We start from the raw sequence: 57,671 nt of genomic DNA, 5'->3' as shown, positions 1-57,671 counted from the left end.
CTGGTTGTTCTGCCAGCGGCGATCGTTTGGCTGTCATCCCACGTTTTCCCTCCTCTTCCCGATAGCAATTGGGCCTGGTTTCCTACCGTGTGGGTAGCATGTACGTTTACGTTTCACCTGTTACTGGTGGGTTGGCTGCTCGTTGAACATTACCAATTGCCGCTGTATGTAACCGGGAAGATTTGGATACGCGGGCTGTTTGGCCAGCGTTAACACTCACCACCTTGCTGTAAACGCCGTTGATTCGTTGTCCAATGTTGATGGATTGCTTACCAACTATCCCGATCGCCGCTCAGTCGATTAGCCAGGATTGGGTTTGCCGAGCAAGCCAGTCCCTTGCCAAAGGCCAATCCTTAAGGCATCCTCCTGCTGACGATTCTTACCTGAGGTGCGCTCCTCAATGACACAATGGTTGCTGGACGGCTTGTAATCAACCATACCGGGAGCTTCAATGATGTGGCGAGTAATTATTCAATGTTCTGCCGACAGTTGGCGCCACCATGCCAAAGCCTTTAATGCGATCGCAACTCAGTATGCAGGTACCCCGTTGGCTTCTAAGAAAATGAAGGATGACGAACGCCGCATTATGGAATATCAGGTCGAAAACGTCAGCGATGCCGAAGACTTTATGGAAGCGTGCATGACCCTGGACGGATTCATGGCTACCTTTGAATCTCTGTAGCATTCCCACCCTGCATTCAGGGCGATGACTGACCCAACATGATTGGTGTTGGCTGACCCCTTGCACGTTGTTCATCCAAAACAGTAAAAACCCTCAAACTGTCGGGCTTGAGGGCTTAAGTTCCTGAAAATCGTCACTGAGCTTCATCATGGCAACCGATGTTACATAGCACAAGAGGGGTGTGACCCTCCATGCAAACTCTGTCTTAAGATAGAGGCGATCGCGCATCAAAAAAGCACCTGAATTCAGGTGCTTTTTTGATGGATTCAGCAAACTCAAACGAACTAGAAGCTCATTTCAGCTTCTTGAACGCGTTCTACTTGCTTCTTCTTCAAGACCAACATAATTTGAGACAGCATTACCGCTGCTACAAACGCGACAAGGCCCTTAACGCGGGTGGGGCTTTGGAGTACAATCTCAGCATCCTTCTGCCCAAATCCACCAACGTTGGGATTAGAGGTCAACGCGGCACCATTGGTTACTTCCTCGCCTTCAGAGACCAGCAGTTCAGGCCCCGCAGGAATAGTATCGACAACTGCGGCACCCTCTGCGGGTTGAATCGTCACCTCGTAACCGCCATCATCTGTCTTGGCAATTTGAGCGATCGTTCCAGCGACAGAAGCGTTGTAAACCGTGTTGTTGCTCTTCTCTCCAGTCGGATAAACCTGTCCGCGCCCACGGTTAGCGCCCAGGTTAATCTGATATTTGCCGAAGTGAGCCGACTTATCGCTGCCTGGATCGGGAGAGAGTACCGGGAAGACAATCTCTTGATACTGCTCACCGGGTAAAGGCCCAACCAACACAATATTTTCTTGCGTTTCACTATAGGGTTGGAATAAATAGCTGGGGCCAACCTCCTCTCTCATCTCTTCAGGAATTCTGTCTTCAGGGGCAATTTTGAACCCTTCTGGCAGAATTAGCACGGCACCTACATTCAGAGGGCCTTTCTCACCATTTCCCTGCACCTGCTGGATGCTGGTGTCGTACGGAATTTTGACCACTGCTTGAAATACAGTGTCGGGTAAAACCGACTGGGGAACTTCAATTTCTGCGGGTTTTGCCGCTAAGTGACAGTTGGCACAAACAATCCGCCCGGTGGCTTCGCGAGGTGTCTCATAATTTTGCTGTGCCCAAAATGGATAGGCAGCCGCCGCCTGAGGCATGACAAAATCGCTGGCTAAGAACAGTGTCATTGCCACCAAGGCAACCAGCGCGCTTTTGGCGATCGCCCTAACGCCACAGGGCAACAAACGTGTCGAAAAAAATGCTTTCATGTGTAGCCGATGTTCCACGACAAAGGATCATTTGAATCAGTTTTAAGAACCGAGCATTGAGCTGCAACGAATCGCCCAACCCTCAACCCAAGCAATACTTAAGACCACCACGGGTCTTCACCCGTGCGGAAGTCTGTCTCAGACCAGTTGGTAAACGCGATTTTGTCCTCTTCCGTCACAGTGGCATGAGCTAATGCCAACGAAAGTGGAGCGGGACCACGCACTACCTTACCTTCATTGTTGTACTGGGAACCGTGACAAGGGCAAATAAATTTGTTCTCGCTGGCATTCCACGGTACAACGCAACCGAGGTGAGTACAAACGGCATTAAGACCGTAGTTTGCGATCGACCCATCCCCTTCAACCACCACATAGGTTGGGTCACCTTTCAATCCTTGCGCTAAAACGCGATCGCCCGCAGCGTGGCTGGAGAGAAACGTACTCACCACAATGTCGTTGCCTAGCGCGTCTTTAGCGGTGACACCGCCACCGCCACCACCGCTAGACGGTGGAATGAAGTATTTAACAACGGGATAGAGCGCACCCAGAGCAGTACCTGTTACTGCTCCAAACGTGAGCAAGTTCATAAATTGACGACGACCCATATCGGGTACATCGGAAGTTCCAGAGATTTGAGCCATGATTTGAGCCGAGCTATGGTTTAAGAACAGGTTTTGGCAAACGGGTCTGCGCTTGATCCTATATCTTTTTTAAGCCTGCTTCTCAGTTAAACGTAGACAGACAAAAGCGCGAGGACAAGTGAGATTTGGCTATTACACAAGACAGCGTTCACTATCTCAGGTAATAGGTTTACAGTTTTTCTAGAAGTATTATTACATCTCCTCAGAACAGGATCATCTATTGAAGCAATTGGCATCACTTTCGTAACGAAATGTGAAGAATTACGTGAAAGGAAGCTATGACTGGAGAAGATCTGCACCAACTGTTATTAACGAAGTGGGGACGATCGTTTGATGTCCAAATTCGGCGTGTGCAAGGAAAAATTTTTGTCCAAGTAATGTGGAAATACCTGGAGCAGGCTTCTTTTCCCATGACTGAAACGGAATACTTTGCCCACTTAGATACAGTGGCCAGTTACTTAAATGCCTGGGGCAGTGTCGAACAGGTGCAGACCCATATTGAACAAACGCGCGATCGCCCCCGTTTAGGTAAAGCGGTGAGCATCCCAGTTGACCTGGGTGAACGGGCATCGGAATGGCTGTTGGAAGGGTTCTGAACCAGCTACGGTTTTAAGTTATGCAGAATTGCACCTGCATCTTCGGATTCAGGAAAGCATTAAAGCGCCGTCTGCACCGTTTCAAAGATGGGGCAGGTATTCGGCGTTAGCCGCAAATAGCGAATACATTCCTCTGCTGTCAGTTGTCGGAGGCTGCGATCGCGCGCCAGTTTCAGCAACATTTCCCAGGTCGCCGCCCAGAGATAAACTCGACCATCTTCTGCCAATGCGGCAATGTGTTGCCCATCTGGGCTAAAAAAGGCTTGCAGCATTGCTCCGGCTTCGCTATTGAGATAAGCAGGACGCAATTGAGCCTGTTCTACTCCCGTTTTGGCATCCCACAGACGGGCTGTACCGTCTTTGCTGGCTGTTACAATCGTTCCACCGTCTGGGCTAAATCGGGCATCCAGTACGGCTCCTCGGTGACCATTCAACAATACTCGCAGTAAGCCAGACTGTGTATCAATAACGCTGGCCGTGCCGTCTCCGCTGGCGGTCACAATTTGCTCACCATTAGGGCTAAAGCTAGCGCTATTGACCTGATTTTGTTGCGGCAGGGTTTTGAGTAATCGTCCAGACGTGGCGTTCCAGACTCGAACGGTTTGATCGGCACTGGCTGTCACAATCCACTGGCCGTCCTGGCTAAAGCTGGCTTGTTGAATCGCCGCCTGGTGCCCTTCTAAAATTTGGAGAATCTGACCGGAGTGGGTATCCCAGAGGCGCACCGTGGCATCATCTCCAACTCCCAGCAGCGTATCACCATCAGGGCTAAAGCTAATTTGCCGGACGATGACCGGATGAGGCCGAGCGGTTAGATCTTTAGAGGACTCAGCAGAGGAAGAGTGATCGGGGGAAACTTGAATTCGGTGCCGTAGTTGGCTGTCCTGGTTCGCCTGCACCTGGCGAATTTCAACGGTGCCCTCAACCGTAGCCGATGCTGTCAACTGTCCGTCAACGCTGAGCGCAATGCCAGTCAGTGCGGGAGTGGTCTCCGCTGTAGGAGGGTTTTCTGGTGATGATTGGGGCGATCGCACCGGTAAGGGCGGCAACGGCGTACTGTCTGTCAACTCTTGAGTGTTGGAGGATAGCGCCGGATGAAGCGCTCTAAATCGGCGTTTGATCGGCAACCACAGGGACTGCCAAACGTTTCGAGGCTCAAGATTCGCCACATGGTTTGGCAGGGGAGAGTTTAATGGCGAGCTAGAACGTGGCTCTGCCAGGGGAGTTGCATGATCAAAGATCCAATGCTGCCAGGTTCCTTCAGTCGTAACGGTTACTAAATCGGCGATCGCATTTGCCGATTGGTTTGTATCAGCCGCATCTTTAGCGGGTGCCCTGGAAGGATCTGGGGGAGGATAGGCAAAAGCAGCCCATTGCACCCAGGCATGTAGCGGTTTCACGCTGGGCAATTCACCGCCCAACTCAGCCGCCCATAGCCGCACAGCGCCACTGGCATCAGCCGTCGCAACGTAGGTTCCATCGGGGCTAAACTGAGCATCTTCTATTGCTCCAATATGTCCAGCTAAATCGCCCACGGACTGTCCGGTTTGGGTATCCCATAGATGAGCCGCAAACAAGCTGTCCTGGTTCATTTGATTATGGTTTGCCGTTACAATCAGTCGGCTATCTGGGCTGAAGGCGATCGGTTCTATGCCGGTATAGCTCAGTCCCTCCACATCTCGGCTGGTAGATAGTTCAGTTTGGAGCTGACCAGAATCAACATTCCACAGCCAGATGCGTTGGTTCAAACTAGAAACGGCTAACAATTCCTCATTCGGGCTAAACAAAATTTGGGTTACGGGTTGAATTCGAGCTTCAGCCACCGTCTGAGGTGGAACGACTCCACCCCCAAGCGAAACGATTTGTTGCAATCCGGTGGGTGAGGTTTGTGATAGAACCTGATGCAACTGGCCGGTTGCTGTTGTCCACAGCCGCGTTCTGCCATCATCGCAAGCCGTTGCTATCCACTGTCCGCTGGGGCTAAAACTGGCACTGTTGATCGCATTGGGATGAACAAGAGTGATGGCTCGTTGTACCTGCACCCTTTGATTGGCATCGGTGGTTAACCGCCACAGTTGGGCTTTACCATCGCTGCTGGCGGTTAACAGTAAACTGCCGTCTGGGCTGAACTGAAGGCTATGAACTCCGTCAATCGCAGGCAGTTTTGTTAGCAATTGTCCAGTTTCGGCCTGCCAAATGGAGACGCTGCGATCGGAACTGGCGACGGCAATCCAGTTTGCTTTGGGGCTGAAGGCCATCCGGGTAACGGCCTGGTCGCTGGTGAATCGTGAGATCAGGGTACCTGTTTCAACTGACCACACATTGACCTGGGAGGAGTTGTGGGCGATCGCAGCTACCAGACTTCCGGTTGAATTAAACGCTAAATCCGCAACGTCCGCAGGGGTGGTGTCCTCCGTTGAATCAGGGGCAGGAGCCTCAGAACTGACCCACGTTAGGGTGTGTTTGGCGGTTAATGTGCCAGTTTGAATCGTCTGAGCGTTCAACGACCACAGGCGAATTGTGCCGTCGGCGCTAGCGGTGGCCAGGTGTTGCTGATCTGGACTGAAGACTAGCCGATGAACCGTCTGCCGATGCCCCTGCAACTCAACCTGTAAGCGTAAATTTTGCAGCACCGCGCGTAAACTAGACTGAGCTTCGTAGGTGGAATGATCTTCTTCCACCGCCAGACGGCTAATAAGTAACGCGGCCATCGGGTCGCCATTTGGTTCTTGCAAAATTGACTGAGCGATCGCCGCTCGTGCCCGTGAGGTGGCGATCTGGAGCTGCTGTTCCTTCTCTGCTTGAGTGCGTAAGACGTTGTGATATTGATGAAAGGTCGCAATCAAAGCAATTAGCAGCACCGAAGGAATCGCAATCTTGAGCAGCCGCAATTCCTGGCGTGCCCGCTGGCTCTCGGTTTGGCTAACCGTCAAATATCGCTGTCCTAGCGCCGATAGCTCTTGAGGATAGGTCGTAGCAAAATCTTCCGCATCCATCAAACGGCTGCCCCGCAATAGGTAATCTGTACCCATTGGTTGCCCCATTTTGTGCCATTCTTGCGCCGCACGTTCAATTCGCCGTTGCCGCCGCAGCATTTCCCGATTTTCATCGAGCCATCCTCGCAACAACGGCCAGTTACGGATTAGAGCTTCGTGGGCTACATCGATCGCGTCTTGATAGGTTGCAGGTCTGGACGTTGGTGCCAAACTCAGCTCTGTGGTGTTCCAACCTTCTTTCGTGGGGTGGGCTTCCCCATTCTCTTGACTTGTAACCACCAGTTTGGCGGCTACTAGCTTTTCTAGCGCTCGTTCGATCAGCTCCACTGGAAAGGTTGGACTGATCAACTCTGCCTTGAGAATGCGGCGACGAGTATCTTCAGTGCCCTCTCCCAGTTGGGTTAACGCCAGAAAAATTCGTTTCGTTATTTGCTGTTCTTCTGGCAGCAGGCTGTAAAAAATTTCGGTGGCTCGTTTTTGCAGTGTCCCCCGAACGCCCCCCAGTTCTGTGTAAGTATCCAAGGTAAGTCGGGCGGTGCCATCGGGTTCGTGCTGCCGTCGCTGCCAGAGTTCTAACAGGGTGTATTGCAATAGCGGTAACTCGCCCGGTGCGCCGATGACATCCAGCAACATGGTGTAAACCAAATTAGGGTCGCAGACCAACCCCACTTTCTGTGCCGGACGAACGATCGTGGATTTAATTTGGTCATAGCTGAGCGGTGTAACCATCACCAAATTTTGCTCAATTTGGCGCGCCAATCCTTCATATAAGGAGCATTTGCTAAAGAAGTCGGCTCGCAGGACAATCACCAGGCTAAGGCACCCCTCAGCCGCTTGCAGTGCGCCAAACAAACAGTTGAAAAAATGATGCCGCTCGTATTCTTCCTGGGGGCCATGACAGAGCGTAAATACCTCTTCAAACTGGTCAATGACCAGCAATAGATGGGAACGAACTCTAGAATTGAAGCCTGAGGTGGAGGCTTCGGTGGGTAAGCTGGCTCGAACCAACTGCGCTAAACCAATCCCGCCATCTTGCAAGAATGTTTCGGCTCGGCGCAGTTGCTCGGCTCGCTCCAAACCTGTCGCGTCTGGGTCAATGAAGGCCGCCGTTAAGCTTTTGAGGGGGTGTTCGGTTGGGGTTAGCAGCTTAATCTGCCAGCGATCGCTGCCCGAGAATTTTTTACCCCGGCGCAGTTCTGCGACTAACCCTGCTCTGACGACCGACGACTTCCCGCTACCCGACGCGCCAACTACAGCCAAAAAACGGCCTGCCCGCAGTTTTTCAAGCAGTTGATCGGTTAAATCCTCTCGTCCAAAAAAATATTCAGCGTGGGCTTCATCAAAGTACTCCAACCCGCGATAGGGACAAATCATTGAGGTCGGCGCAACGTTGACCGTTGGAGTCGGACTGGCACTGCGCGTCAGAATAATTTCACTACCAGAACTTTCAAATAACGGTTGTTGCAGTTCGCCTTTGAGCGTATTGCTGACCCAGTCGGTGAGGGAATGATTGGTCACAATTCCCGTTGCCACTCGGTTGGGGTCAAGCCCGGTCAGCAGCGATTGGGTGAACACGCTGTAGGGACTGTCTAAGGATTCGTAAGCAGATTCGTACTCGCGAGATGCTGCCATAAATAGGCGATCGGTACCGGGACGAGCGCCTGGATCGGCTTCTAAGAAGTTGAGTAACTCACCGCTATGGCAGCAGTCCAGCCAAATCACCCGCTGCCGTACCGGACTCTCTTGCAGCAGTCGGCGCAGCCAGAACAGCGATAGGCCATAGAAGCCAACCTCCGGCTGAACATCACTAACAGCCAGATACCCTTCTTGAATGCCGGCCTCTTTCTGAATCCCATGCCCTGAAAAGTAAAACAGTGCCGTGTGCGGAACATTGTTTCCTTTGGGTTTGAAGAGACTCACCAGAGCTGCTTCCAGTTCTCGCAGGGTTAGTTTGGTTTTAAGCCCTACCTGCGGTTGCCCCGCCTGGATAATTTCAGGTAAGCGACGCACCCGAAATTCACCGTGGGCTTCAAGCTGTTGGGCGATCGCCTCTGCGTCCTGTGCTGGAGCCTGTAGCCCCGGTAGATGCTGATAGGTATTAATTCCAACAACCAGAGCATCTCGTGACATTGATGTACCCCTATAAAGCGCCGTGTCGTAAGTGGATGGGGTAACTGTTTCACCCAAATTGAAGTAACTTCTTGACCAGTCAAACAGAAAAGATGAACAAACGTTTTATACTTGCTTGAAACGTTGGACAGAGAGAAATTGCCGGGAAAAACAGTTTGAATACTAAACTCTCAACCGAAGATAGCCAAGATAAATTAAAGTGCCAAAGGGGTGAAACCCTTCAGGGGTGAGGTTTTGCCGAAACTGAAAACATAGTTTTGATTGCAGATTCTCCAAGGCAATCTTTCTTTAACTTTCAACAAAAGTACGGAATATTTTGCAAAGAAATGGGCAGGTTGCAAGTAATTCACCGCTGATTTACTGCAAAGCTAGATACTAAGCTTGCGAGGTATTGTAGGATCTCGGTTGGCCTCAGTGCGTTTGCCGAGAGTTGCCGATGTACCGTAAAGTTGCAGTTGCGAAATAACCAATAAAGGTTACTATTCAAACAGGCTGATGTTGTGATGCTTTAATTAAGCGATAATTAAGCAATCGGTTTTTGGATGGATAGCATCAGCTTTGTCAGGGGTAACATTCAAACAACTTGTTCTAAGAAGGGCTGCATCAACTCCAGTAGTACGCTAGTTTCCTGTCGTCTGGCTAGGTTTAGCAGTAATCAGCGTTGGGTCATGTGTGGGATGCGGGGTGTAAATGTCCTTTCATGTCAATCGTTATGAACAAACTCCTTGTCAAGCTTGATCAAGCTGTCGCAACTAACCCAAACAACAGCACCACGTGGCATGAGCGAGGTGAAGTGCTGGCTAATATGGGTCAATATGCCGAAGCGTTACAAAGTTTTGACAAAGCCCTGGAACTCCAACCTGAGCGGCACGAAACCTGGATTTTTCGTGGTGTGGTCTTAATTCATCTAGAGCGCTATGCAGAAGCGCTGATGAGTTGTGATATTGCCTTGGCGCTTCGCCCCTACGATTCGGAAGCCTGGACCTTTCGCGGTGTGGCGTTGCATCGTATGTGTCGTTATCCGGAAGCCTACGACAGCTATAACCAGGCATTGGGCATTGAACAGCCCTCCCTCTGGCACAGCATGATGCAATTGGTTCGGCAGGTGAAGCGATCGCTCACTCCCTGGCGTTACCTCAATTCCGACCAGGGTCAGTAAAATGGAAGGAGTTGATTTAAAAGACCAGCGCCTGGTCAGATGTGCCTATCGAAACTATTTACGGTCAACTCCAAGGATTAAAATCCAGCCAGCTCAAGCAGCTTCAGCGGCTCTATCACCAGCGACTGCCGGGCGATCGTCTCACAACGCCCGAGTTTGCCCAACGTCTGGCTGCAATCAGTACTGATATCAATCAACCCATCTGTGCTTACATCAATCGACGGGGTCAGGTCATTCGGGTAGGGGTCGGCAGCTTAAGCAAAACTCAAATTCCTCCCCTGGAACTGCCTCGCTATGGTGCAGAGCGTCTGTCTGGGATTCGCTGTGTTGCAACTCACCTGAAACCAGAATCGCCGAATGATGCTACGTTGACGGCAATGGCGCTCCAGCGGCTGGATGCGCTGGTCGTTTTAACTCTGTCGGGGGGCGGCTTTGAGCGTCGAGGTGGAGGCGCAACTGGCTATGTTAAAGAAGCGTACCTGGCTCATCTCGTGCCGCATCCAGAGGCACGGTGGACGGTGTCGCCGCCGCTCAGCCTGGATGTCATCACGAAGCAAGATTTCCTTGATTTAACCGAGGGGTTAGAAGAAGAATTTCGCCGCGATTATGTGGCTCAACAGGTTAGCCCTGAGCATGACCGGGTACTGCTGGTTGGTGTGATGACCAGCAATGACACGGCACAACGGTTTCAAGACGGGTTAGCAGAACTGGGACGCTTGGTCGAAACGGCGGGTGGAGAAGTGCTGCAAGTGTTGCGGCAGAAGCGATCGCGCCCTCATCCCCAAACGGTTGTGGGAGAAGGAAAGGTGCAAGAAATTGCGTTGATGGCTCAAACCATCGGTGCCAACCTGGTCGTGTTCGATCGAGATTTATCACCTGCTCAGGTGCGAAATTTGGAAGTTCAAATTGGCATCCGGGTGGTCGATCGCACGGAAGTGATTCTGGATATCTTTGCCCAGCGGGCACAGTCGCGAGCCGGAAAGCTGCAAGTCGAATTGGCTCAGCTAGAGTACATGATGCCGCGTCTGGCTGGGCGCGGTCGAACCATGTCCCGATTGGGAGGTGGAATTGGTACCCGAGGCCCCGGAGAAACCAAGCTGGAAACCGAGCGACGAGCAATTCAACGACGCATTTCTCGGTTACAGCAGGAGGTCAACCAGCTTCAGGCACATCGTTCTCGCCTGCGGCAGCAACGGCAGCATCAAGAAGTGCCCTCGATCGCGATCGCAGGCTACACCAATGCCGGAAAATCGACCTTGTTAAACGTGTTAACAAACGCCGAAATTTACACCGCCGATCAGCTCTTTGCCACGCTTGATCCAACCACGCGGCGCTTAGCCGTGCCTGACCCGGTGACGCAAGAACCCATTAATCTGGTCTTAACCGATACCGTGGGATTTATTCACGAACTGCCACCTTCGCTGATGGATGCCTTTCGGGCAACGCTGGAAGAAGTGACGGAGGCCGATGCCCTGCTGCATGTGGTTGACCTCTCCCATCCGGCATGGCAGAGCCAGCTCCGTGCTGTGATGGCAATCTTGTCAGAAATGCCTGTTACACCGGGGCCAGCATTACTGGCGTTTAACAAAATTGACGAGGTCGATAGCAATACTCTGGCGTATGCCCAGGAAGAATATCCCCAGGCGGTATTTATTTCGGCCAGCGATCGCCTTGGCCTGGAAACACTACGCCAGCGGCTCGCCCAACTGGTTTGTTATGTAGCCACTTCCTAGTCATGTCCTTTGGGGTGATTCAAGGGAACAGGGAACCGTTGGTCGCCAGTTCCACCGCAACTCGACTGCAATCTAAATGCGAACAAACCGTTGACCAAACTTGAAGATTACGCAAACTTGGTCTTAAAACGCGCTTTAAATGATGGAGAAGTTTGACTTAACTGTTATAAATCAATGTCAAGGCAGTGCGTTTAAGGATGGGTAGTGATGTCGAATGATCAGGCAACCATTTTAGTGACGGGAGGAGCAGGCTACATTGGTTCCCATGCCGTGTTGGCTCTACAGCAATCAGGTTACAACGTCGTTGTATTGGACAACCTGGTCTATGGGCATCGGGAACTAGTAGAAGACGTGTTGCAGGCCAAGTTAATTGTGGGAGACACTAACGATCGCGCGTTGCTCGATCAGCTTTTTTCCACACACGATATTGCGGCTGTGATGCATTTTGCTGCCTATGCCTATGTGGGAGAATCCGTTACCGATCCGGCTAAATACTACCGCAACAACGTCATTGGTACGCTCACATTGCTCGAAGCGATGATAGCAGCCAACATCAAGAAGTTTGTGTTTTCATCCACCTGTGCCACCTATGGGGTTCCCAAAACGGTTCCGATTCCAGAAGATCATCCTCAAGATCCGATCAATCCCTACGGTGCGACGAAATTAATGGTCGAGCGGATTTTGGCCGATTTTGATGTGGCGCATCAGTTCAAGTCGGTTTGCTTCCGCTACTTCAATGCTGCCGGAGCCGATCCAGATGGACGGTTAGGCGAAGACCATAACCCCGAAACGCATCTAATTCCCCTGGTGTTGATGGCGGCTCTGGGCAAGCGAGACTCTATTTCTGTCTTTGGCACCGATTATCCCACCCCCGACGGTACCTGTATTCGGGACTACATTCATGTGGCCGATCTGGCAACGGCGCATGTGTTGGGGCTAGAGTATCTGCTGAAAGGGGGGGATAGCCAGTTATTCAACCTGGGCAACGGCAATGGGTTTTCGGTAAAAGAAGTCATTGATGCCGCGCAGCAGGTAACAGGCCGCACAATCAAAATAGTGGAGGGCGATCGCCGCCCTGGCGATCCACCAGCGTTGGTGGGCAGCAGTGAAAAAGCGATCGCCATGTTGGGCTGGAAATCGCAATACGCCGATATCCATCAAATTCTTACCCATGCCTGGAACTGGCACCAAAAGCGCCACGGTTAGAGGATAGAGGGGACACAGAGGGAACTCAGGCGTGTTAGCTGGCGCTATTCAGAGGAGGTTTGAAAAGTAGGGAATGTCTCCGGCAAGGGCATTGCTTCGGCCTATTATTTAGAGGACACTTGTCCTAGTTTTTGCGTTGGATATCCTCTGAAATACGCTAACTTAGGCTTTAGGGCAGATTTTCTCGCGCTACACTGTTGAGCCACAAACAAGTAAGCCACAAACAAGTAAGCCACAAAAACTGCCGATTCTATTCTTTGTATGCCCGTCCATGTCTGAGTTTCCTGCATCGCCATCTTCAGATTCGTCTCCAGATCCGGTTAGCGACCTGCCAGAGCGATTGGTAAAGCACGCCGTTCGCTATGCCGATCATCGTGCTGTCGAGCGAGACAAGCTCACGCCGATGATGCGCCACTACGTGGAGATTAAAGATCACTATCCCCATGCGTTGTTGCTGTATCGAATTGGAGACTTCTTTGAAACGTTCTTTCAAGATGCCATTACCGTTGCCCGTGAATTAGAACTGGTTCTAACCAGTAAACATAGCGGTGAAGAAATTGGGCGAGTGCCGCTAGCTGGAATTCCCCATCATGCGCTCGATCGCTACTGTGCCTTGCTGGTCGAGAAAGGCTATGCCGTTGCTGTTTGCGACCAGGTGGAAGATGCTGCCGAGGTTCAGGGTCGCCTGGTGCAGCGAGAAATCACACGGGTCATCACACCGGGAACGGTGTTGGAAGAGGGGATGCTCAATGCCCGTCGTAATAATTTTTTGGCGGCAGTCGTCGTTGCTGGTGCCCATTGGGGATTGGCCTATGCCGACATTTCCACCGGAGAATTTTTAACCACGCAGTCCAGTGGTCTGGAACAACTGACGCAAGAACTGATGCGGTTACAGCCGTCTGAAGTGCTGGTTCCCACGAACGCTCCCGATCTGGGTGGGCTGTTGCGTCCGGGAGAAAAGTCAACTCACCTGCCCGACTACTTGCCGCCGCAGTTTTGTTACACGATGCGATCGCAAACCCCATTTAGCAGCAGTGAAGCCCGCCAACGCCTGCTGGAACAATTTCGCGTGCGATCGCTGGAGGGCATGGGGTGTGAACAGTTGCCGTTGGCTGTGCGAGCAGCCGGGGGGCTGTTGGAGTATCTAGAAGATACGCAAAAAGCAACACAGGTGCTGTTGCAGCCGCTCTGCACCTACACACTGACCGAGTATTTAACGCTCGACCACCAGACGCGACGTAATTTAGAGATTACTCAGACGGTGCGGGACGGTACGTTTCACGGCTCTCTCCTATGGGCTTTAGACAAAACCGTGACAGCGATGGGAGGGCGAGCTTTACGCCGCTGGCTCCTGCAACCGCTGCTGGATATTCAAACAATTGAAGCACGGCAAACCACGATTCAAGAACTGGTCGATCATGGCGCTTTGCGTCAAACCTTGCAGCAGCTTTTGAAGCAAATTTATGACCTGGAACGACTGACGGGGCGATCGGGCGCAGGAACCGCGAATGCCCGGGATTTGGTCGCACTGGCCGATTCCCTGGCGAAGTTGCCCGATCTGGCTGAAGTGGTGGCAACCGCTAAGTCCCATTATCTCACCGTGCTACAAACGGTGCCCCCTGTCCTGGAGCAGTTGGGAAAACTGTTGCGATCGCACCTGGTAGACAATCCGCCGCTGCATCTAACCGAGGGACATCTGATCCGAGTGGGGGTCAATCCACAGCTAGACCAGATGCGTCAGCAGATTGAAGCCGACCAGCAGTGGATCGCGCAGTTGGAAACCTCTGAGCGCCAGCGAACGGGTATTTCATCGTTAAAGGTGGGCTTCAATAAAACCTTTGGTTATTACATCAGCATCTCGCGGTCTAAAGCCAACGCCAAATCTCACGACACCCCGCCCGAGGGTTACATCCGCAAACAAACGCTGACCAATGAAGAGCGCTACATCACGGTTGAGCTAAAAGATAAGGAAAGCGCCATCTTAAATGCCCGTGCAGACAGCAATCAGTTAGAGTACGGCATTTTTAATCAATTGAGGGAAGAGGTTAGTCAACATGCCGAACTGATTCGCGCGATCGCCCGCTCGATTGCCGCTGTTGACGTGCTGTGCGGCTTAGCAGAAATTGCGGTGTATCAGGGGTATTGCTGTCCTCAAATCATCACAGGTCGCGACATCAGTATTGAAGCCGGACGGCATCCGGTGGTTGAGCAGTCGTTACCTGCCGGATTTTTTGTCCCCAACTCCACTGATTTGGGATGCCGCGATGACTCTGTGGTTCCAGACTTAATTGTGCTAACTGGCCCCAACGCCAGCGGTAAAAGCTGCTATCTGCGACAAGTCGGGCTGATTCAGTTGATGGCACAGGTTGGTAGCTTTGTCCCGGCTCGCTCGGCACTGTTGGGCATTTGCGATCGCATTTTTACCCGTGTGGGAGCCGTAGACGATTTAGCAACCGGGCAGTCTACTTTTATGGTCGAGATGAACGAAACAGCGAATATCTTGAACCATGCCACGCCAAAGTCGCTGGTGTTGCTGGATGAAATTGGTCGAGGCACAGCCACCTTTGATGGACTGGCGATCGCCTGGTCTGTCGCAGAACATTTGGCTACCGAGATTACGGCCCGTACGATTTTTGCAACCCACTATCACGAACTGAATGAGTTAGCTTCGATTTTGCCGAACGTCGCCAACTACCAGGTGACCGTAAAAGAACTGCCCGATCAAATCATCTTTTTGCATCAGGTGCGACCTGGAGGAGCCGATCGTTCCTATGGCATCGAAGCGGGACGGCTAGCAGGCTTGCCAGCCTCGGTGATTCAACGCGCGCGACAAGTGATGGCACAAATCGAGAAGCACTCTCGCATTGCGGTTGGGTTGCGCGGTGGTCATTCACCGCAGGCGAAAAACGGCAACGCAAAGTACAGCCCTGAAGCGGTGCCAACCGAACAGCTCGATATATTTAGCTAGTCAGCGGCTAGCACAAGGGCAACGGCGCTGGAGGGCAATGGCCGATCGGACATGACGATCGGCGAACAGTTGTAGTGTACTGGCTGTTGCTTGGGGAATTAGTCCACCACTCTCAAAAGCCCATTTCGTAATGCCTCAAAGACGCGATCGATTTGCTTCTTCTCAGGTTCGCTAATCGATTTTTTGGAGAGTAGTGCAGACATAAATCGTTCTTGATCGGCTCGAGTGATTCGGCGTGAGCTAAAGATACGATTGACAATTTGTTCAATCGTGGCTTCCGGTAGATTGACCTGAGTTTGCATTGCACTCAATGGGAACAGGGTGACGTTTTCAGACTTTCTTACAGTCTGATGAACTTTGGCACATCGTAAAGTGATGTCCATCACCAATTTGGCTTTTTTCTACACTTTTTATCAGGCAGTAATGACCGCTATTTAATCCGCTAATCTGCTTAAATTGTGCCTACGGAATCGGGATTGAGTGCAGCAATCGATCGACCACTGGCCTCGCTTTGCGGCCTCCCGCCAGAATCAGGCGATGCGCGAGGACATGAGGGCAGAGCCGCTTGACATCATCGGGAATGGCATAGTCTCTGCCGTTTAACCAGGCCAGAGCCTGGCTGGCACGATAGAGTGCTACTGTCCCACGCGGACTGGCACCCAGCAGAATGTCTTCATCCTGACGCGTCGAGCGAACCAGATCGAGCATGTACTGCTTAAGATGCATTTCAACATGTACCTGAGCACACAGACGGCGCAGTTCCTGCACTTCTGCCAGAGAAATGCAAGGTTTTAATGGATGGGCACTTCCTGGCGCTTGCAGGTGTTGCAGCATTTGCAGCTCTTCTGCTTCGCTGGGATAACCCAAACTAAGCGATAGGGCAAATCGATCCATCTGGGCTTCGGGGAGCGGAAAAGTGCCCTGGTACTCTACCGGGTTCTGTGTGGCGATGACAAAGAAGGGGCTAGGCACCCGCCGAGAGCTGCCATCCACGGTGACCTGCTGCTCTTCCATCACCTCTAACAGTGCCGACTGGGTACGTGGGGTAGCGCGATTAATTTCGTCGGCTAGCAATACGTTGGCAAAGACTGGCCCTGGTAAAAACTCAAACTCGCCGCTGCGCGGATTCCAGATATTGGTTCCGGTGATGTCAGTTGGGAGTAAATCAGGTGTACACTGAATCCGCTGAAACTGGCCATCAATGGATTGCGCCAACGATCGCGCTAGTAACGTTTTGCCCACACCGGGAACATCTTCTAGCAGCGCATGGCCTCCTGAAAAAAGTGCTACAAGTACCAGTTGGATTGCGTCAGCTTTACCAACAATGGCATGACCCAGATTTTGTGTCAGTCGCTCAATGCTTTCCCGCATAGTGGCTGTTATGAATGGGCACCCGCTTTATCATTGCAGTCCTGTCCTGGAGTGGGGTGGGGGAATATACTTAACTTCTGCATCTTCAGGCAAAATGGGAGGCATTTAGTAGCGATCGCGCCTGAACACAATCAGCCTGAATTTGCGCTTTGAGGGCATCCAGGGACTCAAACTTCTGCTCAGGACGCAGAAAGGTGTCCAGACTCACCGTTAATACCTTTCCATACAAATCACCCGTCCAACCCAGCAGATGAACTTCGATCGTCTGCGCCATGCCGTTTACGGTAGGACGGTTGCCAATATTCATCACCCCTGGCAGGGGAGCCGTGTCTGGGCTGGAGTCTACACCAGAAACCCAAACAGAATACACTCCCTGGCGTGGCAGGAACTTCTCAGGCGGCAGATGGAGATTGGCGGTTGGAAACCCTAATGTTCTGCCCATCTGTTGCCCTTGAACGACCTCTCCGACTAACGTGTAGGCTCTGCCAAGCAGTCGATTCGCCTGCCTTACATCACCTTTTTCTAGCGCCTGTCGAATCGCAGAACTGCTCACCCGTTGTCCCTCCTGCGTAAAAAGGGGCGCAATCTGTACTGAAATTCCGTACGTAGCGGCGATCGCCTGTAAGACTGCTGTGGTACCCGCTCGATTCCGGCCAAAGCAAAAATCTTGCCCAACGCTGATCTGTCTGGCTTGCAGTTGCTTCAGCAAAACCCTATCGACAAATTGTTCGGGTGACATGGCTGCCAAAGCACCATCGAACGGTAATAAAACCAACTGCTCGACCCCCAGCGCTTGCAAGTACCGTACCTTCTCATCCAATGGCGTTAGCAAAGTGCGCTGCTGGCCGCTAAAAAACTGTTGGGGGTGGGGGTGGAACGTTACTACGGTTGCATACGGAACGGCAGGGGTAGCTTGCTCCGGCAACGGCTCGTTGTCTGCTCTAGCATGGCGGCATGGGGTATCTGTCTCCTGGAAACCCATTCGCTTGCTATCCGCCTGCGGCAAATCAAGCTGGCTCGGCAGAATAGGTTGAATAACCTGTCGGTGCCCCCGATGGATTCCGTCAAAGTTTCCCAGGGCAACGGCTGTTGGTGTTTTAACGGTGTCAAGAGATGAAGTGATCCACACGCTTTACATTCTGACACACTTGGACAGACTTCCCTAGCTCTGGCTACCTAAATTTAGTGAAATCGCTGGATTAAGACGCTGAGACTTGAGCTTCTGGCGTTGCTTCTGTGACTACCGTTGGCATGGTGACCAGGTCAATTTCCAATCCTTCCCAGGCAACAACGCTATTGGGGAACTGCTGCGCCGTATTTTCCTTGATCTGATCCATAAAGTTGTCGTTATGGAGCGGATCGTGGTGAAAGATGACAAGCTTTTTGACGTTGGCTGCTTTTGCTACTTTAACGGCTTCTTGCCAGGTAGAATGCCCCCAGCCGATTTTGCTGGACTTTTCAGAATAATATTCGTCGTCGGTGTAGGTGGCATCGTAAATCAGCAGATCCGCGTTTCGAGCCAGCCACAAAACGTTTTCGTCGAGGCGATCGGGAAAATGTTCGGTATCGGTCACATAGGCGGCAGCGTGACCACGCCAGTTGATGCGATAGCCGACCGCTTCGCCGGGATGGCACAGCAGCGCGTTCTCAACCAGAATGTCGTCAATTTGAACCGATTCGCCGATTTCTAAATCGTGGAATTCTAAATTGGCACCCATGATTTGAAGCGGCACCGGAAAGTTGGGATGCAGCATCTGGTCATTGAGGCGCTGTTCAATGGTGGAACCATTGGGTGCGATCGCTCCGTAAATTTTAAACCGATTGCCCTTCACAAAGGCCGGTACAAAAAACGGAAAGCCTTGAATGTGATCCCAGTGAGAGTGGGTAAAAAACATATGTGCTTCTAAGGGCATTGCGGGCAGCAACGATTGCCCCAGCCCCCTTAACCCTGTGCCCCCGTCAAAAATCAAGCGGCGTCCGCCAACTTTCATCTCAACACAAGACGTATTGCCGCCATAGCGGACTGTACTCTCACCCGGGCAGGCAATGCTTCCTCTCACACCCCAAAAACGAACCGTGAATTGGTCTTGCATGTTAGCCATGAGTGTTTCTTGCCGGATTCTACCGCGTCTTCAGAGATGAGCCTCCACGCTCAGCATCCACTACCTTAATCTTAGTTAACCCAGATTTTGGTAAGCATTGTTCTATGAAAATTACTTCTACATCAGATTGGTAGAAAACTTTACAAAACACCCTACCTGTCCCCCGTTGCCAGCCACAAAAGGGCTTGATTTGACTAAAGCGCCCGTGCCAGCGGTGGGTTGAATGGTTTTCTGATGGTTGCCTCAAGCGAGGCCGTTTCTAGCCCTGGTGCATGAATAGGTTAACGGTTAGGAAACCCTAGCTGCCAGCTTTGCAAGTCTGCCAGCCCTGAGCCGCAGGTTAGGTTGTATTGCAATGGAGTAATTGTAATGTAGTTGTGACGAATTGCCTGTACATCTGTCAAAGATTGCCGTAAGTTTTCAATATCAATTTTGGCCGCGTCGAGCTTAGCAACAACCATGAATTCTAAATCTGGCTGGGCTACTTCTTCAAGCACTTCTCCTGCTAGCCAGTAATAGGTCTTGCCGCGCGGATCGACCCGTTTTTGGAAGGTGTCAATATAGCGACGAACGCCCTGCCGCGTGAATGCAACCCCGGCAATTTCCTCTGGCTCAACGGCTGGAATATTGACGTTTAACAGCATGGGTTTGGCTAGCGGCTGTTTGGCGAGTTGGTCGAGCAGGGTTTGGGCAAAATCAGCGCCCACCTGAAAGTTTTGGGATGAAAAGCTGGCAAGGCTGAAGGCAACGCTGGGAATGCCCTCAATTAAGCCTTCCATTGCGGCTGAAACAGTACCAGAGTAAAGAATATCGGTTCCCAGGTTTGAACCGTGATTGATACCAGACAGCACAATGTCGGGATGCTTATCCATCAACGCCCATAGCGCCAGCTTGACACAATCGGATGGGGTACCTGAACAGGCCCAGGCTTTGACCGAAGGATGAAAGTTGGACTCGACCACCTCTGCTCGAATGGGATGATGCAAGGTTAAACCATGTCCAGTGGCCGATCGCTCCTGGTCTGGGCAAACGACCGTAATTTGGTGGCCGGCGGCAGCTAAGTGATTGGCTAAGGTTCGAACTCCGAGGGCAAAAATGCCGTCATCGTTGCTGATTAAAACGTTCATGAACTCTTGATATTCAATGAAGGATGATGGTTTATTGGGAGCGGCTTCAATCCAGTTTAGAGGTCTGTGAGGTTAGAGGTTGGTGAGGTGGAGCGAGACAACGGCCTGACCTGAGAAAGGCTGGATGGTTGTGGCTATTTCAGCAAAATTTTTCAGAGTTTTTGTGCTGGAGCGGTCGCCGCGTCGCATTTACGTCCCTAATGTTTCATAATGACAGGGGCGATCGGTTCCACACTGCCTGGTTGACCTCGTACACTGGTAAAGATGGAGCCTTCTATTGTATTGACTTCTATTTATTGATGACTTCTGGCATGACCACACAGTCTGGTGATCTTGAGAACCAATTAGCAGTGCTACGGCAGGATGCTCAGCAGGCGATCGCCACGGCTGAAACCCTTGAACAGCTTGAACAACTGCGGATTAAGTATTTAGGGAAGAAGGGCAGCCTTTCTCAGGTCTTGGGCGGCATGGGAAAGCTGGACGCTACAGAGCGACCTCGGATTGGAGCATTAGCCAACCAGGTTAAGGATTGGCTCCAGGCTGACCTGGAGCAAAAACGAACCGCGCTACAGGCGGCACAGATCGAAGCGCAACTGTCAGCAGAATCGCTAGATGTCACTATGCCCGGTGTTTATCGCGCTCAGGGGCATGCCCACCCGCTGACCAGCACCGCCGAGCGGGTGATCGATATTTTTGTTGGCTTAGGCTACACCATCGCCCAGGGCCCAGAAATGGAGACAGACTATTACAATTTTGAAGCGCTGAACTTCCTGAAAGATCATCCTGCTCGCGACATGCAGGATACTCTGTATCTTCCAGACGGCAACTTGTTGCGAACCCACACCTCAACGGTACAGGTTCGCTATATGGAAGCAAACGATCCCCCCATTCGGATCGTTGCTCCAGGGCGATGCTACCGTCGTGATACGGTTGATGCTACCCATACGGCGGTCTTCCATCAGGTTGAAATTTTAGCGGTCGATGAAGGTCTGACGTTCACCGATTTGAAGGGCACGATTAAGGTATTCTTAGAAGCCCTATTTGGTGATGTGGCGGTTCGCTTTCGTCCTAGCTTTTTCCCATTCACCGAGCCATCGGCGGAAGTGGATGTGCAGTGGCGAGGACGCTGGCTGGAGATTATGGGCTGTGGCATGGTTGATCCCAACGTGTTAAAAGCGGTGGGCTATGACCCAGAAGTGTACACGGGATTTGCAGCAGGTTTGGGCATTGAGCGCTTGGCAATGGTGCTGCACCAGCTCGACGATATTCGTCGGATTTATGCTAGCGACCTGCGGTTCTTGCGACAGTTTTAAGAGGTTTAAGACTTGTCTGTCGGCTCATCAACCTGGCTTACGCGGCGCAGGTTGATGATGTCGCTCATCTTGCGAATTTGAGTGAAGGTTTTCTCAAGCTGGGAATGATCCCGGATGTCAATGCCGAGGTTGATGAAGGCGGTCTGTCCGGGGATGGTTTTGACCTGAGCGCTGCGAACGTTGATGTCGTAATCGGACAGGCGTGCCAGTACGTCTTTGAGAACACCAACTCGGTCGATGACTTCAATCTGGATTTGAACCAGATAGGTTTGCGGCCGTCCCTTAGTTTCAACAGGATTCCAACTGACTGGAATGAGGCGATCGCCCGGAATACTTTCGGTGTTTTGACAGCCCTGACGATGGATGGAAATACCGCGACTGCCCAGGGTAACGACTCCCAGAATAGGTTCTCCTGGCACGGGGTTACAGCATTTTGCCAGGTTGTAAAGCAGTCCTTCAACCCCTGCAATGGGTGAGTCTTTTGCGCTAGGAAATGAACGAGGAGGTGCGGCCATGGTTGCCGCACGGATGGCTGCGTCGGTATCATCCGCTGACGGGAGCGCTGGAGCGATCGGCTGTTGCGCTTTAATCGCTTCTCGAATGCGGTTTACAACCAAGTTTAAAGTGACTTCACCATAGCCAAGAGCCGCCAGCAAGTCTTCTACCGACTGGTAGTTACATCGTTCGGCGACCGCCTGCATCGGATCGGATTTCAACAACGCTTCGAAGCCGTTCTTGCCCAGCTCTTTTTCTAGCATGTCGCGACCGCGATCGATGTTTTCATCCCGGTGCGATCGCTTATACCACTGCCGAATGCGGTTACGAGCGCCAGTAGTAACGGCAAAGTTGAGCCAATCCAGGCTGGGATGAGAATTTTTTTGCGTTAAAATATCGACGATGTCGCCGTTGTGCAACGGAGTATCCAGGGTTACCATGCGATCGTTAACGCGTGCCCCGGAACAGTGATTACCAATTTCGGTGTGGATACGGTATGCAAAATCGATGGGCGTAGCACCCCGGTTGAGCGGCACGACATCTCCTTTCGGCGTGAAGACATAAACGTCATCATCGAATAGATTATCTTTGACATTTTCCAGATATTCCTGAGCGTCTTTCAGGTCGCTTTGCCACTCCAGCAGTTGACGCAGCCAGGTAAATTTCTCGTCTTCTGTGGTCAATTTAGTAGTGCTAGACCCGCCCGTTTCTTTGTATTTCCAGTGGGCGGCGATTCCATACTCAGCGATGTGATGCATCTCAAGCGTCCGAATCTGGACTTCGACCGGGCGACCGTGGGGGCCAATCACCACCGTATGTAGCGACTGGTAGCGATTGGGTTTGGGTAAGCCGATGTAGTCTTTAAAGCGGCCAGGAATGGGACAAAAAGAATCATGCACAACTGCTAGAGCGCGGTAGCATTCATCTTTGGTTTCTACCATGACGCGAATGGCGGCAACATCGTAGATTTCGTGGAATTGCTTCTGCTGCCGCTGCATTTTTTGGTAAATGCCGTAGAGGTGCTTGGGGCGACCGCTCAACTCGTGGCATTTGATTCCCAACTCGGTTAAATGACTTCGCAACAGCTCAGCGATTCGATCTAACCGGGCTTCGCGATCGACTCGTTTGTCGGTGACAAACTGCTGCATCTGCCGATAGGCTTCCGGTTCCAGATACTTAAACGACAGATCTTCCAGTTCCCACTTAAAGCGACCAATTCCCAGACGGTTGGCTAACGGGGCAAAGATCTCGCGGGTTTCCAGGGCAATGCGGCGGCGCTTGTCGTCGGGCAAGTGTTCTAGCGTTCGCATATTGTGTAGCCGATCGGCTAACTTGACCACAATCACGCGAATGTCCTGCGCCATCGCCAAAAACATGCGGCGGAAGTTTTCGGCCTGACGCTCTGTTTTGCTGGAGAAGTTGAACTTTGATAGCTTAGTGACTCCTTCAACAAGGTGACGTACTTCTGCACCAAAGCGCCGTTCAATTTCTTCGGGAGTGACCTCTGTATCTTCAACAACGTCGTGCAAGAAGCCAGCGGCAATCATAGCTCCGCTGCCTCCTAGATCTCGCAGTAACCCGGCAACGGCGATCGGGTGGCAGATGTAAGGTTCTCCGGAGGCGCGGTTTTGTCCTTCATGTAGACAATAGGCAAAATCAAACGCCTGGCAGATTAGCCCTTGCTCCTGGCGATCGCGCTCTGGCAAATCGCACCGTAGCGAATTTTGAGCAATTAAACATTCCCGTAGCCACTCCGGGAGAGTGATATCGCTGGGAAGAGTTGGAGCCGTGATTACGTTCATACTGGTCACGCCTGGAATCAAAATGTGCTCAACGGTAGATGAATGTTTGCCGATTCTACGGCACTGGGTGTATGCGCGTATACAAACATCGATTGATGTAGGACGCTTGAGCAGTACAACTGAATTCACAATAGTACTGCCAGCGAATAAGCAGATAAGGCTAATAAAAATTGACGAACTCGGCTCTGCCTTAGCGATAGAGCAGAACGGCGAGTCCATAGCAGGAAACATCCTTTAACGTTTCGGATGAGCTTTGAATAAAGTTAAGGTTAGCGGATAGTTTGCCCGGTCTGACGAAAACGTGAGGACTCTTGTTCTACACAGTATATACAAATTTCTTTACACTGAGTCTTGAGACAAAATTCTGTCGCAGACGTTAACTTCATGTTACAAGGGCGAGACTACGAGGAACATCAAGCGTTTCAGCAGATATTACATCGGTTCAGCACGGCTATTTCGCAGAATGTTGCTGATTCAGCAGGATTACAGTTGCAATTCTCAGAATTACAACAATTTTTTCAACTGCGCGTTGCCAGCTTGGAGCTAGCCGCGTTGAACTCGGTTGATGCCTCCAGGGTGCAAGCCATCCACACCGAGATCAACAAGCAACTGCGATTGCTGGGGATGGATGTGATGTTTTTGCAGGCCGCTCGGCAGCCGCTGACCGCCCAAAAGCGGCAGGTGCAGATGCGCGATCGCCTCCATCTGTTGCTTCGCTATTGTGATACTCTGTTGCACGAAGACCAACCGGAACCCGGAGAGAGCCGCTAACCCAGGAATTGAACTGCAAATTCGCTTCTCCTCTCTCCTCACCCGATACCAGATGGTTTAATGAAACAAGGCTTGATGGAGACAAGTTGTGCAGTGTCCAAAAGATAGAAAAACAGAATTGGTTGCTGGCAGCTTAGCCGGAGGACTGGCCGTCCAGTGTTGCCCGGACTGTAAGGGCACCTGGATTCCGCCTGAGGAGTACGAAACCTGGCAGCAGGGGCAACGACTTACAGGCGTGACCAAACTGCCAACGACCTTAGATGTTGACTATATCCAGTCGCCCTACGATACGAAAGGGGCACTGTGCCCCGCGTGCAGTTATTATCTGGCTCGCGCCAAGGTCGGGCTAAAAACGCCGTTTTATGTGGAGCGATGCAGCAATTGCGGCGGCATTTGGTGTGACCACGGCGAATGGGATGTTTTGGAAACGCTAGGACTGCATACGTCAATCGAGCGCTTGTTTACCAGTGAATGGCAGACGCAAGTCAAAGAGCGGGACTACGCCGAAAAAGAGCGCCGTGCCACCGTCGAAAAGCTGGGAGATGACCTGGCGGCTCGTGTGTTTGAGCTGGCAGAACGGCTAGAGGGGCATCCCAACGGTGATTTTGGGGTGGCGTACTTGATGCGGCGCTTTGAAAAATAGCCCTAGTTCACCCGACGCGTTAAAACTCGGATCAGGACTGGGATTGTTGCTGAGCCTGCCACTGTTCTAACAAATCGGGACGGCGATCGCGCGTTCGTTGCACCTGCTGTTGATGTCGCCAGCGGGCGATCTCGGCATGGTTACCCGATAGCAGCACGTCGGGCACCTTCCAACCGCGAAACTCTGCCGGACGTGTGTACTGCGGATAGTCTAACAACCCGGCTTCAAAGCTTTCGGCTTTGAGGGATTCTTCTTTGCCAACGGTTCCGGGTCTGAGTCGAATCACTCCATTTAACAGAGTGAGTGCTGGAATTTCACCACAGGTCAGCACAAAATCGCCGAGGGAGACTTCACGGGTAACTAGATTTAAGACCCGCTCGTCAACGCCTTCGTAGTGTCCGCAGATCAGAACTAACTGGTCATATCCTACGGCTAATTCTTGAAACATGGGCTGGTTCATCGTTTGACCTTGCGGTGTCATCAAGATCACTTCTCGCCGGGGCAATACAGGAACCGACTCGACCGCTGCAAAAATCGGTTCTGCTTTCATCAACATGCCAACGCCACCACCGTAGGGTTCGTCATCTACTTTGTGGTGTTTATCGGTGGTGAAGTCGCGAGGATTGACCAGATTAACGGTAGCTATTTGCTTGGCCAGCGCTCTACCGAGCAGGCCAGAACAGAGTGGAGAGGTGAAAAAATCGGGAAATAAGGTGATGATATCGAATTGCACAGAGATTGGGAGCCGATCGCATGAAGTTCTACTAGCACCAGCGTAATGGATGAGTGCAACTTATGAGGGGCGATCGCACTGTAACCTGATTTGTTTACAGCCAGTCTGATGTTTAGCAGCCAACCTTACGGCTTGCCGCCAGATTTCTAATACGGAGAATCGAGCGATTCAACAATCAATAGCATTTGCAGAGCAGGCTAATCCCTCAAGCATTCGATTCAACCTGATGAAAAATTTGACGCAGATGCTTTTTGGCACGACAAGCCCGTTGCCGTAACACGTCTGTATTAGGAACATCTCTACCCTGAGCCTGTAAATGGTTTTGTACCTCTAGCCACGATAGACCTCGAATCGTCTTCAATTCCAGTAACTCCGCCCCCTCTGGCTCACTTTGTCGCAGCGTTTCGAATGCCTCCCAAAGAACGGTTAAACGATGGTTAATTGTTTCCTGGCTCAACCAGCTTTCATAGGACGCTCTCCCCAAAAAGTCTAAAACTTCAGGGTCGGCAGGTTGCTGCGATGCTAACTTCCGGTTTTTTTCTCGAACGATGTTGTACGCCGTTCGCTTCAGCCACGCATGCGGAGTTCTAATTACAACACCGCTGCGGAGCACCGCTTTTCCACGTAGGTAGGCTTCTACTAAAATGTCGTGAGTTTCTACGCGAGGCAATAAACCAAATTGTCTGAGGTATCGCTGAATGGTTGTAAACGTGGAATAAGCGTAGGGGCTGTCTTGCATTAAGATTTCCCTGATTGCCACATCTAACACATCTTCTGGTGGAGGAGTTAAAGGCAGACACATAATTTGTAGCCAGCACTAGTTACTGTGTAGTGTCATCAGGGGTGCCTAATGTGACAAAATCACAAAACCCGATCGCCTCACTTTTGCGTTGACCCAGTTTAACGTTTGAGGGCAACGCTGTAAAAAACGGCTGAAACACCTGTCCTCTCAGGTATCTTCATCGAATCTTTACAATAAACCTGTCACGAAGAAAGCCGGTTACGCCACTAAGTAAATAGTCGCTGTAAGAGGATGTCTGAGAAAGATTCACTAGTCTGCATTAGCCCCTTAAATCCTCCGATTTTGGAGGACTTTAAGACAGAGTTGTCTCTGTACTTCCCTAAAATTGGGGAATTGGGGAGCGGTTCGAGTTGGGTTTAGCACGTCTCAAACATCCTCTGCAATAAGTCAGTTTGTAGTTCGTTCAGTGCAATGTAGCAACAATGGGAACGTGCAACGGAGAAGAATGCATGCAAGACGAGGTGTTTGTCCGCGAGTCCATCCAGTACAGAGACTTGCTGTGTGAGTACTGCTCTTTGGCAGTGAAGTGTGTGCTGACAGAGGATGAAGCAGACCTCATGGATACAATTTTGCAAAAAGCAGAAAATGATTCTTTGCTCAGTTTGTTAATCGATGAGGCTGACCATTTAATTGCCCATGAGTTGAAGTTAATCGACCAGGAGTTTGTTGAACAGCAACAGACCAAGCTTCAGAACGCTTTAGATGTAGTGCGAGTAGAGCAACTATTACTGAGTATTCAGATATGCTCTCAGGAACTGCAAGCCGTTTTGCAAAATCAGGGTCTTTATGTAGGAGCGATTGACGGCGTTTGTGGCCCACGTACACAAGAAGCTGCAAATCGAGCAAGGCAAACCTTAAATGATTTCATTCGACAGCTCATCTATCCCCACATTTGGCCTTCCTGCTCAATGAGCTAGCGAATAGGTTGTTTACTTAAGTTCACGAACATCATTGTGAGAATAACCATTTTGTCTGTCAGGTTACACCCTTCATAACCCTGAAAAAGTGCAGTTCTAACCAAGCTGCACTTTTTCGGTTAATGAGGGTTGATACAGGTGGAAAAGATTTCGATCGTCAGGATTTGAAGTGTAAGTCTACGAGCTGGACAGTATTGAACGCAATTAATTTCGGCGTTGCTGCATAGACGGATAAGTTATTGGGAGTCCATGGTTCTCTTCAGCAAGCCACCGATTGTGAACAATCGTTACTCAACGCCCGTTGAGCGAGCAGGGATTGTCACGAATGGAGTGGTCGTTTTCACTAATCAACAGAAACCTCGACTGGAGAGTTGGTTATGAGAACTGAGAGTTTACAGGCTCATGAACCGTTGCATCAATTGCATCAATGTCCAAACTGTTCCAGACAGGCACTGGTGCAACAAAATTCGAATCAATTCTACTGTTTGTCGTGCGGCTTTAGACAGGATACGGCAGAACTTAGAACAATAGATTACCCGTCTTTGGTGGCTATTCTGTTGCTGTTTGGCTTGATTGTTGTGTTGCTGTAATCCTTGTGATTGCATTAATGGTGTGCTGATGCATCACTAAATGGATGAAGAGGATGTTTCAAAGTCCCCCAATTCGGGGGAATGTAGGGGACAATGCAGTGCATTTGCTGCTTTAAAACAACCTCTTAAACGAGTTGAAGCGATCGCCTCTGTTTTGCAAGTCAATTTTGCAAGTCAACTTTGCAAGTCAATACGCTCAAGCTGACAGATACGTGTAACTGCTCAAACTGCGTTCATAGTTTTGTAGCAGTAGCTGTGATTCCTCTAGCGTAATTCGCTTTTCTTGCAGCGCATGTTCTGACTGGCGACGAATGTTTTCAAGCAGGTCTTCTACGTCATATTGCACGTAGCCCAATACTTCTCGCATCGTATCGCCTTTAACTACATGTTCAATCTGGTAGCCCTTGGGAGTCAGGCGAATGTGAACCGCATTGGTGTCGCCAAATAAATTATGCAGATTGCCCATCGTTTCTTGATAAGCCCCTCCCAAAAACATACCCAGGTAATATGGCTCCTCTGGTTTAAGCGGGTGGAGTTCTAAGACCGATTTCACATCTCGCAGATCAATAAACTGATCGATCTTGCCGTCGCTGTCGCAGGTGAGGTCTGCCAGCGTGGCGCGACAGGTGGGTTCTTCTGCCAGCCGATGGATCGGCATGATGGGAAAGAGCTGATCGATCGCCCAACTATCGGGAGCAGATTGAAACACCGATAGATTGATGTAGTAGATCGATGCCATGATCTTTTCTAGATCTTCCAGGTCGTCGGGGACGTATTCTTGCTGACGCGCGATCGCCAGTATTTTTTGGCAGCACGCCCAATACAGCCGCTCTGCGGTTGCCCGTTCGGTCAAACTCACATAACCAAACCCAAACAAACTGAGGGCTTCGTCTTTGAACTGGGTTGCGTCGTGGTAGGCTTCCTGGTAGTTATCGACTTTGATGGAGTTATAGGTTTCGTAGAGGTTGCGAATAATCAGGTGTTCGCGATCGGTGAGCGGTTCTGGCATTTCAGCCATCACCTCACTGGTGCCCAAAATGTCAAACACCAGAACAGATTGATGAGCCGCGATCGCACGTCCGCTTTCGCTAATTAACGTGGGCACGGTTAAGCCCCGCTCCTCGCAGGCTTCTTTCATCTCTGCCACTACGTCGTTAGCGTAGTTTTGCATGTTGTAGTTTTTGGAGGCGTAGAAATTGGTTTTGGAACCGTCGTAGTCTACACCCAGGCCGCCACCCACATCTAGATACCTCATGTTGGCACCCAGTTTGGCGAGTTCAACATAAATCTGGCTGGCTTCCCGAATGGCATCTTTGATGACCGAGATGGCCGAAATCTGTGAGCCGATGTGGAAATGCAATAGCTGGAGACAATCCAGCATATTGGCCTGACGCAGTTGCTCAACGGCACGGATCATTTCGGGAATGGTTAGCCCAAACTTGGCGCGATCGCCCGCCGACGCGCCCCACCGCCCAATTCCTTTAGCGCTCAACTTAGCGCGAACCCCCAGCACTGGCTGAATTTGCAGCTTGCGGCTGGCTTCAATAACAAATTCAACTTCTTCGATTTGCTCTAGCACAATAATCGGCGTATGCCCCAGCCGTTGACCGAGCATAGCGGTTTCAATATACTCCTGGTCTTTGTAACCGTTGCAGATCAGCAGGGCATCGGGCGTATTGAGCGTTGCCAGGGCAATTAGCAATTCTGGTTTGGAGCCAGCTTCCAGCCCAAACTGATGCGGTTTACCAAAGCGAACCAGGTCTTCTACCAAATGACGCTGCTGGTTGCACTTGACTGGAAACACGCCCCGATAGACACCTGCATAGTTGTAACGGGCGATCGCTTTGGAAAAACAGGCGTTGAGCCGCTCAATCCGGTCTTCTAAAATATCAGAAAAGCGAATCAACAGCGGCAACCCCAAGTTGCGTCGCTTCAGTGCATTGACTAACTCAAATAAATCTAACGAGCCACCGCGATCGCCCTTGGGAGAAACGGTGATGTGCCCGGCGGCGTTAATTGAAAAATAAGGCTCTCCCCACCCGGTAATGCGGTAGAGTTCTTCACTGTTTTCAATCGTCCAGCGGCGGGCGAGTTGCGTTTCGGTTGCAACGGGGATGTGCCCCGCTGCGCTCTGGTCTAGTTCAACCGGTACGCTGTTTGACTGCCCCATGCCGTTCTCCCTTTTGATGCATCGATTAGCCAGTTTAACGTAATTCCATTAAATAAAAAGGGTAAATAAAAGGCTGTAGCTACGGACAGACAAAGGTTTTGGTTAACTGAAGGTTAAAGCTAATCGGCCACCCACTAACCGGATGCGATCGCCCATTAGCGTATGACTAAGCAATACCCTGGCAAGCTACAGCGATCCCCAACGCCCGTAAAGTCGTGATAGCTTGCGTCTTGACCTGCATGGTGCGATCGCTAACGGTTTGAAAGGGATATGAGAAGATGGCAGTTGCTAGGCTTCTGAAATTTTCAGAAACCTTCTGAGGTAATCTGAATTTGGCGCATTCATTGAATTGATAGGAGTCACTCTTGGAACGCACATTCATTGCAGTCAAGCCCGATGGCGTACAGCGAGCCATTGTAGGCGAAATCATTCGCCGATTTGAAACGAAAGGCTTTACCCTGGTGGGCTTAAAGCTGGTGAGTGTCAGCCGCGAACTGGCCGAACAACACTATGGTGTTCACCGAGAAAGACCGTTTTTTGCTGGACTGGTGGACTTCATCACCTCTGGCCCTGTTGTGGCAATGGTTTGGGAAGGCGAGGGTGTGATCGCCTCTGCTCGTAAACTGATTGGGGCAACCAATCCTTTGACGGCTGAACCCGGTACCATTCGGGGAGATTTTGGAGTGAGCATTGGTCGCAACTTGATTCACGGTTCCGATGCGCCGGAAACGGCTCAGCAAGAGATTGGCCTCTGGTTTAAAGACGAAGAACTCGCAAGCTGGCAACCCACCATCACTCCCTGGATTTACGAATAGCATTAGTTTTGTTCAATCTGTATTGTGCAGACGACGGGGCATTCCGATAGGAGTGCCCTCTCTTGTTTCCTCACAGAATTTCCACAAAGTTTGGCTAGGGTTGTCCGTAATCGTGCATGGCTTAATTGAAGTTAGGGAAGTAACCCAACTGCGGCTGTGAACTGTGACAGTTCGTTCGATGAACCAGCGACGGTTCCACGAAAAATTTAGTTCCGCTAAACTAGATCCATAGATGCAGCGCCAGAGTCTCTCACCATACGGGGGACGATTTTTTGTTTTATAGGTGCCCGACCGCGTGCCAAATTTGCGATCGCCCTCTTAACTGTGTTTCGATACATTGCAGTAGTGGTCTGGTCGCACACCTGAAATGCTTTATTGAACCAGGGTTGACCCTAATTTTTTATATCCGGAAAAAACGCAAAAAGATGTCCAGATTAACAACTAGAACCAATCTGGCCTAGATTTGAGTGTCTCTGATAGAGGATAAATGCAGGCTTGATGAGGAACCGCCTCCTTCCTTTAGCCGATTGCAAACTGCCTCAGGATTTGACAACTAGGGATGAAATCTGCTGCTCACCGCCTTGCTTTTGTTGCTGCTACTGCGGGTGTTGGAACACTCGCCCCTCTTAACCCTGCTGCTGCTTCGGTTCCATTTGGGCAACAGGAAGTTGATCAAAACAAGTTTGCCGCGATCGCCGCTCCGGCAGGGCAAACTGGCCACAAACTGCTGATTTTAGAACAATTAAATAGTAGCCGTCCGTGTTGGACTGAAACGGGGGCAAGCCCCACCATTGTTGAACCGGAACTGTTGAAGTTCGACTTTACCGGAATTTGCGGTCGTAATGCCGACAGCAACGGCTACTCGTTGCGCGTCGCCGGGGAAGATCTGGGATTACGCTACAGCATTCGCACGATGCGACAAAACGGGGACATCAAGCTGGTTGCTGTGTCGAATAGCGATCGCACCGCTGCGCCGATTGAAATTGGTAAAACAAACGGTTTAACCGATGGGTTTGCCAAAATTCAGCTCAATCCGGGTTGGCGGCTGACTCGGCGTGTTTATAATGGTCAACCGATTGGTCACATTTATCTCACCACGGATCAATCCCTCAACAGTTTGGTAGGAGCGACTTCGCCTGCTCCTCCAGTTACGCCACCAGCAGCGCAACCAACCATTCCACCAGCGGCCACTCCACCAGCAGCGCAACCAACCATTCCACCAACGGCCACTCCACCAACGGCCACTCCACCAGCGGCCACTCCACCAGCAGCACAACCAGCCCCGGCACCTTCTCAAACGCTGCCAACGTTACCCCCACCGCCTCAATCTGCGGTTCCTGGTTCGGGAACGCCTCCGGTCGCTGCTGCGCCCTTGCCGTCGGTTCCAATCACTCCTACTCCCCGTCCATCTATTCCTACTCCGGGTTCCTCCAGTGCCTCTCCTGCCCCAACTTCATCGTCCTTAGCCGCGTCTATGGGCTTTAGCCATCGTGTGGTAGTGCCAGCCAGTACAGACACGGAGCAAGCACGGGTGAAAACCATTGTGCCCAATGCCTTCCGTACCACTATTGATGGTCAGGTGATGATGCAAGCGGGTTTGTTTCGAACACAGGCGGATGCCGATGCGTTGCAGCGATCGCTCGTTCAACAAAATCTGCAAGCCAGAGTCATGCCGATTGCTACCGTTACTAGTCCCCCCGTCTCGACTCCTCCGGTCTCGACTCCTGCCCCCGTGCCCTCAACCGCATTTACGCATCGAGTAGTGGTACCAGCCAGTACAGCAACCGAGCAATCGCGGGTGAGAACGGCTGTACCTGATGCGTTTCGGACGACGGTGAATGGTCAAATGATGATGCAGGTGGGGCTATTTCGCACGCAGGCTGAGGCCAATGCATTTCAGCGATCGCTCAGCCAGCAAAACCTGCAAGCACAGGTGTTGCCAATTTCGGTCGCAACGGCTCCACCTCCAGCATCAACTCCTCCCAGTACCACAACACCCAGGCCGCCGTCTTCTCAGGTGCCCAATGAACGACTCGTTGTTGTGATTGATCCGGGGCATGGCGGTCGAGATCCAGGTGCGGTTGGCATTGGTGGACTTCGAGAGAAAGACATCACCACTTCAATTTCGCTACAGGTTGCCAGCATTTTAGAGCGACAGGGCATTCAAGCCGTGCTAACTCGCCGGGATGATCGAGAGCTAGATCTGGCTCCACGGGTACAAATTGCCGAGCGAGCGAATGCTGACCTGTTCGTAAGCATTCATGCCAATGCGCTGAGCATGAGCCGACCTGATGTGAATGGAGTGGAAACCTTTTATCACCAGTCTGGACGAGATTTGGCTCAGTCGATTCAGTCCAGCATTATTCAGAGTACAGGGATGCAGAATCGGGGTGTCAAGCAAGCCCAATTCTATGTGATTCGGAACACCTCTATGCCGTCGGTGCTGGTGGAGGTTGGGTTTGTGACCGGACGAGATGATGCTGCTAAATTGAGAGATCCGGCCTTTCAAACGAAGATGGCAGAGGCGATCGCCCGAGGCATTTTGAACCATGTGCAGCGTCGTTAAGCAACCATGAGCCAGTTTGAGCAGATCAGTTTGGGGTGCCCGCATCTTCGAGACAGAGGCTAGAGTGAGGCAAACAAAAAGGTGGGCTGGGTTCATTCCAGCCCACCTTCTTTGTTGGGAAGCCACCTTGTTGGGAAGCCAATCTACGGATTGGCGGCTCGAACTCAGTGCGGCGGTTTAGTCTGCCGACACCTCTTGCGCTTCTTTTGGCTCCTCTGCTGTCTCTGTTCCTAGCCTGAGAGCCATTTCTTCTTGAGCCACTAGCTCTGGTGCTTCAACCCGTTTGGAAAAGCCCCACAGAAATATCAGGGCAATCGCCGGAACCATGACCCATTCGGGCGGAACAAACTCCGGATTGATAACTCTGACCAACAGCCGTAACCCAACCAGCGCGACGGTTACATAACCCGCATCTTCGAGATAAACAAACTCCTTGAGCCAGCGGATAAACAACCCAGCCATAAACCGTAGTGTGATTACGCCAATCGTGCCGCCCGCCAATACCAGCCAGAGTTCGTTGGAAACCGCGATCGCCGTTGTGACACTATCGAGCGAAAAGGCTAAATCGGTGAGGGCAATGACCGGAATGGCTTGCCATAGGGAGGCAAAGCGGGCACCGCGATGGGAATGTTCATCGTCCCCACTGGACGTGAAGTACTGAAACACTAACCAGAGCAGGTAGAGGGCACCCAACAGCTCAAACTGCCAAAAGCGAATGACCCAGGTTGCCGTTAAAATCAACGTTACCCGCAGTACATAAGCAGCAACCAGTCCCAAATCGAGCGCCCGACGCTGCATCTTACCGTCTTCCAGGCCACGGGCGATCGCGGCCAGGGCGATCGCATTGTCAGCCGATAAGACAGCCTCCAACGCGATTAGAACGGGTAGCAGTAGTAGAGTGTCAACTCCAAAATTGGGTGAGTAATCCAGCAGTTGATCAAGCATCAATTAATCGTTTAGGTTTGCAAACAGTGGATTTAAGTGTGTTTGAATAATATTGCCTTGCGTCAGCGCAATTTAGTTCAATATCATTTGAAATGATTCAACATCAAGCTTTGAACGCTTCAACCTGAACAGCGCAACTGTAAAAACAAATGAGTCCAACACCAATAACTATTAACTTAGCTTAACGTCTAAATAAACCTGGAAACCTCTGTTAGGTACAAATCTGTCTGGAAAGCAAACGGAATGGCAGAATGGCACTGAACCAGGGCGGGTGGACGCTGCTCCCATGTCACTCATACTGTGCCCCTCATACTGTGCCACCAGGGTGGTATCAAAGGACTATCAAGCTTTCAGCCATTCAATGCGGCCTGTCTCAGCATCGACTTATTTTCATCGACAGTGGATTAATGGTTAGGGATATCGATGGGTTCGGGCGAAGGACGTCTGCCAAACTATCAAGCCTGAGCCACCGATAGCCTATGGGGATTAAGGCAGATCTGTAAAGATATTGTGGTTGCAGAGGTAGGCAAAGCCAGGTTGGGCGATCGGTCAAAAACAGAGGTGTAGCTTTGCTCCTAGAATAGAGGCAACGATTTGCTGTCGTTCAATCCATTGCTCATTCATTGACTTGATTCCGTTGACACCTAATTTCTCTCACGTTCAAACCCTGATTCGTCAGTTTCAAAGCCGCTACCCTACGGGCAGCCTTGTCTCGGAACTGATCACCATTCATGACGGTAGCTATGTTATCCGAGCGCTGGTGCAGATGGGTAGCACCACTCTAGCGACGGGCATGGCAACGGCGGCAGATATTGAGGCGGCTGAAGACCGCGCCAAGGTGAGAGCGTTAACCGCCCTGGGGCTTGAACCGACCTCGATCGCGCCAGTCACACCAGTCACACCAGTCGCACCAGTCACACCAGTCGCTTCCGCCTCAGGTTTAAGTTTGGTTGACCCGCTCAGCGACCCGCCACCGCTTGCGTCACCGCCTGGTTTGAGAGCCGTTAAGGCTAAGTCAACGGCTGATTTTTCAGGATCGGCGAGTTCAACTGCAATGAATGGAACTGAGGTTGAGCCTGCCCCTAGTGCCTCATCGCTGATGGACTGGGATGCTCCTGCACCGTATGCGTCTCATGCATCTGCTGCCAGTCCGTCTTATTCCGAGCCGCAGGACGACCTGTTTTCTATAATCGACACGGACGCGCCTCTGCCAGAAATGGAGGTGGGTGCATACGAGGAACCCGATCTGGCTGAGATGAACTTTAACTCTGATCCGTTGCAAGGCGATGCCTCGCCTCAACTGCCGATCGACATGGTGGGTGAAAAGCCATCTCGTCGTCGCTCAACTGCCGCCAAAAGCCCTATTCCAGATGAACCGAACGATCGCTCGGATGAGTTGGCCAAAATTTGGGTAGAAATGAAGCGTCTCGGCTGGACAAAAGAACAGGGCCGGGACTACTTAAAGCAAACCTACGGCAAGCGATCGCGGCAAGAGTTGGATGATGAAGAACTGGTCGATTTCTTGCGCTATCTCGAATCGCAGCCGTCCTCTAGCGATTCACTGATTTAACTGCAAAACGTTTAAACGCAGAAAGGGCGAACAAGCGTTCGCCCTTTTCTTTTTGAATGAAAATGGGTGTAGGGGGAAAGCAGTTGGCAGACAATTGTTTAGCTATTCCATCCCATTTTGCTCTGCCTGCTTCGCCCCGACCTTGTATAAAAATCCTCTAGGCGTTGATTGGTTCCGGACGACTGCCGATCGCGTGTTTGTCAATCACCTGGTCGATTAACCCATACTCAAGAGACTCTTCGGCAGACATAAAAAAGTCGCGATCGGTATCTCGCTCAATGCGTTCCAGGGTTTGCCCGGTGTGCTTCACCAGCAGGTCATTGAGCCGCTGCTTGTGGTACAGAATTTCCTTAGCTTGAATTTCAATATCAGCCGCTTGCCCCTGCGCTCCCCCTAGCGGTTGGTGAATCATGATACGGGAATGGGGCAGGCTCATCCGTTTGCCTTTGGTGCCTGCCGTTAACAGGAACGCCCCCATGCTAGCCGCAAGCCCAACGCAGATGGTGCAGATGTCAGGACGGATGTGTTGCATGGTGTCATAGATGCCCATTCCGGCTGTCACCGAACCACCTGGAGAGTTGACGTAAATGTAAATATCTTTCTCTGGATCTTCTGCTTCTAGAAACAGCATTTGAGCCACAACCAGATTAGCGACGTCAGCATCAATGGGCTGTCCTAGAAAGATGATGCGTTCTCGCAAGAGGCGAGAATAAATGTCAAAGGCGCGTTCGCCACGACCAGATTGTTCAATTACGGTAGGAATCATGGAGCTTCTTTCTATACGTAGCTGTTCTAATTCTATCGATTTCGCGGCAGCTAGGGGTTGAGGGTTTACTCGCCAGTTTGGTCTAGCGCCATTCTCCCTAAAATAGACTGAAGTTTCATGCGGTGGATGTAGGGCCATCCCCCTTGAGCTTCGATGTCGCGCAGCAGTGCGTATAGTTCCTGGCGGCTATCGGGCAAGGTTTGCTGAAACATCTCATCTCTGATGTCGCGATGCAGCGCTTCTAATGTCCGCAAGATGGCTAATAGCGATCGCCCGTCCTGTTGATGGTGCATTGCTGTTTTGTTAATTAGAGCGGCGATCGCTTCTAGTTCGGCCTCTAATTGAGTTTGCGATTGTCCTGAACCAACACCGTTGTTATGAATCATGCTTAGTTTCCCTTTCAACCTGGCTCATACCCTACTTGCAATGGAGATTGGGCGATTGGTGTAACTACACCCTCCAATCAACGGGTTTCTAGAAGTGAGATATTGAAGAAAATGTACGCCAGGATAGATCCACTGTAGATGCCAAATGACCCGTCGTGAGGTACCGTTTGATACGGCTACTATCTTTAGTTTTGGGTAACAATCTTCTGGACTAAAACCTTAACATCACTGGTGTTCCAGCGCTATAGCATGGGTGTATCCAGTGCTGCGAAATCGTGAAGTTTATTCAAATCTTTACGCTGGTTGAGCAGCATCTTGGGTCTGTATCGCCAAAATGCTGCCCTTTCCCCAACTTTGAACTGGTTAGAGGTTAGCCCAAGCCAGTCTCCAATTCCTGCCGAGCGGTTTCTAGTGCCACTGCTAGTTGCTTGGGGTCGCGTCCACCCGCCTGTGCCAGGTTAGGACGGCCACCCCCACCCCCACCGCAAATTTTGGCGATCGCTCCAATAAATTTGCCAGCCTGTAAGCCTTTGTCGTTAACGCTCTTGCTAAAGGCTGCTACCAGGCTAACTTTGTCGGCTTCGGGCACTGAACCCAGCACAACAGCCGCATCACCCAGTTTTTTCTGCAAGCGTTCTGCCGCTGTTTTGAGGGATTCGGGATCTGCCCCTGCCATTTCGGCCACTAGTAGCTTAAAGGAGCCAACGGGTTGAGCCTGGTCAAGCAACTGATCTGATTTCGCCAGCGCCAGTTCAGCCCGCAATGTCTCTAGCTGTTTTTGCGTTTGCTTCAGTTCGATTTGCAGCGACGTGACGCGATCGGGCAATTCTTCTGGCTTGGCTTTGAAGCGTTCGCTCAAGTCGCGCACCACTTTGTCGCGCACGTTGAGGTAGTCCAATACAGCAGAGCCAGCAACCGCCTCAATGCGGCGAATGCCAGCCGCAACGCCCGACTCAGAGACAATCTTGAACACGCCAATTTCAGCCGTGTTGCTAACATGGGTGCCACCGCACAGTTCCATCGAAACGCCAGTAAAGTCCAGCACGCGCACTTCGTCACCATATTTTTCGCCAAACATGGCGGTTGCGCCTTTGGCTTTGGCTTCGGTCAACGGCATTACGGTGATGTGGGCGGTATGCGCTTCGGCAATCCAGGTGTTGACCTGTTCTTCAATTTGCTGAAGCTCATCCGGTGTGACAGGACGCGACAGGTTGAAGTCGAACCGGAGGCGATCGAACGCCACTAACGATCCAGCCTGCGAAATCGACTCATCCACAAATTTCTTCAGCGCCGCTTGCAGCAGGTGAGTTGCGCTATGGTTTGCCTGGGCACGACGGCGGCAGGCGCGATCGATCTGAGCCGACACCGTATCGCCCACCTTCAGCGTTCCCCGCTCAATTCGGCCAAAGTGGACAAAGAAATCTGATTCTTTTTGCACGTCTTCCACCCGCACCAGCAGGTCGTCGCCGGAGAGGTAGCCACGATCGCCAATTTGCCCACCCGATTCGGCATAGAACGGCGTTTGATCCAGAATAATTTGCACGGTTGCACCCGCAGATGCATGGTCAACCGCTTTGCCTTCTACCAGCAAGGCTGCCACCTGAGCAGAACTGGAGAACTCGGTATAGCCCAAAAACTCGGTTGAGTGGATGTGTTCGGCCAACTGATCGATCGAGCCTTGTACCGTCAGGTCAATGGTTTCGTGGGCAGCTTGCGATCGCTGCCGCTGTTTCTCCATTTCTGCCTCAAAGCCATCAGCATCCACAGTTAGCCCCTTCTCTTCGGCAACTTCCTGGGTTAACTCCAGCGGAAAGCCGTAGGTGTCGTACAGGACAAAGGCATCTTTGCCAGAAATCTGCTTCTTCGTCCGGGTAATGATTTCAGCCAGCAGCTTTTCACCCCGATCGAGGGTTTCCAAAAAGCGGGATTCTTCCAGTTGCAGTTCTGATTTAATCGAGGTTTCGCGCACCCGAACGTTGGGATAGGCATCTTCGCTAAGGGCGATCGCCGCTTCGGCCACCTCTGGTGTGAAGGGGCGATCGATACCAATGAGCCGTCCGTGCCGCACCACCCGCCGAATCAAGCGACGCAGCACATAGCCGCGATCGGTGTTAGATGGAGTTACGCCATCGGTAATGAGATGCACCACGGCTCGGATGTGATCCCCGATCACCTTTAGCGAGACTTGCGTTTTCTCGTCTGATGTGGCGTAGTCAATGCCAGCAATTGTTGCTGCGGTCTGCACGATCGGCAAGATCAGATCGGTTTCGTAGTTATTGGGCACCTGCTGCAAAATCTGTGCCATGCGCTCCAGCCCCAACCCTGTATCAATGTTTTGCGCCTGAAGTGGGGTAAGGTTGCCGTCTGCATCCCGGTTGTACTGCATGAACACCAGATTGTAGAACTCGATGAAGCGCGAGTCGTCTTCTAAATCAATCGTGTCATCGCCCCGTTCGGGATGAAAGTCGTAGTACAGCTCAGAACAAGGGCCACAGGGACCTGTAGGGCCAGAAGTCCAAAAGTTATCCGCTTCATCCATGCGAATAATGCGGTGGGAGGGAATGCCAATCTGGTCACGCCAGATGGCAAACGCCTCTTCATCTTCACGAAAGACGCTGACCACCACCCGTTCGGCTGGCAACCCAAACACCTCAGTAGACAGTTCCCACGCCCAGGCGATCGCCTTCTCTTTAAAGTAGTCGCCAAAGCTAAAGTTCCCCAACATCTCGAAGAAAGTATGGTGACGCGCTGTGCGTCCCACATTTTCAATATCGTTGGTGCGGATGCACTTCTGCGAGGTAGTGGCACGCAAAAACTCCGACTTTCGCTGCCCCAAGAAGATCGGCTTAAAGGGCAACATTCCGGCGATCGTCAGCAGCACCGTCGGATCTTCGGGCACCAGAGAGGCACTGGGCAATATTTGATGGCCTCTAGCTGCATAGAAATCGAGAAAGGTTTGCCGAATTTGAGCGCCGCTGAGAGACTTAAACATGGGATTATCTACGGTTCAGGCTGCAAGTTGGACAGGATTAGGGAAGCGGTAACGGTCAGATGGTGAAATACAAGGATCGATCGCTAGATTCTTAATTCTAAACGGTCGGTTCGTTGACTTGAGATCTCAAAAAGAGAACCCAAGCCAGTGCTTCATGTCTATTCTCAATCATGTGTTGCAATTCGACAAAACGAGTCGGAGCAACCCCCGCTTGCAGGCATAAAGGCACAGCCGTGAAAAGATAGAGCCTGATGCACCAAGCCATCCGCTACTGTAAAGTTGTCCTCAAGGCTATTCTGGCTTGAATGTCATACTGCTGAGCTGTAAAACTGTGAGAGAGCTATATCCCCCCATTGAGCCGTATCATACTGGAACGCTGCCAGTATCGGATTTACACACCCTCTACTTTGAACAAGTAGGCAACCCTGAAGGAACACCTGTTGTTTTCTTGCATGGTGGGCCAGGGGGGGGCTGCATTCCCGCCTATCGTCAGTATTTTGATCCGCAAAAGTGGCGGGTGGTGCTGTTTGATCAGCGTGGTTGTGGCCGCAGTACGCCCCATGCTGAGTTACGGCAGAATACAACCTGGGATTTGGTGAATGATATTGAACAGTTGCGATCGCATCTCAATATCAAGCAGTGGACGGTGTTTGGTGGCAGTTGGGGCAGCACCTTATCGCTGGCTTATGCTCAAACCCATCCCGATCGCTGTACAGGGTTGATATTGCGCGGTATTTTCTTGTTGCGGCAGCAGGAATTGCAGTGGTTTTACCAGGAGGGGGCAAGCAAGATCTTTCCAGATGCCTGGGAGCGTTACCTTGAACCGATTCCACCCGAGGAACACCACGACTTGATTGCAGCCTACTATACGCGGCTGACCAGTTCAGATCCCCATGTTCGATTAGAAGCGGCTCGCGCCTGGTCGGTGTGGGAGGCCAGTACGAGTAAGCTCTATCCCGATCAGGGGTTGCAACAGGCGTTTGGCCAAGATGAGTTTGCAGCGGCGTTTGCTCGAATTGAATGCCACTACTTTGTTAATAAGGGCTTCTTAGAAACGGAAGATCAGCTATTACGGCAGTGCGATCGCATTAGGCATCTGCCGACGATAATTGTGCAGGGACGCTACGACGTGGTGTGCCCGATGGTGTCGGCCTGGGATTTACATAAAGCGTTTCCAGAAGCGGAGTTTAGGGTGATTCCAGATGCCGGACACTCAATGGCGGAACCGGGCATTCGTTCGGCGTTGATCGAGGCGAGCGATCGCTTTGCCCATCTGTAAATTCATCAAAAAAGTCATCGAATGCGGCTGCTTTGGGGGGGGAGGTGCGGCTCTCCAGCAACCAACAAAAAAGTCGGTAGGCATTTGCCTACCGACTTTTATCGCAGCTTAACGAGCGCCTTAATTACTGGCGAGCGTCATGATGCTCTTGAAAGGACTGATAGCATGTTTCAGCCGAATATAGATGGCAGCGATCGGTAATGCGACGCATCAGCGCCCACGAAAACTGACTTTCTGGCCGCATCAGTGCCCCCCAGTTGGATTGCAAACTTTGATGTGCCATCCGCAGCTTATAGGACGGAATTGCCGTCGAGATGTGGTGCGGCACGTGGACGTTAATATCGTGGCAAAGAACTTCGACCCAGCGGGGATAGTTGCAGTGAATGGTGCCTGTTAGTTGCGCCTGAGCCGCGTTCCAGTTATCAACGGTTTCAAATGGAATCTCTGGATCGGTGTGATGCACCAGTGTAAACGTACTCATCCAGAAGTGATAAACCATCCAGGGCAGTAACCAAAATTTGACAAAGCCCCATATCCCCGTTGTTGCAATTAACAGCGGAAAGGCGATCGCCCCAAACACAACGACTACCCCAATGGATAACTTAATTTTGTCTCGATCTTTGGGCGCAAAATTGGCTAAATCAAAATGAAGCCCAAAGCAATGGACGATAGACGCAATCCACCAAAAACGACCTCGCAACGCTTCATATCCCTTCCGTCTGAACGGATCAACCTGGTCGTATAACTCAGGCTGAAATGGTTGCCACGCATTGTCAATGTCGAGTTTGTTGGTATGCGTGTGGTGGTAATTGTGGAGAATGCGCCAGCTATGGAATGGATACATCAATGGCATCATCAGTACATGCCCGACCAGGTCATTAACCCAGCGTCGGTTGGCAAACGAGCGATGCCCACAATCGTGCGCGACAACAAACCACCCCGTAAGAGCTGTTCCAGTGAAAATCCAGGCTATAGGCAAGAGAAACCAGGGGGCGATCGCAATCCCGCAGTAGCCTAGAAAGACCGCAGCAATGCTAACCGCGACTGAAGACCATGCCTTAAGCCGATCTTTCTTGAAACAGTCGGGTGGCAAAGTCTGCAAAATCTCTTTAAGACGGAGGTTTGAGCCGATTTCAGTGGTGGCAGTCGCCACATTCTCGCCGTTTACTGTTGATGCAGTCATGAACAATTGAAATTCTCCAGTACTGGTTGACGAAACGTGTATTTTCGCACTTAAAAAGCCTGCTAAGTCTATTGCATAGACAGATAGCAGGCAACGCCTTCTATACGCTTGTCTATTGGCTTGTTACTGAAGTATTCGGTAGCGTAAATTACGACCGGGCACTCAGTTAACAAACCTCAACATTTATAACACAGACTCCTTGCCCTCGCTAGATTTCTTCATGTCGCAGAGCGGCGGAATCGAGACTGAAGAGCAGTGCAAAGGAGGTCGCTTGATGGGCGGCGATCGCAATAGAACATCAGGCTTGCTCGTCAGTTTTGCAAGCAAAAACCTAACCTGGCAATGCGACTCATCCTGAACGGTTCTATTCGTGATTGGACGACTGATGGCTGGCAGCCATGCGCTGCTGCTTGAGGGTTTGTAGCTGCTGCAACAGCGCTTCTGTTTCGGCCTGAAGGTGCAACAGTTCAGCCTGGTGGTTCTGCTGATAGGGCAATTGACGTGCTGACGAATGGGAAGAAGCGTCTCCCGTGCAGTTAGACAATGGAGCGGAGTCGCTTGCAGAACCGGGTTCGTAGACTACAGCCTGAGGATTAGGCGGAGCAGACAATCGATTTGGAACTAAAATCGTGCTAGTCATTATTACTCATTCACACCACTGAGGTATTGTAGCTTATACTCCGAATCTGATTGTATTGGATCTGTCAAGTGATGCACTTAACCATGTGGCGGTTTTTCAACTGAGCTATCCGCCAATTTGTGACATCGTGCGCCCGTAGATCCCTGTTGTTCCAGATTCTCGCTGCTTGAAGTTGATCTCAGATTTGAAGGTCAGTAGCTGTTGTACCTGTGCCTGAAGCGTAGAGGGTGAAATCCCAGAACGGAGTGCCGTCCTAAAATCAATTTGCCCTGTTTCATTCAACAAGCAAGGCCGTAGCCACCCATCTGCCGAAAGGCGCATTCGGTTACAGCGATCGCAAAAACATTCTGACATTTGGCTAATGAACCCCAGTGTTCCCCTAGCTCCCGGAATTTGGAACACGTCGGCGGGGCCATTGCCACGCACCTGCCCTTCTGTTAACCCCCAGCGCTGCCGAATTTGCTGCCGCAGATCCTCTGAGTTCACCCAACCGCTGTGGTTGAACAACCCTGCATTGCCGATGGGCATGAATTCAATAAAGCGCACATGCCACTCTCGCTCGATGCTTAGCGCGGCTAAGTCTAATATTTCGTGATCGTTAATGCCCGGAATCACAACGACGTTTAGCTTCAGCGGATTGAACCCAACCCGATGGGCGGTTTGGATGCCATTCCACACTTGCTGCCAGCGCGATCGCCCACGGTTGCCGCTCATGCGATCGAACGTTTCTGGTTCTAACGAATCCAGGCTGATGTTGATGCGTCGCAGCCCAGCGTCATATAGATCGTGTGCCATACCCGCCAACAAAAAAGCGTTGGTGGTCATAGACAGGTCTTCTGTTTCAGGGCAGTTGGCGATCGATCGCACTATATCTACCACCCCACGCCGCAGCAAGGGTTCTCCTCCAGTTAAGCGAAACCGAGTAAAGCCGCAGGGGATAAACACCTCCCGTACCAGCGTTATCAGTTCGTCGTGAGTTAGTACATCCTGCTGCTGAATGTAGTCCAGTTCTGCGCCCTCTGGCATACAGTACTGACATTGAAAGTTGCAGCGATCGATCAGACTAATCCGCAGGTAATCGACTCGATTCACGGTTTTTGCCGATCCTTAAACTATTGCAAATATTGTGCAAATATTGCGTTGACCTATCCTTGATCTTATCGAACGCGTCAAACTGCCAGAACCCGATCGCATTTGGTTTGTCGCTCAAGGCAAGATGAAGTAGATGATGTAGTGCAACGCCTTGGCTAATTTAGCGATCGACTCTACCCCTCCTCGTTCTGGCTACACGTTGCCAGTCTTTGCCTGTGCGGCGGCGATCGCTGCTCTCCGCTGGTTGCGCCAGGACGTAACCTCGTTATCTGAAGTGTCTGTTCATTTGATCGAGCCAGCCCAAACGGCAACGATTCCGATTGAACAAGTCGCACGGTTGACCGCGAACTCGGCTCTGGCGATTACCCGCAGCGATCCTGGTGATAACCTGGACTTAACCCGGCATACGCCAGTATGGGCGGTTGTGGAGCGGAACGTACCCGATCAAACCGAGCCGATTGTGCTGCTGGGCGGAGATGGGATTGGGCAACGGGTAGATGCCGGGTCACAGCCTGCCATTTATGCCTATGCGCGTCGGCTGTTGCAAGAAAACCTGGCGGGCTGGCTGCAAGCGAATGAAACGGTGCGGGTCACTATTATTTTGCCCGAAGGAAAAGCGCTGGCTGAACGCACCTCCAATGCGGCGTTTGGAGTGGTGGAAGGACTGTCGCTACTGGGCACGTCTGGCATTGCCCATCCCTTGAGTGCGCCGGGTCAGTTAGACCTGTTTCGAGCAGAGTTGCGCCAAAAAGCCAACCTGCATGATGGGCTGGTTTTTTGCATTGGCGAAAATGGTTTGGATCTGGCTCTACGCTCCGGTATTCCAGCCGATCGCCTGATCAAAACAGCAAACTGGTTGGGTTCGTTGCTGGTGGAAGCCGGAATTCAAGGCGTGTCGCGGGTGTTGCTGTTTGGCTATCACGGGAAACTGATGAAGCTGGCGGGCGGCATTTTCCATACGCATCACCACGTAGCGGATGGGCGGCACGAAATTTTGGCGGCTCACTGTGCCAATCAAGGCTTACCCACGGCTGAAGTGCAGGCTGTCTTTAATAGCGCCACGGCTGAAGCGGCATTAAGCCATCTGCGGCTGCTGGATGCGGAGGGCAGTCGTTGGGTCGAACAGGTGTATGGCGCGATCGCTCGTCAAATTGAACAACGCTCTCAGGACTATATTCGAACACACAGCGATCGCACAGTTGCAGTGGGCGCTATCCTGTTTGATCGCGATCGCAGAATTATCACTCGCGGCAAAACCGCCGTCGAACTTCTCCCCCATCTCTGATATTCTGGTTAGAATATCTAAAATAATAAGTTCTGTTTCTTCTTAATCTTTTTTTTCATACAGGCGGTATAAAAGCTGTTTTATTCGTTTATTCGATCCATTCTAGGCTTTATATCAGGAATCTCCGGTGTCTCTTCAAACTGAACAACCGCTCCAATCCTCTTCAGACGCTTCGCTTAATCGACTCGATCGCCAGATGATCGTCATTCTGGATTTTGGCTCTCAGTATTCTGAGTTAATTGCCCGTCGAATTCGTGAAACTCAAGTCTACTCAGAGGTTCTCTCTTACCGCACGACACCAGAGCAGTTAAAGCAACTCAACCCTAAAGGGATTATCTTCTCGGGTGGCCCCAGTTCTGTTTATGATGTGGGCGCTCCGCACTGCGATCCGGGAATTTGGGATCTGGGGATTCCCGTGCTGGGTGTGTGCTACGGAATGCAACTGATGGTGCAGCAACTCGGTGGTGAAGTGGAACGAGCCGAGCGGGGTGAGTATGGTAAAGCATCGCTTTATATCGACGATCCAACCGATTTATTAACAAACGTGGAAGACGGCACCACTATGTGGATGAGCCACGGAGATTCGGTGGCTCGCTTGCCCGGTGGATTTGAACTGCTGGCTCACACAGACAACACGCCCTGTGCGGCGATCGCCCATCACGAACGGAAGTTGTACGGAGTACAGTTTCATCCCGAAGTGGTTCATTCGGTGGGCGGGTTGGCCTTAATTCGCAACTTTGTTTATCACGTTTGCGACTGCGAACCCACCTGGACAACCTCTGCCTTTGTTGAGGAAGCCGTGCGAGAAATTCGTGCCAAAGTCGGCGATAAGCGGGTGCTGCTAGCGCTGTCTGGCGGGGTTGATTCCTCAACGCTGGCCTTTCTGCTGCATCGAGCCATTGGCGACCAGTTGACCTGTGTCTTTATCGATCAGGGCTTCATGCGAAAATACGAACCCGAACGGCTCGTCAAGCTATTTCAGGAGCAGTTTCATATTCCGGTGGAGTATGTTGATGCCCGTGAGCGTTTTCTCTCGCAGATTGAGGGAATCAGCGATCCTGAAGTGAAGCGCAAGCGCATTGGGCACGAGTTTATTCAAGTGTTTGAAGAAGAATCTAAACGGCTGGGGCCATTTGACTACCTGGCTCAGGGCACACTCTATCCCGATGTGATTGAGTCTGCTGATACCAATGTTGACCCGAAGACGGGAGAGCGGGTTGCCGTTAAGATCAAGAGCCACCACAACGTTGGCGGACTGCCAAAAGATCTGCGGTTCAAGCTGGTTGAGCCGTTGCGGAAGCTGTTTAAAGACGAAGTCCGCAAAGTGGGGCGATCGATCGGGTTGCCCGAAGAAATTGTGAATCGCCATCCGTTTCCTGGCCCCGGCTTGGCTATTCGAATTTTGGGTGAAGTATCAGATGACAAGCTGGATATTTTGCGCGATGCCGACTATATTGTGCGTCAAGAGATCAATCGTCGGGGGATGTACCACGATTTTTGGCAAGCCTTTGCCGTCTTATTACCCATCCGTAGTGTAGGTGTCATGGGCGACCAGCGTACCTACGCTTACCCCATTGTTCTACGATTGGTTTCCAGCGAAGATGGGATGACTGCGGACTGGTCTCGCGTCCCTTATGACTTCCTGGAAACGGTATCCAACCGTATCGTTAATGAAGTCAGGGGCGTTAATCGCGTGGTGTACGATATCACCTCCAAACCACCTGGCACGATTGAATGGGAGTAAGCGTTACCAGTGGTAACGTGGTTTAAAACGGTACATCAGCCCTAACGTCTTGCCGCTAGCAAACGTAATATAAACGAACAGTTTTCTAAAGATTTCTGTGGAAAACCTACTTAAATCTGTGGAAAACTGTGCATTGCTGTGGAAAACTTGGTGGGAAACGTACTCATGCTCGATGCCCTCGATCTCAGTACAACGCTTGATAAGGATACCTATCGTACTCAGTTAGAGGCACTGATGCTGCGGCTGCGATCGCTGCAAGCGGCCTGCTGGGAAAAGCGATTGCTGACGGTGATTGTGCTGGAAGGGTGGGCTGCTGCCGGAAAAGGATCGATCGTTAAAAAACTGGCAGACTGCATGGATCCTAGAGGGTTCACGGTTTATCCCATCTTGACTCCGACCGCAGATGAACGCCGTTATCCATTGTTATGGCGCTTTTGGCAAAAGCTGCCTGCCCGAGGCAAAATTGGCTTGTATTACCACAGTTGGTACATGCATGTTCTGGAAGATCGGCTGTTCGATCACCTTCCAGATGGCCAGGTTCCGAGGGTGATGCAGCAAATCAATGCCTTTGAGCGACAGTTAGCAGATGATGGTGTAGCGATCGCCAAATTTTGGATTCACCTCAGCCAGGATGAATTGAAGCGTCGGTTAAAGAAGTATGCAGGCGATCCGCTGGAGGCGTGGCGGGTGCGGCCAGAAGATTGGCAGCAGCACAAGTCCTACGATCGCTATTCTACTCTGGCCGAAGAGATGCTAGTTCAAACCAGTACTGGTGCGGCTCCCTGGACGTTGGTAGAGGGCAATTGCCAGCGCTGGGCCAGGGTAAAGGTGTTGACGCAGGTGGCCGCTGTGTTAACTGAAGCGCTTGATCGGGCGGCGGCAACCAGCCCGCCACTCCAGATGCCGCTGCAAGAACGGTTAGAACCGACCGAACCCGACCTGCTGGCTCAAGTGGACTTGAGTTTGAGCTTATCCGAAGACGATTACAAAGACCAGCTCAAGCACGAACAGGTAGAGTTGCGAAAGCTGCAACTCAAAATTCATAACCATCAGGTGCCAGTGCTGGCTATCTTCGAGGGCTGGGATGCTGCCGGAAAAGGGGGAGCCATCAAACGTCTGACCGATACGCTCGATCCGCGCAGTTATTTTGTCTATGCCTTTGCTGCTCCAACCGATGAGGAAAAGCAGCATCATTATCTCTGGCGGTTTTGGCGACAGTTGCCTACGGGTGGCACCATTGGAATTTTCGATCGCAGTTGGTATGGACGAGTTCTGGTAGAGCGCATCGAGCGGTTTGCCACCGATTTAGAATGGCGGCGAGCCTATCGGGAAATCAACGAATTTGAATCACAGTTGGTCGATGCGGGCTATGTGCTGCTGAAGTTTTGGCTGGATATCAGTCCAGAAGAGCAGCTTAAACGGTTTGAACTACGAGACGATGACCCGTTTAAGCAGCACAAACTCACGGACGAAGACTGGCGCAACCGAGAGAAATGGTCGCTATACAATGTGGCGGTTAATCAGGCCATTCTCCGGACTCATACGCCACAAGCGCCCTGGCATCTTGTTGCAGCCAATGACAAACATTATGCGCGAGTGAAAGTGATTCAAACCGTCACCCAGGCGATTCAAGCTGAATTGAAGCGCCGTAAAACCTGATGCTGTTCGAACACCCCTCCAGAGAACGTCTGGCCACTTCAAAAAACCGTTTTTCAACTTACAGCAGTTCTCAATCGAGTCAGCCACAGTCTCGTTAAGATGGGCGTAGGGTTTGGAGTGTGGTGAATGCAAATGAAAATGGCTGTAAATACAAGTTTGTTGCGTTTGATTTCGTTTGCAGAAAAATTGTTAAACGTTACGGGTTGAAGGCTAAGAAAAATGGAAACGCCCCACCCTAAAGGATGAACCTGAAAGAGATGGGCAGAGCCATTCTGCTTCATAAACCCAGCGCTATTGAATGGTGATGAGGTTCTATATTACGGATAGCGTCTATGCAGACTATGAACCTCTCACGAAACTATGTCCTGGTCTTAGGTCAACAGTGTGATGATCTGCGAATGTTAGAGTCATCCTTGGCGCAACTGAGTTGTCCGCTGGTGTTTGCCCACTCGATGGATCAAGTAACGTTCAACACCGAGCAATCCACTCCAGCGTTAGTGATTCTGGCAGGAAGCCGTCACGAATGGTCAGATCTGTTGGTTAACGGGTTGCGTCATCTGGCGGACGCATGTGGAACAACGATTGTGGCTTTAACAGACTGTAATGCTCCCAGTTGGCTAGAACAGGAGGATAATCCAGGGCTTGATGGGTTTCTAGTGCGACCGTTGACCGGAGACGTGCTGACCTCGTTGGTGCAGTCGGCCTGGGTTAGACGAGCTTGCCATACCAGTTAATGACATGCCAATGCAGTTTGCGCCGGTTTATCCTGTTTTATATCGACTTCTCAAGCCTACGTTCTCTGCTTGTTTGTGGGCAGGGGATGTAACATCCAAGACGATCGCCCTAACGTTTGATGATGGGCCGCATCCGCAACACACGCTGCAACTGTTGCAGGTACTCGATCGCTACCAGGTTACCGCCAGTTTTTTCTGGTTGGGCGTTTGTGTAAACCGCAGTCCAGATGTGGCGCAGGCGGTCTGGCAACGGGGGCATTGGGTGGGGTTACACGGTTATCAGCATCGGCTGTTTCCTCGACTTTCGGTGAGCGAGCTGCGGCAAAGCCTGGAGCAGACGCAGGCGGCGATCGCCCAAGCTTGCCACATTAGTATTGCTGATGCACAGCAGCGGGTTCGTGATGTGCGCCCTCCGGTGGGTGTGTTTACGCCGCAAACGTTAGCCTACTTTCGGCAGTGGAACTATCGTCCGGTGATGTGGAGCGTTGTCCCAGAAGACTGGCTGCGTCCCGGCGTTGCGGTGACAGTGCAACGTGTGTTAGCCCAAACCCAAAACGGTTCACTGATTGTGTTGCATGATGGCTATTATGGAGGCCAAGATGTAGCGGCGATCGCGGATCAGCTCATTCCACGCTTGTTGCAGCAGGGCTATCAGTTTGTCACCGTTGATCAACTCTGGCAGCAGAAAATTAACGGTTTGCTGCCGCGCTAGTTCAATTGAGACGCAGAAACCCATTGCTCAACTCTGCTCAATTCGCCGATTCCACTTCAAAGTTAGGCCAGGTGACAAAGCCTTCAACCCGGCATCCTAAAGCCTCTAGCCATTCCACCAGTTCGTGGTTGCTGTTGTGAACTAACGTATAGACCTGATCGTCTTGCACGAAGCTTAGTCCGCTGTCAGGGTGAACCACTTCAGTTTGCAGGTTGCGCTGATAGCGACGATCTAATCTATCCACTAACCGGGTAACGCTGGTTGCAGCTACGGGAACGCTGTGCAAAACCGCTTGCCAGTTTGAACCGAGAGATTGTCGCAAACTCTCAAAATTTTCGTATTGACGCCTACCTAATGTTGCTGGCGTTGGTAGCAGCAGGGCTGCGAGTCCGCTGGTCAGGTTTTGTTGCTTCAAAGCAAAGTAGCGCCAATCGCCATAGGTGTATTGAATTAAAGAGCCATCTGGCTCTGGCAGCGTGAGCCGGGAATGGTAGCCGTAGTCTGTCACATAAACGGTAACCAGACTTACCGGAGCCGCAGGGGGAAAAATAACCGTTGGCGTACGGATAAGAACAAACCCAATCCAGCTCAACATCAGGATCACGAAGGCTAGAACCGCTATGCAGCGAACCGGATTCACCCTCCTTCGCAAGCGGCGAATGGTTCGAGTGCGAATGGGCATTGTCTTTAGAGCTAAGTCAGGCGACTAGAGCCATCATTCTATGCCAGATCAAGTAACAACAACGTTTGAGTTTAATAAAGACTAATTTCTTAATTTATTGAATATATTAACTGTATTCAAACGGTTTCATTATAATCATCCGTTTGACTGATGCAATCCTTGAAATTAAATTGGATCAACTCTTTTGAAAATCAACTGGATACAGAAGGCAGACACTGACAGCGATTCAGCCCCTTTCATTATTAAGGACTAAATGTAGCCGTCAATGTCCCTGGACAGATGCACAATATTTCTTTGGGCAGAACCAAAACGCAATTATTTTAATTACATTAGGAGCATAAACGAAGCAATAAACCGCTTCTACCTCAAAATAAACAACGTTCAACCTTTGGAGGCTTACTAAATGAGTATTGAAGATAGAATAGAGGCCACTGCTAAGAATATCGAAGGCAAGGCTCAAGAGTTTGCTGGGGAAGTCACTGGCGACCCGAAAGATAAAGCCGAAGGTAGAGCGAAACAATCTGAAGCGGCACTTCGCCATTCAGTTGAAGATGTTAAAGATGATGCAAAACGAGTGATCGATCAAGCGTAAGCTGAGTTCGGTCTCTAGAATTTCTCCAAAATTTCAGAGGTGCTATTACTTGGTTGAGTAATGCGGATTGGTGGGACGCAACGGTGCGTCCTATTTTTTTGAGCAATTTTTGAGCAATGGTGCTTGAGCGTTTAGGTGTTGGGTGTTGGGTGTTAGGGGCGATCGCAGGGCTGTATGGCGCAATTTGTGTCGGCTTTGTTACGGTACCCCGACCAACGTTTCAGATTCCATCGAGCCAATGACTGTGGTAATGACTGTGGTAATGACGACCGTGATTGCGGCACTGACGGTTTGTCATCTCGATACCAGATTGGCGTTGTTTACTGTGGTGATACTGGGAGGGCTTCAAATGTTGTTTGGGGTGTTGCGGCAGGGGCAGTACATTAACCCTGATGCCCTACACCGTAATTTCTGGCTTCGTCTCTAGAATTGGCGTCGTTATCATCCTGACCGAATAAGAGCTAAGTTCAAAGCAGCAGACGGTTGAGAGCCGTGGTTGAGTTGAAGCTTGTCTGTCACCGCTGGCTTGAATCGATAGGAAAGCGATCGACGATGTCATCATTGTCATGAAATTGTCATAAAATTGTCATGAAACCGTAACTTTTTGAAGTTATCACCTGCTCCAGTGTTTGTTGGGTTCGTAGCCGTCTGTTTGCTCAAGTTGTGAAACAACAATCGCTGGCAGGGAAAGCAGTTTTTCTATAAAAATTCATGCCTGATCGCAAGAAATCTGTTGAACATTTGCCCCACACTGAAGCGGCAGATCAGGTGGTTCGCCTGAGGCAACATAACCATCTGTTTTGGCTGCTGTCTACAGCGGCGGGGCTAATCTTTTTGCAGGGATACATGATTGCTCCCCTGATTCCCCGCCTAGCTGAGGTGTTTAATGTTCCCGTGCAGGAGATCGGTTTTATTGTTCCGGCTTACATGTTGTCTTATGCCCTGATGGCATTGTTGTATGGAATACTATCCGATCGATGCGGTCGCTGGTCTATTATTCGCATCTCTCTAGCGATTTTTGTGGTCTGTACTGCTTTAACAGCAACGGCACAAACTGCTGGACAAATGGCTACCTGGAGATTGCTTACTGGTATTGGAGCCAGTGGCGTCATTCCGCTCACCTTTGCGTTGATTGGCGATTTGTTTCCTTTCGAGCAACGGGGAAATCGGCTGGGTCTAGTATTTGCTGCAATGGAAGGCGGCATGGCAGCCGGATCGGCAGGAGGTGCCATTCTTGAGCCATTCGTGGGCTGGCGATCGCTGTTTGTGGGAACGGCGGCGCTCGCCGCTGTCGTTCTTTGGCGACTGCAACCCTATGGTGCCCTGTTTGATACACCTAAAGTCGAGAAATTGCCGTCTGTTCGTCAGCTTTTTAGCGGCTATAGTCAGGTTCTCGCTCACTTTCGAGGACAGCGTACCTATGTGTACGTGCTATGGAACGGAATTTATCATTCGGGTGTGTATACCTGGCTGGGGCTGTATTTATCACAACGCTACAGCATGGATGCGCTCAGCATTGGTTTAACTATTTTGGGGTATGGTGTTCCTGGCCTGCTGTTAAATTATTTAATTGGTAAAGCAGTCGATCGCTGGGGGCGGCGCTGGCTGATTCCGATCGGGTTAATGATGGCAGCGCTGGCTGGACTGGCCATGATTTTGGATATTCCTGCCATTGGCACGACGCTGGCTGTTCTGGTTTTATCATTGGGCTACGATCTGACTCAACCGCTGTTTGTCGGCATTGTGACGGACTTAGGAGACGACGATAAACTGGGGCAAACGATGGGGCTGAAGGTGTTTGCCCTGTTTACCGGATTTGGTGTGGGTAGCGTCGTCTTTGGAGAGCTACTGCGGTTTGGATTTGGCACATCGCTCCTAATCTTTGGTGGCATTCAGTTCATTGCCGGACTGGTTGCCATTCCGCTGTTTTGGCGGGAAGTGCCGTCTCGGTTGCGATCGTAGTGCTTTGAATCGCTAAGGTGAGAATAATAACCCAATCGATCCATTTCTAATGTTTCAAGCAACTCGGCGGCGTTTGGCGCTCTGGTACACGACAGTTACAGCAATATTGCTGCTGATCTTTGCCAGCGGATTTTATGTTTACGTTCGCAGTACGTTGATTGAACGCATTGACGACACGCTAAATCACGTTGTAGAGGTGGTGCAGCGATCGCTTGTAATTGAACCAATGGCACCCAATGCCGATACCGTAGGGTTTGATCCACCGCTTCGTATCAACTTTGAAGCCAGCTTTCGTGATAACGCTGACACCGTTGAAGACGACCACATTGATCTGGAATGGTTTAGCCCCACAGGAGAACTGCTGTGGTCTACACTGGCAACGCCCTTAGATACGCCTTTACACACCGACAGCCCTGAAGAAACGGTTCACCAAACCGACGATCAACTGCTGCGGCAGGTGACGCAGCGGGTGCAGGTGGGACGGCAGGTGTTGGGATATTTGCGCGTTAGCCATCCCTGGTTTGAAGTCACCAAACCCACCCGACAACTGATCCGGGATTTGAGTGTTGGCACCGGGTTAATGGTAGGAGCGATCGCGGCTATCGGGTGGTTTTTGTCGGGGTTGGCAATGGCTCCGGTGCGCGATTCCTATCAGCGTCTGAAGCAGTTTACAGCAGATGCATCGCATGAGCTACGCAATCCGATCGCTGTAATTCAAACAAACGTTCAGGTGGCGCTGGCCGATCCAGAACCCGAATTTCAGCAACAGCAATTACAGGTGGTGGAGCGGTTGACCCGTCGCCTGGGGCGGTTAGTAGATGACTTGCTGTTTTTGGCTCGTCAGGATAGCGGCATTGCACCGCGCCGCGCTGATGCAGTAGCCCTGGATGAACTGCTGTTGGAGGTACTTGAAGAACAGCAGGTAATCGCCACCGAAAAGAACATTCGTCTTTCGCTAGCGAGCCAACAAGCCGGGGAGGAACCAGAATCGCTGTATTCAATGCAGGGCGATCGCGATCAGTTAATTCGGCTGTTTACCAATCTGGTGAGCAATGCTGTGCAATATACGCCAACCGCCGGAACCGTTGATATAGCGTTACAGCGTAACAAACATCAGGGAATGCATATGATCCAGGTACAAGTGAACGACACTGGAATTGGCATTCCTGAAGAAGCCGTTCCGCATTTATTCGATCGTTTTTACCGCGTTGACCCATCGCGTACCCATGCCGGATTAAAAACCAATGACAAGGCGAGTTACAGTACCGGGTCAGGCTTAGGATTGGCGATCGCTAAAGTGATTGTTGACAACCACCAGGGGCACATTCAGGTAGATAGTATTATCCATCAAGGCACCACTTTCACCGTACTGTTACCCTACTCACCCCAATAGGCTCAGAAATCCACATACCATTGGTTGATTCGACCAATGGACGAATGACCAGTGTACTAATGTCAGGATATTGTATGGGTTGCTGCTGTGAGCAGAAGAGGGATGGCTCACGCTGCCTTCGTTTTGGGAGGGCAATGAATGAACAATGAACTTGTACTGCACCTGTGCTTGATCGGGATGGCAGATAGGCGATCGCCCACCAAAATTAGAATCACGGAGTTTCACTCAGCAGAGATGGACGGTTTTTTAAAGTGTTGACAGGCAACGCCTTGTTTGAATGCTATCGGCAATTGACTCGCTTAACTCTCCAACATCTCGATTGAGTCTGGCGGAATTAGGTAACGTGGTAGCGTAACATGCACCTCGGTGCCCTGGCCTGGAACAGAACTAACTTCAATGCTGCCCTGGTGCTGCTCCACAATTTGATAGCAAATGGCTAATCCCATTCCCGTACCTTTACCAATGGGTTTCGTTGTAAAAAATGGATCAAACACTTTTTGCTGCACTTCGGCTGACATTCCCAGTCCATTGTCTGCAATACAAATCTGCACCTGGTGAGACGCAACCACTTGAGTGCGGATGAGAATAGACGGACGATGAAGCGGGAGACATGAGGCGTGAGACGATTTGTTTTGCCATTCGTTTGCACCTGAGAGCTGAGAACTTCCTCCTACGTTGTTCGCAAAACAGGACGGTTGCTCAAGAGCCTCGATCGCATTATTCAAAATGTTCATAAACACCTGATTTAACTGTCCGGCATAGCACTCTACCAGAGGCAGATCGCCATACTGTCTAACAATTTGAATGTCAGGCTGTCCTGCTTTTGCGTTGAGGCGATTGCCCAAAATAGTGAGCGTGTTGTCTATGCCTTCATGCAAATCAACTGCTTTGATCTCAGCTTCATCCAGCCGCGAGAAGTTGCGTAGCGACAACACAATTTCTCGAATGCGTTGGGTTCCCATCTTCATCGAATCCAGCAATTTGGGCAAATCCTGTTTGAGAAATTCCAGATCAATGTTCTCAATGAATGTATGGATCTCTGGAGTGGGTTGCGGTACTTGAGCTTGATACAGTTCCAGCAGATGCAATAAATCTTGCGTATATTCCCCCGTCGGAGTGATGTTGCCATGAATAAAGTTGACTGGATTGTTGATTTCGTGAGCAATCCCGGCAACAAGCTGACCCAAACCAGACATTTTTTCGGCTTGAATCATTTGCATCTGAGTAAGCCGTAGCGTCCGCAGCGTTTGCTCCAACTCTTCTGCTTTCTCTTTGAGTTCAGCTTCAGAACGACGTAATGCCTTTTCTGCATTGTGGCGATCGGTAATATCACGGCTACTCCCCAGCACAGCGAAAATAGTTTCGTCTGAGTCGTACAACGGGGTTTTGCTTGTATCAAGGATTCGCGTTGAGCCATCGGCTACCGTAGCTGGATCGTAGGGATTATGGATGACTTTGCCCATCAGAGCTGCCTGATCATCTGTGCGGAATCCCCGAATGCCTGCTGCCGGATTGCCAAAGACTAACTCTTTCGAGAAGCCTAACTCTAGATCATCCTTGCCAAGGATGGACTCAATCGATTGATTGATTGCGTCTGCGTAGCTGCGATTGACCAGGATGTAGCGGAAGTCTTTGTCTTTAGCAAAAATCCAGTCCTGCGTCGAGTCGAGTACCGTTCGCAATAGGCGAGACTGGTACTTTGTTTCTCGTAATGCTTCCTGCAAGGCGCTTTCGGCTTGTTTTCGCTCGCTAATATCATGCATGGCTACTACGGCACCCAGTTTGTTTCCAGCCGCGTCAAAAAACGCCCGTCCGCTGGCCAGTAACGTACGCAGTTTCCCCTGCTTTGGCGCAATCACCATTTCACTCTCATGCACAATTTCTCCCTCAAACGCTCGAAATAGGGGGATTTCGTGCATTGGCATGGGCGTTATGCCGTCACCTAAATACAGGTCGAAGTATTCTGTCCACTGCTCTGCTGGCAAAGCAGCTTCGGGTAAACCATGAAATTCGCGGGTGGCGTTATTAAACAGCATTAGCTGTCTGTCTTCGTCACAGGCAACAATGCCGTCAGACAAACTGTCTAATATCGCTTTAAGGCATTCTCGCTCCTTCTGCAACTTCGCTTCTACCTGTTGGCGTTCTATCTGGATGCGTTGGCGCTCGTCTTCGGTGCGTTTGCGATCGCTCACATCCATCTGAATGCCATCCCAAATCGTTGAACCATCCGCTTCTCGGCGCGGTTTCGAGATCGTCTGAATCCACTTCACCGCTCCGGACGGCACAACGATGCGCCATTCATGGGCAAAGCCCTGGAGTTCTCTGGCAGACTGATGCAGTAAGAGCTGTCGCGGCTGGCGATCGTCGGCATAAATGGCTTCAAAATATCCAGTTGCCATCGCTTCTGGTTCCAGTTCATAGATTTCGCGACAGGCATCTGAGGCATAGATCAA

At 51.1% G+C, this 57,671-nt stretch carries 49 protein-coding genes (2 of these 49 cut by a window edge); 26 read left to right on the top strand and 23 right to left on the bottom strand.

Annotation, left to right across the window (positions count from 1 at the left end):
- Window positions 1-213, top strand: the end of a protein-coding gene (locus tag IQ268_RS13010; RefSeq protein ID WP_193879291.1) for a hypothetical protein. It extends 315 nt beyond the left edge of the window; only the last 213 of its 528 coding nucleotides appear in the window; its start codon lies beyond the left edge, outside the window; it ends in the stop codon at window positions 211-213.
- Between the two features lie 87 nt (window positions 214-300).
- Here IQ268_RS13010 and IQ268_RS13005 read toward each other — a convergent pair whose 3' ends face one another.
- A complete protein-coding gene (locus IQ268_RS13005; RefSeq protein WP_193879288.1) occupies window positions 301-438 on the bottom strand; it encodes a hypothetical protein in 138 nt (45 codons plus the stop codon).
- Window positions 439-451: 13 nt separating this feature from the next.
- Between IQ268_RS13005 and IQ268_RS13000 the strand changes: the two genes are divergently transcribed.
- Window positions 452-682 carry a hypothetical protein gene (locus IQ268_RS13000; protein ID WP_228035316.1) on the top strand — a complete coding sequence of 77 codons (231 nt, stop codon included), beginning with the start codon at window positions 452-454 and terminating at the stop codon, window positions 680-682.
- 284 nt (window positions 683-966) lie between these two features.
- Here IQ268_RS13000 and petA read toward each other — a convergent pair whose 3' ends face one another.
- Together petA and petC are read right to left on the bottom strand one after the other, a co-directional pair.
- Window positions 967-1,956, bottom strand: coding sequence for a cytochrome f (petA, locus tag IQ268_RS12995; RefSeq protein WP_193879285.1), 990 nt, complete (start codon window positions 1,954-1,956; stop codon window positions 967-969).
- 98 nt (window positions 1,957-2,054) lie between these two features.
- Complete coding sequence (gene petC, locus IQ268_RS12990; RefSeq protein ID WP_193879282.1) at window positions 2,055-2,597, bottom strand: cytochrome b6-f complex iron-sulfur subunit; 543 nt, start codon at window positions 2,595-2,597, stop codon at window positions 2,055-2,057.
- A gap of 278 nt (window positions 2,598-2,875) precedes the next feature.
- On the opposite strand from petC, the gene IQ268_RS12985 reads away from it, so the two are divergent.
- Window positions 2,876-3,193 (top strand): DUF3067 family protein, encoded by a 318-nt coding sequence (locus IQ268_RS12985; protein ID WP_193879280.1) that lies wholly within the window; start codon window positions 2,876-2,878, stop codon window positions 3,191-3,193.
- A 59-nt stretch (window positions 3,194-3,252) separates the two neighbouring features.
- Here the strand turns inward: IQ268_RS12985 and IQ268_RS12980 are convergent, their stop codons facing one another.
- Window positions 3,253-8,319, bottom strand: a complete 5,067-nt coding sequence (locus IQ268_RS12980) for a caspase family protein (RefSeq protein ID WP_193879277.1) — start codon at window positions 8,317-8,319, stop codon at window positions 3,253-3,255.
- Window positions 8,320-9,031: 712 nt separating this feature from the next.
- Here IQ268_RS12980 and IQ268_RS12975 point away from each other — a divergent pair.
- From IQ268_RS12975 to mutS, 4 genes are all read left to right on the top strand, one after another.
- Window positions 9,032-9,478, top strand: a complete 447-nt coding sequence (locus IQ268_RS12975; protein ID WP_193879273.1) for a tetratricopeptide repeat protein — start codon at window positions 9,032-9,034, stop codon at window positions 9,476-9,478.
- Between the two features lie 41 nt (window positions 9,479-9,519).
- Window positions 9,520-11,211, top strand: a complete 1,692-nt coding sequence (gene hflX, locus IQ268_RS12970) for a GTPase HflX (protein WP_193879270.1) — start codon at window positions 9,520-9,522, stop codon at window positions 11,209-11,211.
- Between the two features lie 207 nt (window positions 11,212-11,418).
- Window positions 11,419-12,417, top strand: a complete 999-nt coding sequence (gene galE / locus IQ268_RS12965) for a UDP-glucose 4-epimerase GalE (protein ID WP_193879267.1) — start codon at window positions 11,419-11,421, stop codon at window positions 12,415-12,417.
- Window positions 12,418-12,688: 271 nt separating this feature from the next.
- Entirely contained in the window at window positions 12,689-15,385 is a 2,697-nt protein-coding gene (gene mutS, locus IQ268_RS12960; protein ID WP_193879264.1) for a DNA mismatch repair protein MutS, read from the top strand.
- A 98-nt stretch (window positions 15,386-15,483) separates the two neighbouring features.
- Here the strand turns inward: mutS and IQ268_RS12955 are convergent, their stop codons facing one another.
- The 5 genes from IQ268_RS12955 to surE form a co-directional block, all read right to left on the bottom strand.
- A complete protein-coding gene (locus IQ268_RS12955) occupies window positions 15,484-15,687 on the bottom strand; it encodes a hypothetical protein (protein ID WP_193879261.1) in 204 nt (67 codons plus the stop codon).
- A 160-nt stretch (window positions 15,688-15,847) separates the two neighbouring features.
- Window positions 15,848-16,756, bottom strand: coding sequence for a MoxR family ATPase (locus IQ268_RS12950; protein ID WP_193879258.1), 909 nt, complete (start codon window positions 16,754-16,756; stop codon window positions 15,848-15,850).
- Between the two features lie 85 nt (window positions 16,757-16,841).
- Window positions 16,842-17,885 carry a bifunctional riboflavin kinase/FAD synthetase gene (locus tag IQ268_RS12945; protein ID WP_193879255.1) on the bottom strand — a complete coding sequence of 348 codons (1,044 nt, stop codon included), beginning with the start codon at window positions 17,883-17,885 and terminating at the stop codon, window positions 16,842-16,844.
- A gap of 70 nt (window positions 17,886-17,955) precedes the next feature.
- Complete coding sequence (locus tag IQ268_RS12940; RefSeq protein WP_193879250.1) at window positions 17,956-18,858, bottom strand: MBL fold metallo-hydrolase; 903 nt, start codon at window positions 18,856-18,858, stop codon at window positions 17,956-17,958.
- 281 nt (window positions 18,859-19,139) lie between these two features.
- The gene (gene surE, locus IQ268_RS12935; RefSeq protein ID WP_193879247.1) at window positions 19,140-19,985 is read right to left on the bottom strand and encodes a 5'/3'-nucleotidase SurE; all 846 of its coding nucleotides are present in this window, start codon (window positions 19,983-19,985) and stop codon (window positions 19,140-19,142) included.
- Between the two features lie 311 nt (window positions 19,986-20,296).
- Here surE and pheS point away from each other — a divergent pair, with 311 nt between their 5' ends.
- Entirely contained in the window at window positions 20,297-21,298 is a 1,002-nt protein-coding gene (gene pheS, locus IQ268_RS12930; protein ID WP_193879341.1) for a phenylalanine--tRNA ligase subunit alpha, read from the top strand.
- A gap of 5 nt (window positions 21,299-21,303) precedes the next feature.
- Here pheS and IQ268_RS12925 read toward each other — a convergent pair whose 3' ends face one another.
- Window positions 21,304-23,595 carry a bifunctional (p)ppGpp synthetase/guanosine-3',5'-bis(diphosphate) 3'-pyrophosphohydrolase gene (locus IQ268_RS12925; protein ID WP_193879244.1) on the bottom strand — a complete coding sequence of 764 codons (2,292 nt, stop codon included), beginning with the start codon at window positions 23,593-23,595 and terminating at the stop codon, window positions 21,304-21,306.
- A 351-nt stretch (window positions 23,596-23,946) separates the two neighbouring features.
- Here IQ268_RS12925 and patD point away from each other — a divergent pair, with 351 nt between their 5' ends.
- Both patD and IQ268_RS12915 read left to right on the top strand, forming a co-directional pair.
- Complete coding sequence (patD, locus tag IQ268_RS12920) at window positions 23,947-24,366, top strand: heterocyst frequency control protein PatD (RefSeq protein ID WP_193879241.1); 420 nt, start codon at window positions 23,947-23,949, stop codon at window positions 24,364-24,366.
- Between the two features lie 88 nt (window positions 24,367-24,454).
- On the top strand, window positions 24,455-25,009 hold the full coding sequence (locus IQ268_RS12915; RefSeq protein WP_193879238.1) for a zf-TFIIB domain-containing protein: 555 nt from the start codon (window positions 24,455-24,457) through the stop codon (window positions 25,007-25,009).
- A 31-nt stretch (window positions 25,010-25,040) separates the two neighbouring features.
- On the opposite strand, the gene trmD is transcribed toward IQ268_RS12915, so the two are convergent.
- The gene (gene trmD / locus IQ268_RS12910) at window positions 25,041-25,742 is read right to left on the bottom strand and encodes a tRNA (guanosine(37)-N1)-methyltransferase TrmD (protein WP_193879235.1); all 702 of its coding nucleotides are present in this window, start codon (window positions 25,740-25,742) and stop codon (window positions 25,041-25,043) included.
- A gap of 205 nt (window positions 25,743-25,947) precedes the next feature.
- The gene (locus IQ268_RS12905; RefSeq protein ID WP_193879232.1) at window positions 25,948-26,544 is read right to left on the bottom strand and encodes a hypothetical protein; all 597 of its coding nucleotides are present in this window, start codon (window positions 26,542-26,544) and stop codon (window positions 25,948-25,950) included.
- Window positions 26,545-26,993: 449 nt separating this feature from the next.
- Between IQ268_RS12905 and IQ268_RS12900 the strand changes: the two genes are divergently transcribed.
- Together IQ268_RS12900 and IQ268_RS12895 are read left to right on the top strand one after the other, a co-directional pair.
- A complete protein-coding gene (locus IQ268_RS12900; RefSeq protein WP_193879228.1) occupies window positions 26,994-27,461 on the top strand; it encodes a peptidoglycan-binding protein in 468 nt (155 codons plus the stop codon).
- A 377-nt stretch (window positions 27,462-27,838) separates the two neighbouring features.
- Window positions 27,839-28,051: a hypothetical protein gene (locus IQ268_RS12895; protein WP_193879225.1), complete on the top strand. Its 213-nt coding sequence runs from the start codon at window positions 27,839-27,841 to the stop codon at window positions 28,049-28,051.
- A gap of 196 nt (window positions 28,052-28,247) precedes the next feature.
- Here the strand turns inward: IQ268_RS12895 and speA are convergent, their stop codons facing one another.
- The gene (speA, locus tag IQ268_RS12890; RefSeq protein WP_193879222.1) at window positions 28,248-30,221 is read right to left on the bottom strand and encodes a biosynthetic arginine decarboxylase; all 1,974 of its coding nucleotides are present in this window, start codon (window positions 30,219-30,221) and stop codon (window positions 28,248-28,250) included.
- A gap of 365 nt (window positions 30,222-30,586) precedes the next feature.
- Here speA and ndk point away from each other — a divergent pair, with 365 nt between their 5' ends.
- Window positions 30,587-31,036, top strand: a complete 450-nt coding sequence (ndk, locus tag IQ268_RS12885; RefSeq protein ID WP_193879218.1) for a nucleoside-diphosphate kinase — start codon at window positions 30,587-30,589, stop codon at window positions 31,034-31,036.
- Window positions 31,037-31,595: 559 nt separating this feature from the next.
- Window positions 31,596-33,602 carry a DUF3747 domain-containing protein gene (locus IQ268_RS12880; protein ID WP_193879215.1) on the top strand — a complete coding sequence of 669 codons (2,007 nt, stop codon included), beginning with the start codon at window positions 31,596-31,598 and terminating at the stop codon, window positions 33,600-33,602.
- Window positions 33,603-33,779: 177 nt separating this feature from the next.
- On the opposite strand, the gene IQ268_RS12875 is transcribed toward IQ268_RS12880, so the two are convergent.
- Window positions 33,780-34,547: a TerC family protein gene (locus tag IQ268_RS12875; RefSeq protein WP_193879212.1), complete on the bottom strand. Its 768-nt coding sequence runs from the start codon at window positions 34,545-34,547 to the stop codon at window positions 33,780-33,782.
- Between the two features lie 637 nt (window positions 34,548-35,184).
- On the opposite strand from IQ268_RS12875, the gene IQ268_RS12870 reads away from it, so the two are divergent.
- Window positions 35,185-36,117 carry a hypothetical protein gene (locus tag IQ268_RS12870; RefSeq protein ID WP_193879209.1) on the top strand — a complete coding sequence of 311 codons (933 nt, stop codon included), beginning with the start codon at window positions 35,185-35,187 and terminating at the stop codon, window positions 36,115-36,117.
- A 157-nt stretch (window positions 36,118-36,274) separates the two neighbouring features.
- Here IQ268_RS12870 and clpP read toward each other — a convergent pair whose 3' ends face one another.
- From clpP to alaS, 3 genes are all read right to left on the bottom strand, one after another.
- Window positions 36,275-36,883, bottom strand: coding sequence for an ATP-dependent Clp endopeptidase proteolytic subunit ClpP (gene clpP / locus IQ268_RS12865; RefSeq protein ID WP_193879206.1), 609 nt, complete (start codon window positions 36,881-36,883; stop codon window positions 36,275-36,277).
- Between the two features lie 65 nt (window positions 36,884-36,948).
- Window positions 36,949-37,269 (bottom strand): hypothetical protein, encoded by a 321-nt coding sequence (locus IQ268_RS12860; RefSeq protein ID WP_193879203.1) that lies wholly within the window; start codon window positions 37,267-37,269, stop codon window positions 36,949-36,951.
- A gap of 370 nt (window positions 37,270-37,639) precedes the next feature.
- A complete protein-coding gene (alaS, locus tag IQ268_RS12855) occupies window positions 37,640-40,261 on the bottom strand; it encodes an alanine--tRNA ligase (protein WP_193879200.1) in 2,622 nt (873 codons plus the stop codon).
- 331 nt (window positions 40,262-40,592) lie between these two features.
- On the opposite strand from alaS, the gene pip reads away from it, so the two are divergent.
- Window positions 40,593-41,540 carry a prolyl aminopeptidase gene (gene pip / locus IQ268_RS12850; protein WP_193879197.1) on the top strand — a complete coding sequence of 316 codons (948 nt, stop codon included), beginning with the start codon at window positions 40,593-40,595 and terminating at the stop codon, window positions 41,538-41,540.
- A gap of 124 nt (window positions 41,541-41,664) precedes the next feature.
- On the opposite strand, the gene IQ268_RS12845 is transcribed toward pip, so the two are convergent.
- From IQ268_RS12845 to moaA, 3 genes are all read right to left on the bottom strand, one after another.
- Window positions 41,665-42,723 (bottom strand): fatty acid desaturase, encoded by a 1,059-nt coding sequence (locus tag IQ268_RS12845; protein WP_193879194.1) that lies wholly within the window; start codon window positions 42,721-42,723, stop codon window positions 41,665-41,667.
- A gap of 364 nt (window positions 42,724-43,087) precedes the next feature.
- The gene (locus IQ268_RS12840; RefSeq protein WP_193879191.1) at window positions 43,088-43,363 is read right to left on the bottom strand and encodes a hypothetical protein; all 276 of its coding nucleotides are present in this window, start codon (window positions 43,361-43,363) and stop codon (window positions 43,088-43,090) included.
- Between the two features lie 105 nt (window positions 43,364-43,468).
- Complete coding sequence (gene moaA, locus IQ268_RS12835) at window positions 43,469-44,455, bottom strand: GTP 3',8-cyclase MoaA (RefSeq protein WP_193879188.1); 987 nt, start codon at window positions 44,453-44,455, stop codon at window positions 43,469-43,471.
- A 166-nt stretch (window positions 44,456-44,621) separates the two neighbouring features.
- On the opposite strand from moaA, the gene cbiD reads away from it, so the two are divergent.
- The 5 genes from cbiD (at window position 44,622) to IQ268_RS12810 (ending at window position 50,589) form a co-directional block, all read left to right on the top strand.
- Window positions 44,622-45,740 (top strand): cobalt-precorrin-5B (C(1))-methyltransferase CbiD, encoded by a 1,119-nt coding sequence (cbiD, locus tag IQ268_RS12830; RefSeq protein WP_193879338.1) that lies wholly within the window; start codon window positions 44,622-44,624, stop codon window positions 45,738-45,740.
- Window positions 45,741-45,867: 127 nt separating this feature from the next.
- Complete coding sequence (gene guaA, locus IQ268_RS12825; protein WP_193879185.1) at window positions 45,868-47,484, top strand: glutamine-hydrolyzing GMP synthase; 1,617 nt, start codon at window positions 45,868-45,870, stop codon at window positions 47,482-47,484.
- A 165-nt stretch (window positions 47,485-47,649) separates the two neighbouring features.
- Window positions 47,650-49,143 (top strand): polyphosphate:AMP phosphotransferase, encoded by a 1,494-nt coding sequence (gene pap, locus IQ268_RS12820; protein ID WP_193879335.1) that lies wholly within the window; start codon window positions 47,650-47,652, stop codon window positions 49,141-49,143.
- Between the two features lie 332 nt (window positions 49,144-49,475).
- Complete coding sequence (locus tag IQ268_RS12815; protein ID WP_193879182.1) at window positions 49,476-49,877, top strand: hypothetical protein; 402 nt, start codon at window positions 49,476-49,478, stop codon at window positions 49,875-49,877.
- 10 nt (window positions 49,878-49,887) lie between these two features.
- Window positions 49,888-50,589, top strand: a complete 702-nt coding sequence (locus IQ268_RS12810) for a polysaccharide deacetylase family protein (RefSeq protein WP_193879332.1) — start codon at window positions 49,888-49,890, stop codon at window positions 50,587-50,589.
- A 37-nt stretch (window positions 50,590-50,626) separates the two neighbouring features.
- Here IQ268_RS12810 and IQ268_RS12805 read toward each other — a convergent pair whose 3' ends face one another.
- Window positions 50,627-51,271 carry a hypothetical protein gene (locus tag IQ268_RS12805; RefSeq protein ID WP_228035313.1) on the bottom strand — a complete coding sequence of 215 codons (645 nt, stop codon included), beginning with the start codon at window positions 51,269-51,271 and terminating at the stop codon, window positions 50,627-50,629.
- A 403-nt stretch (window positions 51,272-51,674) separates the two neighbouring features.
- Between IQ268_RS12805 and IQ268_RS12800 the strand changes: the two genes are divergently transcribed.
- The 5 genes from IQ268_RS12800 to IQ268_RS12785 all read left to right on the top strand — a co-directional run bounded on the left by IQ268_RS12800 (window position 51,675) and on the right by IQ268_RS12785 (window position 55,218).
- The gene (locus IQ268_RS12800; protein WP_193879179.1) at window positions 51,675-51,863 is read left to right on the top strand and encodes a CsbD family protein; all 189 of its coding nucleotides are present in this window, start codon (window positions 51,675-51,677) and stop codon (window positions 51,861-51,863) included.
- 116 nt (window positions 51,864-51,979) lie between these two features.
- Window positions 51,980-52,105: a hypothetical protein gene (locus tag IQ268_RS32880; RefSeq protein ID WP_255527186.1), complete on the top strand. Its 126-nt coding sequence runs from the start codon at window positions 51,980-51,982 to the stop codon at window positions 52,103-52,105.
- A gap of 20 nt (window positions 52,106-52,125) precedes the next feature.
- Window positions 52,126-52,290, top strand: a complete 165-nt coding sequence (locus tag IQ268_RS32245; protein WP_228035312.1) for a hypothetical protein — start codon at window positions 52,126-52,128, stop codon at window positions 52,288-52,290.
- A 284-nt stretch (window positions 52,291-52,574) separates the two neighbouring features.
- The gene (locus IQ268_RS12790) at window positions 52,575-53,825 is read left to right on the top strand and encodes an MFS transporter (RefSeq protein ID WP_193879176.1); all 1,251 of its coding nucleotides are present in this window, start codon (window positions 52,575-52,577) and stop codon (window positions 53,823-53,825) included.
- 49 nt (window positions 53,826-53,874) lie between these two features.
- Window positions 53,875-55,218: a cell wall metabolism sensor histidine kinase WalK gene (locus IQ268_RS12785; protein WP_193879173.1), complete on the top strand. Its 1,344-nt coding sequence runs from the start codon at window positions 53,875-53,877 to the stop codon at window positions 55,216-55,218.
- Here IQ268_RS12785 and IQ268_RS12780 read toward each other — a convergent pair.
- Window positions 55,207-55,443 (bottom strand): hypothetical protein, encoded by a 237-nt coding sequence (locus IQ268_RS12780; protein ID WP_193879170.1) that lies wholly within the window; start codon window positions 55,441-55,443, stop codon window positions 55,207-55,209. The two genes, IQ268_RS12785 and IQ268_RS12780, sit on opposite strands and share 12 nt — an antisense overlap.
- A 74-nt stretch (window positions 55,444-55,517) precedes the next feature.
- Window positions 55,518-57,671, bottom strand: partial view of a PAS domain S-box protein gene (locus tag IQ268_RS12775; RefSeq protein WP_193879167.1) — the 3' portion only. Its footprint extends 612 nt past the window's final position; the window shows 2,154 of its 2,766 coding nt (coding positions 613-2,766); the start codon falls outside the window, past its right edge; the stop codon is at window positions 55,518-55,520.

Origin of the sequence: Oculatella sp. LEGE 06141, assembly GCF_015207605.1 — a bacterium.
In the GTDB taxonomy this organism is placed as follows: domain Bacteria; phylum Cyanobacteriota; class Cyanobacteriia; order Elainellales; family Elainellaceae; genus Oculatella.
Note: the sequence above shows the minus strand (reverse complement) of the source record. Positions and strands in the feature narration are given on the sequence as shown.

Coding starts and splice junctions, on each gene's coding strand:
- IQ268_RS13005 (WP_193879288.1), bottom strand. CDS start 438: ATGGTTGATTACAAGCCGTCCAGCAACCATTGTGTCATTGAGGAGCGC.
- IQ268_RS13000 (WP_228035316.1), top strand. CDS start 452: ATGATGTGGCGAGTAATTATTCAATGTTCTGCCGACAGTTGGCGCCAC.
- petA (WP_193879285.1), bottom strand. CDS start 1,956: ATGAAAGCATTTTTTTCGACACGTTTGTTGCCCTGTGGCGTTAGGGCG.
- petC (WP_193879282.1), bottom strand. CDS start 2,597: ATGGCTCAAATCTCTGGAACTTCCGATGTACCCGATATGGGTCGTCGT.
- IQ268_RS12985 (WP_193879280.1), top strand. CDS start 2,876: ATGACTGGAGAAGATCTGCACCAACTGTTATTAACGAAGTGGGGACGA.
- IQ268_RS12980 (WP_193879277.1), bottom strand. CDS start 8,319: ATGTCACGAGATGCTCTGGTTGTTGGAATTAATACCTATCAGCATCTA.
- IQ268_RS12975 (WP_193879273.1), top strand. CDS start 9,032: ATGAACAAACTCCTTGTCAAGCTTGATCAAGCTGTCGCAACTAACCCA.
- galE (WP_193879267.1), top strand. CDS start 11,419: ATGTCGAATGATCAGGCAACCATTTTAGTGACGGGAGGAGCAGGCTAC.
- mutS (WP_193879264.1), top strand. CDS start 12,689: ATGTCTGAGTTTCCTGCATCGCCATCTTCAGATTCGTCTCCAGATCCG.
- IQ268_RS12955 (WP_193879261.1), bottom strand. CDS start 15,687: ATGCAAACTCAGGTCAATCTACCGGAAGCCACGATTGAACAAATTGTC.
- IQ268_RS12950 (WP_193879258.1), bottom strand. CDS start 16,756: ATGCGGGAAAGCATTGAGCGACTGACACAAAATCTGGGTCATGCCATT.
- IQ268_RS12940 (WP_193879250.1), bottom strand. CDS start 18,858: ATGGCTAACATGCAAGACCAATTCACGGTTCGTTTTTGGGGTGTGAGA.
- surE (WP_193879247.1), bottom strand. CDS start 19,985: ATGAACGTTTTAATCAGCAACGATGACGGCATTTTTGCCCTCGGAGTT.
- pheS (WP_193879341.1), top strand. CDS start 20,297: ATGACCACACAGTCTGGTGATCTTGAGAACCAATTAGCAGTGCTACGG.
- IQ268_RS12925 (WP_193879244.1), bottom strand. CDS start 23,595: ATGAACGTAATCACGGCTCCAACTCTTCCCAGCGATATCACTCTCCCG.
- IQ268_RS12905 (WP_193879232.1), bottom strand. CDS start 26,544: ATGTGTCTGCCTTTAACTCCTCCACCAGAAGATGTGTTAGATGTGGCA.
- IQ268_RS12900 (WP_193879228.1), top strand. CDS start 26,994: ATGCAAGACGAGGTGTTTGTCCGCGAGTCCATCCAGTACAGAGACTTG.
- IQ268_RS12895 (WP_193879225.1), top strand. CDS start 27,839: ATGAGAACTGAGAGTTTACAGGCTCATGAACCGTTGCATCAATTGCAT.
- speA (WP_193879222.1), bottom strand. CDS start 30,221: ATGGGGCAGTCAAACAGCGTACCGGTTGAACTAGACCAGAGCGCAGCG.
- IQ268_RS12880 (WP_193879215.1), top strand. CDS start 31,596: ATGAAATCTGCTGCTCACCGCCTTGCTTTTGTTGCTGCTACTGCGGGT.
- IQ268_RS12875 (WP_193879212.1), bottom strand. CDS start 34,547: ATGCTTGATCAACTGCTGGATTACTCACCCAATTTTGGAGTTGACACT.
- clpP (WP_193879206.1), bottom strand. CDS start 36,883: ATGATTCCTACCGTAATTGAACAATCTGGTCGTGGCGAACGCGCCTTT.
- IQ268_RS12860 (WP_193879203.1), bottom strand. CDS start 37,269: ATGATTCATAACAACGGTGTTGGTTCAGGACAATCGCAAACTCAATTA.
- alaS (WP_193879200.1), bottom strand. CDS start 40,261: ATGTTTAAGTCTCTCAGCGGCGCTCAAATTCGGCAAACCTTTCTCGAT.
- IQ268_RS12845 (WP_193879194.1), bottom strand. CDS start 42,723: ATGACTGCATCAACAGTAAACGGCGAGAATGTGGCGACTGCCACCACT.
- IQ268_RS12840 (WP_193879191.1), bottom strand. CDS start 43,363: ATGACTAGCACGATTTTAGTTCCAAATCGATTGTCTGCTCCGCCTAAT.
- pap (WP_193879335.1), top strand. CDS start 47,650: ATGCTCGATGCCCTCGATCTCAGTACAACGCTTGATAAGGATACCTAT.
- IQ268_RS12815 (WP_193879182.1), top strand. CDS start 49,476: ATGCAGACTATGAACCTCTCACGAAACTATGTCCTGGTCTTAGGTCAA.
- IQ268_RS12810 (WP_193879332.1), top strand. CDS start 49,888: ATGCAGTTTGCGCCGGTTTATCCTGTTTTATATCGACTTCTCAAGCCT.
- IQ268_RS12805 (WP_228035313.1), bottom strand. CDS start 51,271: ATGCCCATTCGCACTCGAACCATTCGCCGCTTGCGAAGGAGGGTGAAT.
- IQ268_RS12800 (WP_193879179.1), top strand. CDS start 51,675: ATGAGTATTGAAGATAGAATAGAGGCCACTGCTAAGAATATCGAAGGC.
- IQ268_RS32880 (WP_255527186.1), top strand. CDS start 51,980: ATGGTGCTTGAGCGTTTAGGTGTTGGGTGTTGGGTGTTAGGGGCGATC.
- IQ268_RS32245 (WP_228035312.1), top strand. CDS start 52,126: ATGACGACCGTGATTGCGGCACTGACGGTTTGTCATCTCGATACCAGA.
- IQ268_RS12790 (WP_193879176.1), top strand. CDS start 52,575: ATGCCTGATCGCAAGAAATCTGTTGAACATTTGCCCCACACTGAAGCG.
- IQ268_RS12785 (WP_193879173.1), top strand. CDS start 53,875: ATGTTTCAAGCAACTCGGCGGCGTTTGGCGCTCTGGTACACGACAGTT.